Here is a 57,671-nt window from a genome sequence, read left to right as displayed (position 1 = left end):
AGAGCGCGAATGTGGTCTCTCGGCTGACTCCGCGGTGGTTGATGCGTAAGGTGATGCGCGCCGTGCCGCACATGTAGCGTGACGGGGCTGCTAGCATCGCGGGGCGTTGTGCGGGCAAGTTTGCCAAAATTGTTACCAAATGTAAACAAATGTAACGCGCTGCAATCGCATACATTTTGTGGAGAAAACGTTGTAGAGTGAAAGCGACGTCGATCGTTGATCGGCACCTGAGAGGCGGCTCGATCTGAGAGACCACCAAATTCAGGTTTTTTGACACGAAGGAGTGAACGCAAATGGCAACCAGAAAAGGAATTGCCTTGGCAGCTGGCGCTGCTGCGATGGTGCTGATGACGGCATGTAGCAGTGGCGGTGGCGGACAGACATCAGGGGACTCAGGTGCCTCTGGTGGCGGCGCAACCGGTGAATTCGAGGGGCGCGGCCCCATCACCTATGTGCAGGGTAAAGACAACTCCGGTCTGATGGCTCCCATGTTGGAGGATTGGAACAAGGACCACCCGGACGAAAAGGTTGAGATGATCGAGCTGTCGGCCGAAGCCGATCAGCAGCGCAACTCGATGGTTCAGAACGCTCAGACCCAATCAGATGCATACTGCGTTATTTCTCTGGACAACATCCACGTCGCCGAATTTGCTGCTCACCGCTGGGTTGAGCCGCTCAACGAGGCAGACTTCGAAAAGGACAAGATTCTGCCGGCTGTGTGGCAGACAGGCCTGTACCGTGACCAACTTTACGCCGTTCCATACGCTTCTGATGGTGGCATTCTGTACTACCGCAAGGACCTGCTTGAGCAGGCCGGCGTGACCGATCCGCCCAAGACGTGGGATGACATGAAGAAAGGCTGCGAAGCTGTGCGCGGCCTCGACGGTCATTCAGACATCGGGTGCTATGGCGGACAGATGGCCAAGTACGAAGGCCTGACGGTCAATGTTGACGAAGCCATTCACTCCGCCGGCGGACAGATTGTCAGCCCCGAGGGCGAAGTGGTTGTCGACTCGCCTGAAGCCCTCAAGGGCCTGCAGACGCTTGAAAACGCCTTCAAGGATAACTTCATTCCTGAAGAAGCCCTGACTTACAAGGAAGAAGAAGGCCGCGCAGCATTCGAGAGCGACCGCCTGGTCTACTACCGCAACTGGCCATACCAGTACTCCCTGACCAAGGAAAAGCTGGGCGACAAGTTCGGAGTTGCTCCGCTGCCTGGTTTGACCGCAGATCAGCCTGAAGGAGGCATGTCCTCACTGGGCGGCCACAACGTCGCCATCTCCAGCTTCTGCAAGAACAAGGCAACCGCGTACGACTTCATCAAGTGGTTCACCTCAGAAGATATCGAGAAGCGCCTGCTCACCGAGCAGACACTGGCCCCGATCTACTCCGCGCTGTACGACGATCAGGAACTGATTGACCAGTACCCGTATCTGCCGGCGCTGAAGGGCTCCATCGAGAGCGCTGCACCGCGCCCGCAGGTTGTGAACTACGGCGACGTGTCGGCAGCGATCCAGGATGCCGTCTTCCCCGTACTGCAGGGACAGGCCACGTCCGAACAGGCGGTTAAGGACCTGAGCGCTAAACTCACCGAGCTCACATCTGCTCAGCAGTAACATTGTCACCGCTCCTGGTTGGGTGGCTTGTGCCACCCAACCAGGAGCCTTAGCGCGCTTTCCAGGAGGAAGAACTCATGGCGAAAGCACCCGCTCAGAAGACGCAACGTCGCGGAAAATCTGAGTCGCAGAAACAGCAAAGTCGCCTGGCGGCACTGCTTGTTTCGCCCACCATCATCGTTATTTCAATCGTCATTTTGTTCCCCACGATTTCGGCTCTGTATCAGTCGCTGTTCGGCGCCAAGGGAATCGATCCTGAAACAGGATTCGTCAACGATACCGAGCCATTCGTTGGACTGGACAATTACATCAACATTTTCGCCGGAGACACCGGCGCACGATTCTGGACCGCGTTCTGGAACACGACATTCTTCGCGTTTGTCACAGTCAGTATCGAAACCGTCCTCGGCGTGATCATGGCGCTCATCATGCACCAGGCCATCAAGGCGCGCGGATTCGTCCGTGCGGCAATCCTCGTGCCATGGGCCATTCCCACTGCCATCTCGGCCGTGCTGTGGAAGTGGATCTTCGATGCGCACGGAGCTGCGAACGCCCTGCTCAATACGCAGATCCTGTGGGCGACATCTGAATGGCCCGCCAAATTCGCCATCATCATCGCCGACACGTGGAAGACGGCGCCGTTCATCGGACTGCTGACCCTGGCCGGTCTGCAGATCATTCCCGAGGAAGTCTACGAGGCAGCCAAGATTGACGGTGCAAACGCATGGCGTCGTTTCCTGTCCATCACGCTTCCACTGGTCAAACCAGCACTCGTTGTCGCAGTCCTGTTCCGCGCTCTCGATGCTCTGCGCATGTTCGACCTGCCCTACATTCTGATTGGACCGCGTAAAGGATCTGTCGAAACGCTGTCCATGCTGGTTCAGGATGAGGCAACAAACCTGAGATACGGGTCAGGTGCTGCGTACGCAGTGATCCTGTTCCTCTACGTCTTCCTCATATCCTTCGCCTTCATCAAGTTGCTCGGCGCAGAACTGTTTGAAGATGACGGCCAGTCGCAGAAGAGCTCGAAGCTGCGTTTGAGCGCGTTCTTCAAGCGTTCGAAGGAAGCGAAAGAAGTCCAAAGGCCACCCTCGTCCACCACCGGGGGAGCTGACGCGCCTGCCCAGGCCGGATCGACTGCGGAGGTGACACGATGAAAAGCAAAGGTGTCAAGGCGGCTCTGCTCGACACGTCCTCATGGATCGGCATCATCGCGATCGTGGTGTTCTGTCTGGCTCCGTTCTACTGGATGATCGTGTCCTCACTGCGTCCCACGCGCGACATTTTCGACACGACGCTGTGGCCGCGCGAAGTGAGCATGGAAAACTACGTTGAGGTCTTCAAGCCAGACCGCCTGTTCACGCAGTCACTGTTGAACTCGCTGATCGTTGCCGGCGTGACGACGATTCTGGCACTGCTGGTCGCGACGTTCACCGCGTACGCTCTGGCGCGACTGGAGTTCCCGGGCAAGACGTTGGTACTGACCATTGTCATCGCCTCGTCGATGTTCCCGTTGGTCGCCATCGTGGTGCCGTTGCTCAAGCTGTTTACACAGTGGGAATGGATCAACACCTATCAGTCGATGATTGTGCCCGACCTGTCATTCGCACTGCCGCTGGCCGTGTGGAACCTGACCAGCTTCTTCAGGCAGATGCCGCGCGAACTGGAACAGGCCGCAATGGTCGATGGCTGCACGCCAGGTCAGGCCTTCCGCAAAGTCATCATTCCGATCGCCGCTCCTGGCATTTTCACCACTGCCATCATCGTCTTTATCAATGCGTGGAATGAGTTCCTCATTGCCGTGACGATGGTCAACAAGCAGGACATGAAGACTGCTCCGGTCATTGTGTCCCAGTTCGGTGGCGTATCCGGGTTTGAGACGCCGTTCGGCTCCCAGATGGCGGCCGGCGTGGTGGTCACCGTGCCGCTGGTCATCATGGTGCTGATCTTCCAGCGCCGCATCGTTGCCGGCCTGGCAGCAGGTGGCGTCAAACAGTAAAGGAGGCACAGGCGCCGCGGAACGCCAGACGGAACGGGCAACCGAGGCGCCAGGGTACTCCACTACACGCGAATACTCCCCAGATGAAATGCCCAATGTGATGTCATGGGGCAAGCTCTCCGCGCCGGCACTGCACGCGGTAGGCTTGCCCCATGACTAATGACTCCCATAAATCGCGCCTGGCCGAACTGGTACGTGAACTCGCCGTGATCCACGAGCACGTCACGCTGGCATCGGGCAAAGAATCTGATTTCTACGTCGATATGCGCCGAGCCACCCTCCATCACGAGGCAGGCCCCCTGATCGGCCACGTCATGCTGGACATGCTGGAAGAAGCTGGTTTCGGGCCCGAAGACTACGACGCGGTGGGCGGTCTGACGATGGGCGCCGACCCGGTGGCCACCGCCATGATGCACGCAGCGGCCTCTCGCGGCCTGAACCTGGACGCATTCGTGGTGCGCAAAGCAGCCAAGGACCACGGCATGAAGCGCCGCATCGAAGGCCCAGACGTTCAGGGCAGGCGAGTGATCGTCCTGGAAGATACCTCCACCACGGGTGGCTCACCGATCGAAGCTGTCCATGCTCTGCGTGAAGCCGGGGCAGAAGTCCTGGCAGTTGCCGTTGTTGTGGATCGCGCCACGGGTGCCAAAGAGCGTATCGAAGCAGAAGGACTGCCGTATTTCAGTGCCCTCGGACTGGCTGACCTCGACCTCGATTAGCTTTTACCTCGATCTCAGTGAGTGCTGACCGGAAGGTCGATTCACGAGGGTAGCCTGCACGCTGATCCCAGCCTGGCGCGGACTGGCCGGAGCTTAGCCGCGTCCAGCTTCGACCAATTCGACCAGATCGCCAATGCCTTGGTGAACACCAAACGGGCGGTACGGGAAATTCTGAATTTCGTGTTCATCGGTTGAGCCAGTGAGCACGAGGTGTGTGCGCAGTCCGGCCTCCACACCGGCCTGAATATCGGTATCCATACGGTCACCGACCATCGCCGCGGTCTCGGAGTGTGCGCCGATTTTATTGAGCGCGGCCCGGATCATAATGGGGTTCGGTTTACCTACGTAGTAGGGCGAGCGGTTTGTTGCACGCTCGATCATCGCGGCAATGGAGCCGGTTGCCGGAAGGGTGCCCTCGTCGGAAGGCCCGGTCGCATCGGGGTTGGTGGCGATGAACTTCGCGCCTTTTTCGATCAAACGGATCGCGCGAGTCAGGGCGTTGAAGTCGTAGGAGCGTGTTTCGCCCAGAATCACGAATTCAGGATCCGTGTCGGTCATGATATAGCCCGCATTGTGCAGAGCAGTGGTCAGGCCGGCCTCGCCAATAATGTAAGCCGATGATTGCGGGGACTGCTGCGACAGGAACGCAGCGGTCGCGTTGGCAGACGTCCAGATACGGTCTTCCGGCACGTCCAGGCCGGAACGAGCCAGTCGGGCGGACAGGTCGCGGTTCGTGAACGTTGAATTATTCGTCAGTACCAGGAACGGCATGTTGTGCGATTTCAATGCGTCGAGGAACTCCTGCGCACCGGGAAGCGCGCGGTTTTCCTTGACCAGGACGCCATCCATGTCGGACAGCCAGGCAGTGGCCGGTGGCATCTGCGAGAGCGGCACCGTGTCGTAGAGGTTTTCGTTCATGGCTCTAATGTATCGAGGATCTACCGTTAGTGGGCAGATGCGGGGCAAGAAGGTGCAGATGCTGTCGCGACATGTGTCTACGTGTATGGCGGTGCGCGGCATTCAGGTCGAGAAGTGGCAAGACGAGGCGAGGGACAAGCTGGAGTGCAGTGTCAAGGCGACCTGTGAAACCGAGGTGCTCATTATCCGTGTACCCTAGTCGCCGTGGAGGATACGAATCGTTCAACAGCACCCAACGCTCCTGCAGGGGTAGGGCCGTGGCCAGGGGGATCAAATGCATGGCCCGATGACGAGCGACTCGACCCCGACTTGTTGGCGAACGGCGATACACGAAACGTTGAAGACCAGTACCGTTACTGGACCATGGATGCCATCCGTGCCGACATGGCACAGCGCTCCACCGGGCTGCATGTGGCGATTGAAAACGTCGAGCATGATTTCAATATCGGCTCGATTGTGCGCACCGCAAACGCTCTTGGCGCCAGACGTGTATGGATTGTGGGGCGTAAGCGGTGGAATCGTCGAGGCGCGATGGTCACTGATCGCTACCTGGATGTAGCGCATGTTGACGACTGTCAGGCACTCGCTCGCCAGTGCGTCGAGCAGGGAATCACGCTTATCGGTATCGACAATGTGGAGGGCTCGCGTCCGCTCGAAGGGGCCGTGATTCCCGAGCGGGCATGCCTGGTTTTTGGTGCCGAACGCGGCGGGCTGAGCGAAGCTATGCGGCGGGCTTGTTCCCAGATCCTGCACATCACGCAGTATGGGTCGACCCGGTCGATGAATGTGGGTCATGCCGCTGCCATTGCTATGTGGGCATGGGTTGTGCAAACAAAGGCGACGAGCTAGAGGCCATTGTCAACACTCATGCGCTGGGCCTGCTGCCAATAAGTGTGCAATGGTCGGACGGGACTTTCTCCCCTCCACGGCCGAGCAAAACATGAGATAATACTGATTGACCGACTGTCGTTCAAAGAGGAGGCTCCTGTGCCTATCGCAACACCTGAGGTCTACAACGAAATGTTCGATCGCGCCAAGAAGGGCAAGTTTGCTTACCCTGCGATCAACGTGACCTCATCCCAAACTCTGACTGCAGCTCTGCGAGGCTTCGCGGAAGCAGAATCCGATGGCATCATCCAGGTTTCTGTGGGCGGCGCAGAATACTGGTCCGGCTCGACGATCAAGGATCGCGTTGCCGGCTCACTCGCTATGGCTGCATACGCACGCGAGGTTGCCAAGAACTACCCAGTCACCGTCGCGCTGCACACTGACCACTGCGCCAAGCAGAACATTGATTCCTGGATTCGTCCGCTCATGGAACTGGAAGCCGAAGAGGTCAAGGCAGGACGTCTGCCCTTCTACCAGTCCCACATGTGGGACGGCTCATCCGTTCCGTTGGACGAGAACCTGAAGATCGCTCAGGAACTGCTGGAGCTGTCGCAGAAGTCCAACACCATTCTTGAAGTTGAGATCGGTGTTGTCGGCGGAGAAGAAGACGGCATCAAGGGTGAGATCAACGAAAAGCTCTACACCACTCCTGAAGACGGCATCAAGACCGTCGAGGCACTGGGTCTGGGCGAAAAGGGCCGTTACATCACAGCGCTGACCTTCGGTAACGTCCACGGTGCGTACAAGCCTGGTTTCGTCAAGCTGCGCCCGGAGATCCTCGGAGAGATCCAGGAAGCTGTGGGCAAGAAGTTCGATGCTGGCGATCGACCCTTCGACCTGGTGATGCACGGCGGATCCGGTTCGACCGCTGAGGAAATCGCCACCGCTGTCGAAAACGGCGTCATCAAGATGAACGTCGACACCGACACGCAGTACGCATTCACCCGTCCCGTTGCCGCCTGGATGATGCAGAACGTCGAAGGCGTTCTGAAGATCGACGGCGAGGTCGGCGTGAAGAAGCAGTACGATCCTCGTTCATGGGGCAAGGCTGCTGAAGCTGGCATGGCTGCTCGCGTTGTCGAGGCATGTGAGCGTCTGGGCTCCACCGGCACCAAGATGAAGTAAGCATTCGCGAGCCGCTGTCACTGACAGCATCCGCGAACGGTCACCTTGCCGGTGACTGACGTGAAGAAGGCTCGGATGGGCGCGCTGTCGAGCGTGACCATCCGAGCCTTTTCGCTGTGTAAAGGCAGAAAACGGCGCCTGACTGCTCAAAATGGGGCGCAAGACGTCTGCTCGTGATGAGATACTGGTAGTGAAATCAACGTGGGAGGATCCAATGACGCAACAGTGGAATCGGATTGACGGCATGATGATTGCCCAGACACTCAATCCTGAAGAAGTCGCTGAAGACTTGTCCAAGAGAGGAATCGTCGCGCGACTGGAGTGGTTTGACCGCAGCACGCGGCTGCTGGGCTTTGTCATGGCATCCAACGATGATGGCAAGCTCGCCACCATCGGACCTCGCTCCGAGATCCTCAAACCGGGACCAACCGAACAGGAACTCGCTGACGAACTTGCCACCACCTACAAGGCCGAGGTGCGACTTGGCGCCGGCCAGTCAGACCACCTGGATGAAGTTGTTGACGGACCGCACGACGATGCGCGGGCGGACGAGGCAGGCGACGACGATTCCGACAAGGACGCACCAGATACGGCCGACGAAACAGCCTCATTAAGCCAGGACGAACTGCGCGCCCAATTCAATGGCGACATGAACGAACCGCTCGATGCAGTGAAATCGCGCATTATCGAAATCGGACGGACTCCCGCATCGTCCGTCCCACTGTTGGCGGCACTCGAAGGTGTCGATATTGCAGATCTCGAGCTGCCCGGCGATGCACGCGCACTCTTTGCCGAACTGCCCCCGGAACGTTTGGGCTGGAACTTCGGCGATTTGCCGCTGGTCACGCTGTCCATGGCAGATGACGAATTCCAGATATTCCTGGTGACCGACGACCATCTTGAACATGTCATTTCCTTCAACTGGGCAATGCGATACCTGATGGTCCCCGGCAAACGCGGTGTCAGCGGGAAAAGCACCGACGAAATCGACGCGCTCGTCGGCGAAAACACGAATATGAAAGAAATCGCCGCGATGATTCCCGGTGCCGACGCCGACGCACTCATTGACGCCACCACAAAGAGCGGTGACGAGGCAGTGAAAGCCGTCGTAGCGGCAGTTGGCCTGCCGGATAGTGCCGCCGACTTCCTGCTCGGCAGGTGCGAGGCTGAAGCAGTTGAGGGAACGCAGCCTCACATGGCGCGCGGAATTTCCAATGCAATTGGTCGAAGCGTTGACATTCTGCTGCGGGAACCGGAAGCAACCGGCCACAACATCTGGGAAGCTTACCACTCGACCGCGCTTGAAAAGCCCTGGATTGTGCGCGTCGGCGCAGCGGTGGAAGCTGCAACCGGTGCGATGCTGGTGGCAACGGCGATCCGCACCTCGAAACCCCGATCCGGATGGAGCAAGGTCGCCGGTATCCTCGGTTCACTGCTCATCATTGACTCCGTTGCTGAAGTGTCACTGGCGAAACTGCTGGCACTGCGAGCCGACCGGCGCACGGACGCTGCCGCACAGTAGTTTCTTTCTTGGGGAACTGAGCGTTGTGGGCGGAGACGGCATGGGATGTTGAGGCTGTTACCGCAGTCTTTCTGCATCCAGGAGCCATACGGCCATTGCGCCCTGGCCGCGGTTATTCCATGCGTAGTACGGCACCAATGTTGCGCGAGTGCTTGTCAATGACGGCGAGTGATGCGAGTACAGTGCCGCGTTGTCCGAGGAGGTGGCCGCGGCGGCAGAAAGATGAAGCTCGTAGAGACCAAGCTCATTGTTGAAAGAAGTATCGGCGTCAGAGCAATCGGCTATGGCAATGCATGGTATGGGTGCATCGTTGTCAATCTCTTCAGCGCAATACACCAGAGGTCCACGTTCAATTGCCACCTTGCCGGCGCAGCCTCCTACGCGGGGATTTGCCCACACGCGGGTTGTGTCCATCGCAAGACGAAGGTCCACCTGCGTCGAGTCGTGCCACGTTCGTTCGATGCACGCGTACCCGTCGCACATCGCAGGGGTAACAGACTCGCCATTGATGGCCAGTGTGAATGACGAAGCCCATTGCGGAATTCGTAAACGCAGCATGTGCTCTGTCGGGGAACTGGCACTGACAGTGAGATTGACGTGGCCATCCCATGGCATGTTGCTCGTCTGCTGGATTTTCATGCTGCCGTTTGCAACAGGCCACGATGCCTCACTGCTGATATAGAGATTGACGGTCATCACTTCAGCCTTGTGATCGTCAGCAGTGTGACACGTGGTATCTTCAGTCGAAGTGGCAGGAGAGTCGCCCTCGTCGATGGAGTAAATAAAGTGTTCGAGCGAAGTGAGCAGACGTGCGAAATTCGGCGGGCAGCATGCGCACCCAAACCACGGTGAACGCGAACGCGTCCCATCGGACTCAAGAGGATTATCGTAGAAATAGCTCATGCCATCGAGTGAGGCTCCGGAAAGCACCCCGTTGTACAGTGCGCGCTCAAGAACATCAATGTGACGTGCTTGACCGGTCATGTACGCCATGCGTTGTGCCCAGAAAACGAGGCCGATAGCTGCGCATGTTTCGGCGTAGCCGTGTTCGTTCGGCAGATGATAGGCAGGCCCGAAGGATTCGAGTGCTGGTTCGGATCCCACTCCGCCCGTGACATACATTTTGCGTGTCGTCACGTCATTCCACAGGGTCTCGCATGCGTCGCGCAGACGCTGATCGTGAGTGGCGATTGCGAGGTCAGCCATTGCGGTATAGAGGTACATGGCTCGCACTGCGTGCCCAACCGCTTCATCCTGCTCGCGTACGGGTCGATGCGCCTGATGATATTCGTATGTGTCATCTGACTGCATGCCTGTCCGCGCGCGTTCTTCGAGTGCGAAGTATGAGGGTTTCTGGCCGCGCCGATCAATAAAGCGTTGCGCCAATTCAAGATAGCGTGTCTGGTTCGTAAGACGAGCCAACTTTACCAAAGCGAGTTCAATTTCCTCGTGACCTGGGTAGCCGCCACTGCAGGGTCCATCATCTGCAAACACACGGTCAATCAGGTCGACATAGCGGGTGACAACACCCAGCAGTTTTGTCGAGCCGGTTGCATACGTATGCGCGACGGCAGCCTCAATGAGATGGCCGGCGCAATACAGCTCGTGTTGATCTCGCAAGTTTGTCCAGCGCTTGTCAGGCTCGACCAGCGTGAAATGGGTATTGAGATAGCCGTCGTCCTGCTGGGCGCCGGCAAGCAGTTCAATCGTGGAATCAACGGCTTTTTCGAGGGCGGGATCTGGATGGGCGGCCAGAGAATTCGATGCAGCTTCGATCCATTTGGCGATATCTGAATCCCAGAAGATGTGAGGTTCTGGTGTCTGGCCAGGTTTCCACGCCATTTTTAGCGCATCAAAATGATGCCCCGGTTTGCTCATCTGAGCCTGCTGATGGGAAAGTGAGCGCGTGCGGACGATTTCGCGACGTGGAGACCAGAAATCATCAGTAACTGTGACTGACTTGAGAGGCAGTGCGCCTGGTAACGGAGAAAAAAACGATAAATGTGAACGTTCACGAATCACGGCAGTGTGAATCCTTTCGAACCGTTTTCTTTGATGGTAGTAGCCTGATGGCCATTCGTCGAATGTGCGTTGATACGCTGCACACCTGGCGTATCAGAAACTGCCAGAAGGAGACGGCGCGTCGACCGGCATACGGCCGACGCGCCACAACGTCTTCTAGGCGCGCAGAGCCTCAGCCGGGAAGTCCTGAACCCGGTCAGTGAAAATACCCGTGACACCCCATGCGGCCAGTTCGCGTGCGCGATCAACATCGTTGACAGTCCACACGTTCACTTCCAGGCCAGCCTGACGGGCATACTCCACGTCGCGATGTGTGACAGCCTTATTTGCAGGGTGAACCGCTGTGCACCCCAGTTTGGCGGCGGCATCGACGGCACTGGTGATCGACTCGGATTCGGGGTCAACGAGCCAGCCCAGATCGAGGGATCGATGCACCGTACCGAAGGCGCTGGCCTGGCCGCCCTGGTGATGTGCCTGCCATGCGACGGAAAAGTCGCAGAGGAGGGCGTGATCAAAGGAGGACACCAGGATCTGCGACGGATTCTTCATACCGGCAACGAGCACACAAATACGGTCGATCAGCTCGCTGCGCAGCGTCTGCCCACCCTGGCACGGCTTGATCTCCAGGTTGCCGATCATCTGATTGGCGTCCAGGAACGTGAGCACCTCGCTCAGCTCAGGAACTCGCTCAAAGCGATATGTGTCGGAGAACCACGCGCCCGCATCCAGGCGACGCAGGTCCTTGAAACCTTTGTCGTAGTAGCCGCCGGTACCGGACGTGGTGCGGTCGAAAGTCTGGTCGTGCATGACCAGTAATGTTCCATCGCCCATGATGTCGACATCGAACTCGATTCGACGAGCCCCGACTTCCATCGCTTTGACGAACGCTCCCATCGTGTTTTCGGGCGCGAGGGATGAGGCCCCGCGATGGGCGAAAAGGTGAGGAAACTCAGACACGGATTCTCCTTCAGACGTAGTCAGGGGCGGTGCAATGTCGCCCTCGTTAATACATATCCTCATTGTGGAAGGCAGGCAACTCTGCAGTATCGAGCGGGTCAGGATCGAGAAGCACAGCCTCGTCACGCTTTTGAGGCAGAACGGAACGCGTATAGGAATCGATGACGTCAGCGAGCGGGATATCATGTCCGGCTTGCTGAGCGAGGTACCAGCGGTGCTCCAGAACTTCATGGAAAATCTGCGCCGGCTCGAGTTTCCGGGTCATCTCGGGCGGCACGCCGGTGACGATCGGTTCGAACACGTCACGCATCCATTCGTGCGCCACGATTTCAATGGGCATGTTCTGACGACCGGTGATCGCACGATACGTTTGCAGATCATTCAGCATGCGGCGTGCCTGCTGTTCGCCCACATCCATTCCCGTCAAACGCATGATCTGTCGGTGGTAGTGCCCTGCATCCACCACTTTTGGCGTGATCGTCAGGTGCGTGCCGTCAATATCTGACACCATCTGCAGTTCGCCCACATTGAAACCCAGGTCGTTGAGGCGTTCGATGCGCTCAGCGACCTTCCACCGCTGATTCAGCTCGATGGATTCGGATGCGGTCAGTTCGTGCCACAGGTCCTCGTAGCGCGAACGGATGCGGTCGCCCACGATGATCGGGTCTTCGTCCTCCGGAAAGAAACCGCCAGCCTGCAGGTCCATCAGTTCACCGATAATGTTCGTGCGCGCCAGGTCAACGTCGTAGTCACGCTGACCGGGCGTCAGGTTCGGGTGCAGCTCGCCGGTTTCCGCGTCCACCAGGTACGCCGAAAATGCCCCGGCATCGCGGCGGAACAGTGTATTCGACAGGGACACGTCGCCCCAGTAGAAGCCGAGCAGGTGGAGGCGAACGAGCAGCACGGCAAGCGCGTCGATGAGACGAGTCGCCGTGTCGGGAGTCATGAACTGGCTGAACAATGCGCGGTAGGGCAGTGAAAACTGCAGGTGCTCTGTAACCAGTGCGGCGTTGAGCTCTTCGCCCTGCGGGTCGCGTCTGCCAGTAATGACAGCTGTAGGTTGGACGGACGGAGCATCCAGACGCACGAGATCGCGCAGGAGCTGATATTCGTGGTGGGCAACCGACTCGCCAATCTCCTTGACGGCGATCACGCGCCCGGACAGGTTGACGAAACGCACGATGTGTCGCGAAATTCCTCGCGGCAGCGCGGCCAGAATCTCACTGGGCCAGTCTTCCAGCGGAACTTCCCACGGAAGGTCCAGCAACGCAGGATCGACGCGTGCAGCAGTGATCTCCATGGACTGAGGCATAGGTCTATTCTCGCACTTTATTGGCGTGTCATGTGGGACGCATGGATGGACCGGCGGACGCCGGCTTGCAGATGCGCGGGGTGGGGTCGCCCTCGTTGAGAGTGAAAGATCACGAGGAGCGACTGACCAACCCGGTTTCTGCCTTGTGCGCGAGTTTAACGCTGCGCAAGAATCGCGTCGGTGAGCGTGTCGGCTTCCGCTGCCCAGCCACTGGGCGTGGGATGCATGTAGCCCATAAGGTCGGTGGAGGCGAAAGGTGCTGAGATCCAGGAATGATCTTGGGACGCCGCCATGTGCGGATCGAGGCCGTGCCCGTCGAAGGCGTCTCGAATGTCAACAAGGTGGAAGCGGGTCGTCCCATTGGCCTTGTTCAGATCGCTGATGATGCTGGACTGCAGGTCGGTGTAGCGAGCCTGGAGGGTGCGCAGCGTGGTGCCGGCATCGAACCAACCTGCAGGACCTTCGGGAAGCATGTAGGACGGCGTGCTCAGCAGATCCGGGTAGGACAGCAGATAGATGTCAGCGTTGCCGGCGGCACGCTCGTCAATATCTCTCAGAAGGGTGGTGAGGCGCGTGCGGAAGGTGTCGACGGTGACGGTAGCCTCGTTCATGCGCTGCTGGCAGGACGAGGCATCACGCCCGATGAAGCAGGACACGATGATGCCGAAGAAGTTGGCATCGTTGCCGCCAATTGTCAGGAACACGGAGTCATAGTCGGGGGTGACGGCGTCGAGCTGAGGGAGCGCGTACAGGTGGCATTCGGCGGTGGCCGTGTAGAGAGAACCGGCAGGTGCGGGAGCGACCTGGCGAATATCCCACGTGAAGTTCCCCTCGGGAAGTACGCCGCAGATCTGGGATTCTTCGACGCGGCGCTGCCATTCAGCGGGCTGGTCAGGGTAGGTCGACTTGGGTAGAACGTAGGTCTTCGTCACCGACTTCTTCCACCCCAGGGACTGTGAGGAGTAGAAGTCCTTCGACTGTGCACCTGAGCAGGCACGGTTTGTGTACGAGGCGCCAAGGCGTTCAGCGGTGACAGCACCGTAATTATTGGGCGAGCGGTAACAGTTCGTGTCCGTGTAGTTCTGCGCGCCGTTCCCGGCCGAGTAGGAATCGCCCAGCTGCAAAATAGTGTGCGGGGTCGAGGGTGACTCAGATGCGGTGGCGCTCTCAGCGTGCGCTGTAAGCGGTGCGAGGAGACTGAGGCATGCCACTGCAATGCCTGATGCAACTAGACGACGCATTTGACATCCTTCCATGATGGCCTGAGGAGCGGCCGCAGCTGGCCCCTCCTGTCATGACAATACCTTGTGAAGGGGACAGAACGCGTGAACAGGCCGCCAGGAATAGGCTGGTCGGTAAATCGCTGGACGTAGCGACACAGGGGGTCACGATGAGCCTAACGGTTAATCTGTATTACACAGGACACAATGGGAGCGCCCGCGCATTTGCTCAGGAGATGGTAACCAGCGGCATTGTTGATCGAGTTCGCGCCCAGGAAGGTAATGAACGTTACGAGTATTTCTTCCCGATGAATGATCCGGAGACGGTTCTGTTGATCGACCGTTGGCATGACCAAGAAGCCCTTGACCGGCATCACCATTCAGAGATGATGACGCAGATCGCGCAGCTACGTGAGAAGTACGCGCTGCATCTGCGGGTCGAACGCTATCGCGACGATCACTGACCATGGGGGCCTGACGGCGATCCGTGTCGTCCTCGATATCGCCCTACCTTCCAGCGAAAGCTGTACGATCAGGTGATCAGCCCTGATGGTGAAAACCGTGCAGGGGCGTGGTCTTCGCCATCAGGGCAGCTTCTCATCTCTCAGCCCTGCGCCGTAAACGCGCTCCAGCCCTGACAGCGACTCCTGCAGCGCCCAGTGCGCCGAACAACCACAGCGCCGTGGAATCAGCTCCCGTTTTCACCAGACGAGGCGGTGCCGGGGGTGTCGGCGGGGTTGGTGGAGTAGGCGGTGTCGGTGGCTTCTGCCTGTTCGTCAGTGTCACCACCACATCGTGAGAGCCCTCCTGCGTTGCTGTCTGCTGCGCAGCTGAGTCAAATCCTTCGATTGGCGTCTCGGCCACTGCGTACCGAACCGGCTCGCCTGCAACGGTTCGTGGCAAGTTCGTAAAGGTGTAAGTCCAATTGCCGTCAGCATCGGGGGTGATGGTGACGGGGTCGCCCACGTTGGTTGGGTCGCCCTCGCCAATTTGCCGGGTGAGCTGGACCGTGATGCTGTCCGGGATGGCGGGGGAGGTGCCTTCAAGCGTTTCGCCATCAACATCTTGCCAGATCTTATTGACCGTCACAGTCATTGGAGTCTGCGTATTCGTGATGGTGAGTGCGCGCACCTGCGGGGCATCCGAAATCATGGTGATGGGGGAAATGACTGAATCATAGCCGTCGACGTGCAACTCGTGAATTGAATATGTAACCTCTTCAGCCTCGTCGCTGCCAGCGTTGATGAGGGTTGTTGGCAGGCCTTTAAACGTGTGACGCCAGTTGCCGTCCTTATCAGGAGTAATGGTAATGGGATCGCCGAGCTGAGTCGGATCGTGCTGCCCGATTTGGCGCATCAACTGGATCGTGATGCTTGAGGGCAACGAGGGCGACGCACCGGGAATCTCGGTGCCTTCACTGTCATGCCACTGCTTAGCGACTTCCAGATCAACTGTGTCGGGTTTTCCGAAAGTGACGTTGCCGTTTGAACCGATTCCTGCACCTCGTTCGGCACTGTTTTTCGTGATTGTGAGCTTGGCCAGCGCTGATGCATCATTCTTCGTGTGATCTGTAGCCTCTGAGTGGAGACCCTCATTTCGGAGCGGCCGATCCCAGAAATCTTGCGGGTCGCCTGGAGCCTCTGGGGAGAAACGTTGGTCTTTGTTATCGAAGTAGTAGGTGACGTCGCCGCCACCCAGCATACGATTGGCCAAGCGTAAATTGATCGACCCGGCGGAACCGTAATTGTCGTGGGCGATATCGGAACCGAAATGGCTGGCAGAGTTATTGAAAATCCCGGCACCTTCTGTCACGTATAAGTCGATGGAGCCGGTCGGGCAGACCCACACTCCGCCACCGATATACCCCGCGTCATTATGGTTAACTGCAACGTTTTCAAAGTGCGCTGAGTAGGACTTGGTGGCCACGTAGACACCGCCCCCCATTTGCTTCGCCGTGTTCGCTTCGATGTTTCCGCCGCGTAAAGTAACGCGGTTGCTAACAATGTTGATACCGCCGCCGGTGCGAGAGGCACTGTTATGGGAGATGGTCCCGCCGTTCATGATAAAAGCTGCCGGAGAAAGGTCTGCCCAGGCATCAGGGGTGTACCCAGCCTGCTTTCCTGTGCTGGGGATCTCTGCCCATGTCTTTTCAGCGCCTTGTACGTAGTCATCGAATGTTCCTACGCCGCCTCCATTGGGAGCGGTGTTATTGGTGATCGTTCCGCCGTTCATTGTCACAACGGAGTTGCCAAATGAAAAAACTCCGCCGCCGCTGAATCGACTGGTGTTGTTGGTGATCGTTCCGCCGTTGATTTCTACTGTATTGCGTGCTGATTCTTTGGTCTGTTCAGCTTCTTCTTTCGAGAACGGCCACGACATTGCGAGAATGCCTCCGGCGAAGCCGTTGTTGCTGGAGATCTCACCGCCATTCATCACCATGTGGCCACCGTTGTACAGGCCGACCCCTCCTGCTTCACCGTAGTCGTACGGTGAGTGCTCACTGACGCCTGAGCCCCAACCGTCGGTGATGAGTCCTCCATGCATGATGAACGTTGCACCATCGCTGACTGCGATATTGCCTGCACCGTTTTGAGTAGTGGTGGGATCTTGTCGTCTGTGGTTATCGGTGATGGTGCCGCCATTCATGGTGAACGAAGCTTTGGAACCCGTGACGGTCACTGCACCGATGTGAGATCCTGAGTGGTCGCGTACGCCGCTGAGCGTGCCTTGATTGAGGACAAATGCTCCTCGTGAGTGGACAAGGATCTGCCCATTCTTAACGTACTCGCCGCGAGCGCCCATCTCGATCTCGCCGCCTTCGGGCTGAGCAGAAATGGTCAGGGTAGCGCCTTCCTCGACGTTGAACAGAGCAGAACCTCTGAACCCGTCCTCAGCGATGAGCGACGAGGAATTGGCTCCCCACGCATTGGCAGGATAATTGACCAGCTCAATGTCAGCTCCGCGTGGAATCGTGACAGTGTCGGTGAGATAGGGGCCGACCATTCCCAGAACGATGCGAGTTGGTGTGGAGCCAGCCTGTGTGATCAGTGAACGGAATTGGTCCTCGCTGCACGTGAGATCTTGCTGAGGCGTGTAGCAATAGACCTCAGTGCGTTCAGCATCTGGCGCCGATTCGGTTGCGGCTGACCGTTGAGTACGGGTGCGTGCTGAATCGGTGGCCGGCGCTGTCATCAATGGGGCAGCTCCAGACATCGGCGCGTCGGCTGCTGTGGAGTAGTCTTCATCTTCCACAGTACCGACAACAGCGGGATCCCCCGGATTTTCAGGAATATGAAGGCCTCCCTGCTCTGAGGGCGATTCAGTACCGCTTTGCGGTGAATCTGCAATGGTATTGGAGGCTTCGGGAGAGTCGGAGGCGGCGTCATCAGCCCAAGTCGGGGAGACGAAACCAACTACGAGGCTCGAGGTACACGCGAGCGCTGCCGCGCATAATGCTGCCAAATGTGTGAAAGCCGATGTGCGAGTGCGTGTCGGACTGTGCCCTGGACGAGAGGGTGCAAGAAACATGTGATCACCTGTCAATGGGTTTGAGTTATTGCCGTGCAACTGTGAGAGACAATCAACGAAAGCTTACCACTAGGTTGGAGTAAAGAAAAAGGGGGTCGTGACAAGTGCTCGTGGAAGGATGTCCACCACCACATCGCCCGCCTCACCAGCCACGGGTCGTGACAAGTGCTCGTGGGAGGATGAGTCAGGCAAATAGTGCGCTGAAGATTCCCTCAGTGGTCTTGAAACGAAGCGTTGCGGTTTTGTTCTACGTGTTTCGGAGGTTTGGGAATGTGGTTGGGAGGTATCGGCGGGAGTTGAGGTGCTGCGAGGTCAGGATGGTTGCGGATCGTCCTGCCGATGGTGGGCCGATGGCAGCGTGTGTTTTCTCAAACGACAAACGTCGCTGACGTACAGGAATAAACCGGCAACGGGTAATGTATGTGATTCTGACGCGGAAGCCCTCGCCTGAAACCATCAACGGCCTGTTCGAAGCTGAACCGATATGCAAGCAAATTTTTGGGACCGCTCCACCTTGTCGTACTCCCCACGAGAGCTAGAGCCCCTGGTAGAACGCTGCTTGCCTCCACCAAGCCCTCAACTGCACCAGTGAAGAGCAAAGTGTTCGATCCAAATTTGACAGAGTGTAAAATTTGTGTCTAGAAGAGATACGAAAAGGTGGCCCGCCCCGTGTTGGGGCGAGCCACCGGTGATATTTCAGTGGGGGAACAGTATCAGATTTGCATCGTCAGCTGACCCTCGTGAGTCTTAGCTTAGGCAGGCAGACGCTCGCCAGTTGCCGCCGAGAAGTTGTGTTGCTGCGCAGGAATGACGCGAGCGTGGATCACAGATCCCGTCTTCGGGGCGGTACGCGGAGGAACGCGAACGATCAACTGATCGCTCTTGTCTTCCTTATTCTCATCAGGATTCTCGTCGGTACCCGATCCAAGGCCGTGGCCTCCCTCGACACCTGCAAGGTGTCCGTAGATGTAGGCGTCAGAGCCGAGTTCCTCAACGAAGTCGACTTCGATCGGAATGGTGCCTTCGACATCTTCACCAACCAGCTCAAGTCCCTCAGGACGGAAGCCGATGACGACCGTGTTGTTGTCTTCTGGCTTCAGAGCCGCGATGGTGGCATCCGACAGGGCAACGCGAGCAGTTCCGAGGACGCCCCAGTTGCCTTCGACCTTGAAACGACCCAGGTTCATTGCAGGTGAACCGATGAATCCTGCGACGAATTCGTTGGCGGGGCGTTCGTACATTTCCTGAGGTGTGCCAACTTGCTGAAGGATGCCGTTGTTGAGAACCGCGATGCGGTCACCCATTGTCAGAGCTTCGGTCTGGTCGTGGGTCACGTACACGGTTGTGACACCGAGTTCGCGCTGCAGTGATGCAATCTGTGTACGGGTCTGAACACGCAGCTTGGCATCCAGGTTGGATAGCGGCTCGTCCATCAGGAACACCTGCGGTTTACGAACAATTGCACGTCCCATTGCGACTCGCTGACGCTGACCACCGGACAGAGCCTTCGGCTTGCGGTCCAGGTAGGGCTCCAGGTCAAGGATGCGTGCTGCTTCGTTCACGCGCTCACGGATTTCGTTCTTATCCGTGCCAGCGATCTTCAGAGCAAAGCCCATGTTGTCGCGCACAGTCATGTGCGGGTACAGAGCGTAGTTCTGGAAGACCATTGCAATGTCGCGGTTCTTGGGCTGAACATCGGTGACATCGCGGTCACCAATGAAAATGCGTCCAGAGTTGACGTCTTCAAGACCAGCAAGCATACGCAGTGACGTTGACTTTCCGCAGCCGGAAGGACCAACGAGGACGAGGAACTCGCCGTCAGCGATTTCCAGGGACAGTTCTTTCACAGCTGGCTTGTCTGAACCCGGGTAAATGCGGGTTGCCTTATCAAACGTTACTGTTGCCATGTTTTTAACCTCCACCGACAGGTACGTGCCGGACGATCCAAGTAGAGAGCCGGGACAACGGCGTCTTCACCGCTGCCGATGCTGCCGTTCCCCCTGTGAACGAAAGCACTGGATTAAAAATACCATGAGATCGACAGCGGGGGATACCTGAGATAGTGAATCAGTCCTGTTGTGCATGTCACTGACCAGCATCATCAGCTATGACAGTGCAAGAATCAGCCATGAGTGAAAGAGGTCTCGTCATTCTTGGACTCGCGCATGGCCCACAGTCTCACTGGGAGCTTCTTCCCGCGCCCGCTCTTACGTGATTGTCGAAAGTTTTCGAATCTAAGTCCTGCAGAGCGTCAACATTCGATACGCTCAAGGATGTGGATATCGGGCAACGCGTTGGCGGCTACGAACTGGTCAGCCGTCTGGGCACGGGAGGTGCCGGCACTGTCTGGCTGGCTCGTGACGATGGAGGAGCACAAGTCGCCCTGAAAATGCTGCACCCGGCTCAGGCTGCCACGGAGGAAGCCCGACAGCGTCTGAGCAGAGAAGCTGCCACGGTCAATCGAATCCGATCAGACGGCGTCGTGCGCGTCCTCGATGTTGAAACGGAAGCCGCTGAACCCTTCGTTGTCACCGAATACGTGAACGGCCCAACCCTCGCCTCGCGCATCCGCAGCGGGACAATGAAACTGAGCGAAGTGGCGCGCCTGGCCACAGCACTGAACCGTATCCTCAAACGTGTCCACGGGGCAGGGGTGGTTCACCGTGACATCAAACCGTCGAACATCATTCTGTCCGAACGCGGCCCCGTGCTCATCGACTTCGGTATCGCGGTCGGGGATGGGGATGACCGGCTGACGGCGACCGGACTGGTGTCCGGCACTGCGGGCTACACCGCACCGGAAGTAATGACGGGCAGTCCGGTGACTCCTCAGGCTGATTGGTGGTCCCTGAGCGCCACGATCCTGCACGCATTGACCGGCCGACCACCTTTTGGAGGCGGAGCACCCGGCGTCATCATTTCGCGCGTCCTTGCCGGTGATGCGGATATCGCGGGATTGCCTCCTCGCTTGGCATCGTCCATGAAACGATGCCTGGATCCTACTGTCGACAACCGTATGAGCTTCGAAAGCCTGTGCTCCGTTCTGAACGGTGCGGCAGATTCGCACGCTCGCGATGGATACGGCTCCGGCCACGACGACGAAACTGATCAGTACTCAGACACATGGACGGGGAGCTCACTGGTCACTTCCAGCCTGGGTGACCTGGGCTCAACATTCATGCCCTCATCATTTGACGAGAACGACTACACGAGTGACACGCCTGAGACAACACAGTATCCCGATCTGACCACCAATCAGGCGTACACCCAGCCTCTGACTCAGAGCACTGACGTGTATCGCGCACCGCAACCCGGCCAGCCAGAGCTCTCTGCCGGGCAGCCCAATCAGTGGGAGCCGCCTGTCACGATACCGTACCCAGTGTCTCCTCCCGACCAGACGGCTGTCATCCCCACCGACGTGCCTCCGCTTCCGCCCGATGAGGCGCAACCAGGGTGGCAAAGCGCAGGCCCCTTCCTGGTCAACAAGGGCGGCGAGTCGTTCAAGAAACTTCCGACGTGGGATGATGCGCAGTCACCCTCGACAATTACGGTGGACAAGCCTGCGCCCCTCGAACTGGCGGAGCCGGGCGAAGGGGACGTCGAGGAAACCGATGGTGAACCTGAATGGCAACCTCCCCCTCTGAAGAGAACGGGGGTCTTGTCGACCTGCCTGATGGCGGCCCTCTCGCTGCTGCCTGTCGCATACGGCATGTCGGGACTGGTCGCAGTGCTCGCAACCCTCCTGGTATTCAGTGTGATCGGGCAGTTCCGCGAACGCAAGGTCAACCGGCAGAGGGATCGCAACGGGCCGGGGCCGGGAGATACGGCCATGACACTTCTCAAAGTGCCGATCATGGTGGTGGTCGGTGTGCTGAGCATAGCCCTCGCTTCGGTGATCGCATGTATATGGGCGGCGATCGTGTGGGCCATCGCCATTGTGACGGTGCTGAGGGATTATCTTGAGATGTCTCTGGAAACCCTTCAATGGCCCGGTGACCTGGTGCTATGGGGCGGGGTACTCTCCGATCCCAGTGGAATCGCGACTCAGATGATTCCGCTGACGGCGCTGATGGCTGTCTCACTGGTGCTGCTGATGAGCTTCAGGATCCTCGAGCTTACTGAATCGGTGCGTGATGGAATGGCGATCGTGTTCCGCACCGTGTCGCCGCCGTGGTGGGGGCGTGCGCTGTTGAGTGCGGCTTTCCTGGCCATCCCGGTCGCGTTCTGGCTGACGACGGTTTCCTAGATGTGCTGACGGCGGTTTCCGAGGAAGGCGGCTGTGGGTGCTCAGGCCTGTTGGGTTCGCGTCAGGTGGGTCATCGCGTCATAATGATCCTGCGTGAAAATCAGTATCTGCCCGAAGCGAGGAGCACATAACCGATGGCGAAGTCAGAATCATCGCGTGATACGCGCACGAAGGCGCGGGAGATGCGCGAAGCCCAGCTCAAGTCGGAAAAGCGTACCCGCGTCATCGTTATCGGCGTGGTCGTGCTGATTGTCGTCGCCGTGGTTGCAGCTGTTGCGGCAGTGATGCTGACGTATCGCCCGAAAGGTTCGGCTCTGCCTGACGAGGAGGCCGCAGCGCTGCTGGGACCGTACGCAGATTCGTCGCCGGTGGTGTACTCCCACAACGGCATTGAGGATCCTGATCCCAACCTGCCGACGCTGACGATCTATTTTGACTACTCGTGTCACGTATGTGCGCAGGTTGACACCGCGGGCGGTGAAGAAATCGTCCAGGCTGCTACTGACGGGAAGTTCAACATTGCCTACCAGCCAGTCACAACAGTTGGCATGGACTACGCGAAACCCGCGACCACAGCATCGCTGATCGTTGCACAGAAGGATCCCGAACACTGGGTGGCGTTCCATCACGCGCTGATGGGCTTCTTCAATGAGCAGTGGACGTCTGGCGATACACGCGTCGTCAAATCAATGGATCAGTCCATTGACAAGGTGGCGGAACTCGCCCGTTCCGTGGGAGTTCCTGACGAAGTTGTCTCGACCTTCGACGCCAATGCGGTGCAAACCTACTTGGCGAACTCCACTAAAGTATGGGGCGAGAAGAAGTTCGCGGGTCGCGGCGATTCGTACGGCACCCCCGAATACGTGAAGGATGGCACGAAGGTTATTCCGTTCACGCTGGAGAACTTTGCCTCCGACATTATTTCGGGGATGGCTGAGTAAGCGGTTCGCGCTTGCCGTAAGCGGTGAGTAGTCGTCTCGAGGGATTCTTCACACTCAATAGATTCGATTGGTGTTCACTGGCGTGCTCATGGCAAGATATGTGAGCTGGCCACCTTAGCTCAGTTGGTAGAGCACCCGCCTTGTAAGCGGACGGTCGCGAGTTCGAGTCTCGCAGGTGGCTCCATACTTTCGAATTGGATGACGTCAGGCCGGCGATAAATTGGTCTGCGTATTGCCGAGGGCGTCTCCCGTCCCCTGAACATTCCTCGAGTGCAGGGGTGAGCCTGTGGTGGTGCTGGATCAGCGTCAACGTGGTGGACGGTAAGACGAACGCTTTCACAGCGCACACGGAATGGGTGCAGCACGATCGCCCATCGTGACGGTGCTACGAACTCGAAAGGCGTGTCGTAGCGGTGTCGGGGCGATCGACGCGACCCAATCGGTGGCCGATTGCGTTGAATCGATGAGGGCATCCCCGCTGACGCGGGGCGAAAAGAGCCACTCAATTAAAGAACTCACATTACATGGGCTCATCTCTGCGATGCAGAGCAACTAGCTCTCCACATCCTACATGGTGCATCTGGATCCGCAGCTGAGCTCGCGTGAAGCGGCAGTAGAGACGCGGAAAAACGCGTAGAAGTAGCGTCGAACGCAATAAAAGGAACATGTATTGTGAGTTCGTGACAACGGCTGAAAACTGTGTCATCCTGATCTCATCAGTCAAGGCCGACGAGAAAGCGACGACGATTATGCCTTCCAAAAATGAAGGGTATATACCTGCGGGTGCATCTGCGTCCCATGCTGACGCTTTAGCCGATCGACTCGAGACGGCTCTTCATCAGTTTTCACCTCAAGCAGCGGCTTTGTGGGCAAAATCTGGTGATGAATCCGGGTCGCTCAGTCTGCCCAGACACCTTGCCGATGCCGCGTGTGTGGCGGAAGCGTTATGGGAATCCTGGGTTTCGGAGCAGGTAAAACGTTACCTGGAGGATGTCACAGGGCTGGACGAGTCATCGTTGGGGACGTTGGTTGCATGGCTTGCAGGTACACATGATGTCGGCAAGGCGACACGGGCATTCAGTCGTCAGATTGAGGAGACCCCGCAAGGGCAGCACCTCGTCTCAGCGATCGCGGAGTCCGGTCTTTCCCTTGGCGGTCCGGAGGACCGAATCAAGTCAAGGGATCTGCCGCACGGGATCGTCTCGAAAGTACTGCTGTCGGATTGGCTGTTTGATTCTGGTTGTCTGACGCCTTACTCCAACCCGGACGGCGTCAGAATTCGTGCCCGACGTATTGCCAACTCGATCGCGGAGATTTCGGGTGCTCACCATGGAATACTGCGAAATGATCGGGAAGAATTCGCCCGAGACATCAACGCTCTATATCCACCCGACTGGCATGACATCCAGGAAGAGATCGTCAATGCGATGTCCGATGCGATCGGAATCAGGACGGTGTTGCCGAAGCTCAGGAAGCTCAATGCGGACTCGCAGCAGCTTCTCACTGCAATTGTGGTGATGGCTGACTGGATTGCTTCCAACCAGGAACTCTTCCCATACGTCATTACTGGTTCAGAAAGTGATCGTGCAGGCGAAGCTCTTGACAGAGTTGACCTGACGGCGCCGTGGTATGCCGACCTCGACGATCTTGAATCGAATGAACAAATCGAGAATTACTACCGCCAGTGTTTCGGGTGGAACAGCGACTACTCAACTCGCCCCATTCAACGGGAAGTAGTTGAACTCGTGCGCGATGTGGACGGGCCATGTCTCATGATCATCGAAGCTCCAACTGGTGAAGGAAAAACGGAGGCAGGCCTGGCAGCTGCCAAAATCCTCGCAGCGCATAACGGCTCGCAGGGCGTGTTGGTTGCAACGCCCACCATGGCAACCGCAAACGGATTGTTTGAACGCGTCGAAAGGTGGGCTGAAGCCAACACGGAAGACGAAGACGTGACATCCATGTTCCTGGCGCATTCCAAGCGGGATCTTTTCAAGCCGTTCAGGCGCCTGCAGATGCGCGATATCCACGATGAAACAGATGGACCTAGCGGGGTGGAAGTTTCTCGGTGGTTTGTTGGCCGCTATCGCGGAATACTTGCAAACTTCGTCGTGGCCACTGTGGACCAGGTGCTCACGATGGCGCTCCAGCAGCGGTACTCAATGCTTCGCCACTTGGGCTTGGCAGGAAAAGTGCTCATTATTGACGAGTGTCACGCATACGACGCCTACATGAGTTCGTATCTTGAAAAGGCGCTCAAGTGGCTCGCGCGCTATCACGTGCCGGTGATCCTGATGAGTGCAACGTTGCCGTTAAGCATGAAGAACCAGTTGGCAGGTGCGTACTATTCCGAGCTGTCGAACGAACCGCTTGAACTGATCGAAACTGGATACCCGCTGATCACACTGTTGACTCACGATGGTGTAGTCGAGAAAACGGTGTCGCCTCGTCCCACGCAGATTCACGCACAGGTCAGTATTATTGACGATGATCTCCACACTCTGATGGCGCTCATGAAGGAGCAGACTCAAGACGGTGGATGCGTCCTGCTTGTGTGCAACACGATTCGTCGTGCCCAGGAAGTGTACCGGGCACTGACTGCTGAATATCCAGGGGAGACTGAACTCCACCATTCAGCATTCATGGCAGCTCAGCGTTCAGATAAAGAAGATGCGCTTCGAGAATTACTGGGCCCGAATGCTCATCGTGGTGCAGGCCGACCGTGGCGACGATTCATCGTGGCAACACAGGTAGTGGAGCAGAGCCTTGACATTGATGCAGACATGCTGGTCACCGACATTGCTCCGATGGACCTGTTGGTTCAACGCGCGGGCCGTATGCATCGGCATATCCGGCCTGAAAGCGACCGACCAGCCCGAATGCGTGAGCCACACATTTACCTGCGCGGGGTTGTGAAACAGGAACCGGCTCCCGAATTTGAATCAGGCACCGAATTCATCTACGACCCAGCGCTGCTGATGGCGACCCTGCATGTCGTGAATACGCAGATGTGTCCGAAAGGTTTTCGTCGACCTGATGATATTGCGCCGCTTGTTCATGAAGCGTATGACTCGGACATCGACGTGCCGGATGGGTGGCAGGAGAGTTGGGACAAAGGGCGCACAGAAAGTGCAAAACGACTGGATTGCGCACGAAAACGGTCACAAACGTTCCAGATCCCGGGGCCTCAGGAAGCTGCGCAATGGGATGACTTCTTTGCTCGTTACACCGAAGCAGGTGTGAGCAGCAGTGAAGAAGCAGGTCTGGCTCAAGTGCGCGACACCGTTCCAACGATCGAAGTGATCCCCGTTCAGATCAGTCAGTTTGGCTATCAACCACTTGGCGGGCAGGACTACGTCGGTTTTGCCGAGGCGCCGGACTTCGCGCTGGCCCATCGCTTCGCATCGTCCACGCTGAGGCTCCCGGCCCGCTTTTCGCGCGATTCGCGGACTTTTGACGAAGTCGTCACTGAGCTTGAGCAGAACACTCCGAGCGGATGGGCCGAAAACTACATGCTCAGAGGCGCACTTGCCTTGTGTCTGGATCAGGACCGTGAAATCACGCTGGCCGGACGGAAGCTTTGCTACAGCACTGAGGAGGGATTGCTCGATCTTGGATATCGCCAGTAAGTCCCATAAGGACACCACTACCCTAAGGAGAAAGATGTGACATCTTTACACTCATTTTCATTGCTGACTGAGCCGTGGATTCGTTGTCAAAGCACTGATGGGGACATCCACGAAGTCAGTATTCGCGATGTTTTTTCCGATTCTCGCAACCTACGCATTATCAGAGGAGAATCACCTGCGCAGGACTATGCAATTACCCGTCTGCTTCTGGCGATCCTATGGAGGGCGCACGCTCGAAATCGATCCAGGGGCGCCGGCACAGCTTTCGAGTACGTTGGATGGTTTGAAACGCAGTGGAATCTTGCAAAAAGTGGTCACGCAGATGACGTCGTCCTTGACTACCTGGCAGGATTCGACGAACGGTTCGACCTTCTTGACGCCAAAGCGCCATTTATGCAGGTAGCTGACCTGCATACATCGAAGAACGTTCATTTTCCGCTCTTGCGCATGATTCCAGAAGCAGAAAACGACTACTTCACCATGCGCGCCGGAGGAGGACGCGAATCCATTAGCTTGGCTGAAGCGGCCAGATGGCTGATCTACCTTCAGGCCTACGACTACTCGGGAATCAAGTCCGGAGCAGTTGGCGACAGCAGGGTCAAGGACGGTAAGGGCCATCCGATCGGTACGGGGTGGACAGGGAGGACCGGCGGCACGCTGATTATCGGCCCGTCGCTGCGCCACACCTTGTTGCTGAATACCATCGCTGATGCGATCACAGCAGATGGCGATTCAGTCCCATGGGAGCGAACACCGGATGGGCCCGCGGAGCGACCCCATCCGCAGCCTTCTGGGCCTGCTGATCTTGCCACATGGCAGTCGCGCCGCGTGCGCCTGTTCTGCGAAGGGGACCGAGTTACCGAAGTTCTTGTCAGCAACGGCGACCGGATCCCCGACGCCGGTGCAAATGTCTGGGGCGACCCGATGACGCCGTACCGTTACAGCAAAAACAAGTCCAAAACGGACCGCCCGGTCTTTTACCCGAAGCCCTGGGATACCTCGCGGACAATGTGGCGTTCGCTCGAACCCCTCATGATTGTCGAGGGCGACCCGGGCACTGTCGAGGGGCACACCGCCAAGCGTCCCCAAAACATCGACCAAGTTGCAAAGCTATCCAGTGAGCTGAGAGGAGAAAACGTCTTCGACTGGCTCGATATTCAATTGGTTGCGGTTGAATATGGGACAAATTCGTCGGTGCTTGAAACGACTCTTTCAACTCAGCTAGATGTCCCTGTCGACCTCTTGAAAGAAGGCGCGCGTGCAGAACGTCGGGCTTTGCTTGACACCGCGCAAGCCACGAATGATGCTGCGAGCGCACTGGGCAGTTTCTGCGGTCAGCTCTTGGTCGCCGCAGGAGGAGAATGCTCGTTCCAACTAGCGCCAACAGACATGCTTCTTGCACGCCTTGAACCGGAATTCAAGCAGTGGCTAAAAGACTTTGATGCTGAACGATTTTCTGACCTGTGCCGACAGTGGCAGCTCAAAGTTCGCAGGGAAGTTACTCGTGAAGCCCGCATCGCCCTTGAGGGGGCAGGCCCCAGAGCCTTGGTCGGAAGGCCTCTATCACAAGGTGACGATGAGTCGCCATCGAGAATCCAATCAGCTGGAACAGCCTATGCGTGGCTCCAGCACAAGCTGAATGAAGTTTTGCCCAGAACCCACATACCGAAGGAAGGAAACAATGCTTGAACCACAAAGACTTGTAACTGGTGACAAGTTGCCCGATGAATCCCGACCTATGCTTCGCGTAAGCGTGAGAGAAACGACGAAGTATCTGCAGCAATGCGTGCTCAGCCGTGCAGATGACCAGGCCTCTGCGCATGCGCGGCAGACGCTTGCCGAACTGCGCCGACGAGCAGGCCAGATGCCGCTTGATGATCCCCTTGGGCTCCAGCTCGTTCTGCAGGAACTGCAGCCTCCGCTCAGCGAACGGGAACTGGGGCGAGGCGACGCGCCGTCGCCGTCCGAGACGGCTGCTTTCCACGCTCTGACTCTGTTCGCATTACACATGCAGGGAGCTACCAAGCCGATGCATGAGCAAGGCGCTTCTTTCGCTCGTGCCTGCGGAGCTTTCTTCAGACTTAGTGACTCGAAATCCATCAAGCCGCGATTTGACGCACTCCTTCTTGCCCGTTCGGACCGATCTCGAATGATTCAGCTTCGGTCAATGATTTCGTTACTGCGCAGCGCGGACTTGGCGTTCGATTACGGTGCTTTCGCGGATGACTTGCGCAAGTTGTCCCACCCGGAGCACCGCTCAGGCGTGCTCATGCGGTGGGGGCGTGACTTCGCAATGCCACGTACACCTTCCAAAGAATCCTGACACGTTTCAACAGTCACATCTTTTTTGCAGAATTCAACACTGAAGTAAACAGATCACCATCATCGAAAGGAACCATCATGTCACTTACCATCGATATCCACGCACTGCAGTCTCTGCCCCCAAGCTTGATCAACCGAGACGATACCGGCGCACCTAAGTCGGCCATCTTCGGCGGCGTGCCGCGCCAACGCGTGTCATCGCAATCGTGGAAGCGTGCAATTCGCAAGTACTTCGAAACAACCATTCAGGACCAGCCCGTTGGTTTTCGCACCAAGCGCGTGGTCGACCTCGTCGTGAGCAGGATTCTTGAACTTGATGAGTCGGGCGCGTGGGACGAGGAGCGCGCCGCCAAGGAGACAACAGGACTCTTCACGACGGCTGGGATCAAACTGGCTGAGCCCAAGGCGAAAAAGAGCAAAGTTAAGGGCGAAGAGACGGAGGAGACGCAGAGCACCGCAGCTCAAACTAGGTACCTTCTTTTCCTGAGTCCTCGCCAGATACTTCATACAGCTCAGGCAATCATTGAAGCTGACGGGGCAAAAATAGCCAAGAAACAGGCCAAGGAACTGCTGAATTCAGATCACTCAGTTGATATCGCGATGTTCGGCCGAATGGTGGCAGATGCTCCGAACTACAACGTTGACGCATCAGTTCAGGTTGCCCACGCCATCGGCATCCATGAATCCGAACCAGAATTCGATTACTTCACCGCAGTGGACGATCTGCGAGAAGATGAGCTGGAAACCGGTGCCGGCATGATCGGAACTGTTCAGATGATGTCCTCCACTCTGTACCGCTTCGCCACCGTGAACTTCGATCTTCTGACGGAGAACCTCGGTGATGCGGAAGCTGCGAGGAAAGCGACGGTCGCATTTGTCCAGGCATTCATCGAGAGCCTGCCGACAGGCAAACAAAACACATTCGCCAACAACACTTTGCCGGAGCTGGTCTACCTCGTGGTGCGTAAATCGCGCTCGATTTCGCTGGTGAACGCATTTGAAGAGCCTGTTCACGGAACCAACGAGGAGGGCCGTCGCCAGGAAGGTGCTCACCGTCTGGCCGATGAAGCTCGTGAGATCCAAGAACAGTATGGATTCGTACCTGAAGCCGCTTTCGTGATCGGTCTGGGAGCTCTGCGCCGCCCCTTCGAGGGATTGGCAACCGAAACAACGTTGCCTGAACTTGGAGGATTGTTGAGCACCGCCATTACAGAGGGGGAGAAGTAAAGTGTTGCATAGTCTTCTCCTGATGCTGAGGGGGCCGATGCAGTCATGGGGGACAACCAGTCGCTACAAGCAACGTGCAACTGACGCAATGCCAACCAAGTCAGGCGTACTGGGGATGATTGCGTCAGCGCAGGGACGTCGGCGCACGGATCCGCTGGAAGATCTTGCTGATCTTTTTTTCGCGGTTCGCGTGGATCAACCGGGCACTTTGCTGCGTGACTATCAGACCTCTCAGGACTGGCGAGCTGGGAAAGCTACGAACTTAGTAACGAGGTACTACCTCGCGGACGCAGTGTTTGTGGCTGCCATTCAGAGTCCGAATAGGGAATTTCTCGAATCAATCGAGCAGGCGTTGAACAATCCTCGGTACATGCTTTACCTGGGACGGCGCTCGTGTCCGGTTTCTCCTGATCTTGTGATCGGCATCCAGGACACTGATGCGGTGACAGCTCTGCAAAATGAGCCCTGGCATGCATCCTATTCTCACCGACTGGTTCGAACTCGTCGTGTTATCTTGCCAATCTATCGGGATGCGCGGCCGGGCGAATCTGGTCTGGCGGCTCAGGATGTTCCCGTGTCGTTTTCACAGGAACATCGGAGGTATTCATGGCGAGAAATTGTTGGCGATGAAGGCGGAGCTCCATTTGAGAATCCAGATGGCCGAGCGGATGACCCGTATTTTGAGGCGGTGGTGGCAGGATGACCACGTTCACCAAGATCTTGCTTAATCCGTTCAAGCGTGGTGGGAGAAAACTCCTGTCAAATCCGGAAGCGTTGCATGCTGCGGTTCTCGGTGTGTTTCCGCCTGATACTGATCAAAGCAGTGCGGAGGGAAGAATCCTGTGGCGGGTTGATCACCGTGGGCAGGAATACACTCTTTACATTGTCGGGCCGGAAAAGCCTGATGCGCTGAGTATCGTTGAACAGGCGGGGTGGGATACGCGACCTGCTCAGACGGCGGATTATTCGCAGCTTTTGCGTGGCTTGCGGAAAGGCCAGCAGTGGCACTTTGAGCTGGTTGCCAGTCCTGTGAAGTCTGTTGCCCAAGAGCGAGGGAAGCGCGGTAAGGTATTGCCTCACGTTACCGCTGACCAGCAATTGGAGTGGCTTCGGGAAAAGAGTAAGAGCAGCGGTTTTCTCTTGAATTCGCCCGCGTTGTCCAATGATGATTTGTCGGAAGTGGCGGTTCAGGTCATAGAACGCAAGCGGCTTGTTTTCAGAAAAGAGAGGGGAAGCCGCCCGGTGACTATCCATACAGCTCGCTTTCAGGGGAACCTCGTTGTGGCAGATCCTGAGCTGCTCTGCAAGACGTTGGTCAGCGGTCTTGGACGGTCACGGGCTTATGGATGCGGGCTGTTGACTCTGGCTCATTCGAGGCAGTAACCGTGGCTCCGACCGCTAGTCAGATCCCGATTGAGCGGCAGGAAGTCGCACGGGCAGAGCAGCGTATCTCGTTCCTGTATGTCGAACATGCCACCGTTAACCGGGACGGCAATGCGTTGACGATTATGGATCAGAACGGAGTCGTTCATGTGCCGGCAACGACTCTAGCTGCTCTGCTCTTGGGCCCGGGAACGCGTATTACCCATGCAGGAGTAGCGCTTCTTGGGGATTCGGGAGTTTCCATAGTTTGGGTGGGCGAAAAGGGCGTCCGTTTTTATGCATGCGGGCGTCCTCCGGCGAAAAGCTCGCGAATGGCTCAGGCGCAGGCGCGGATTGTGACCAACCAACGGTCACGATTGCAATGTGCTCGCAAAATGTATCAGATGCGTTTTCCTGGAGAAGACGTTTCGCTCCTCACAATGGGACAGCTGAGAGGGCGCGAAGGCGCTCGGATGAAGCGGATCTATGCTGAGGAGTCCGAAAGAACAGGAGTGGAATGGGGAAAGAGATCATACAATCCGGAGGTTTTTGAAGATTCGGATGCGGTAAATCAGGCGCTAACTGCTGCTAATGCTGCGTTGTATGGAATCACGCATGCGGTGATCGTAGCTCTGGGGTTTATTCCGTCTCTTGGGATAGTGCACACGGGGACTGATCGCAGCCTGGTGTACGACATTGCAGATTTGTATAAGGCCGAAATATCAATTCCTGCTGCTTTTGATTGTGTTGCCGCTGAGGAAGATCAGTGGGGCAGTAGAGTCAGACGATATGTCCGCGATCAAGTGGTTTCAACGCGTCTTATGCAACGGATGGTTCGCGACTTGATGGATCTTATGGAAGTTCCAGAGGCTGCGTCATACGACGCTGAACTGATGCTTTGGAGTGAACTTGAGGAGTATGCGGCTGGGATCAATTGGGCATCAAGAGATGAGGTTGGTGTCCTGTGATGGTTTTGGTAGTGAGCGCATGTCCAGCAGGGTTACGGGGAGATCTCACGAAGTGGCTGATGGAACTTTCATCTGGAGTATTTGTTGGAAGACCGTCAGCTCGAATCAGAGACTTGATATGGGAACGAACGATTGAGCTTGTACGGGACGGCCGCGCAATCTTGGTTTATAACTCAAACAATGAACAAGGTCTTGAGTTTCGCACGCATCGAAGTGAGTGGGAACCTGTCGATTTTGATGGCCTAACTCTGATTCAAAGGCCGAAGATTGGAGAAAAGTTTAATCGGCGCACAGGATGGAGCAAAGCGCGGTTTAATCGCAAAGGGCTGCGGTGACTGCGTTTCCCCTGCAAGCTGTTATTCTGGTATCAGGCGAGCGTCAAGTCGCATCTAGATTGCACTTTTCCTGACCAAATATGCTGGTCAGGGACGGTAAGCCCCGCGTCAGCGGGGATGAGCCAGTGGCGGTTCCAGACGGAACGACCAGACCAGACGTAAGCCCCGCGTCAGCGGGGATGAGCCCCCGGAGTTGTCGGCGTGGCGGCAGAAGGTCGCGTAAGCCCCGCGTCAGCGGGGATGAGCCCGCGCAATTTTACCCGGCGATCATGAGCGCGTGGTAAGCCCCGCGTCAGCGGGGATGAGCCCCTATACGACAAGTACATGAACCAGGCGGGCGGGTAAGCCCCGCGTCAGCGGGGATGAGCCGAGTGCTGGTATCGTCGCGCCGGGCGTATTCCAGTAAGCCCCGCGTCAGCGGGGATGAGCCCTCGTGCCGTGCTGCAGCACATGGCGCATGAGGGTAAGCCCCGCGTCAGCGGGGATGAGCCTGTCGCTAATCTGACGGGCAACACTAGCTGGGTGTAAGCCCCGCGTCAGCGGGGATGAGCCTCTCCGGCCCGCACACCTCCATTGCAACAGGCAGTAAGCCCCGCGTCAGCGGGGATGAGCCCGCGCGACGCAACGGCGTGTAGTCAAACGTCAAGTAAGCCCCGCGTCAGCGGGGATGAGCCGACAACCTGGTGGTGGAGAGCGCGGACAGGATAGTAAGCCCCGCGTCAGCGGGGATGAGCCCATAACTTCGGAACTTCCGATACGCGAGTGTCAGTAAGCCCCGCGTCAGCGGGGATGAGCCGGGCAGTAAATACCGTGGGAGAAACGGCGATGCGTAAGCCCCGCGTCAGCGGGGATGAGCCCTAATGCTGAGTATGCGCGCCAGTTTTGGATGAGTAAGCCCCGCGTCAGCGGGGATGAGCCTTTTCGGCGCGCGGCGGTTGCGCCCTCGACTTGGTAAGCCCCGCGTCAGCGGGGATGAGCCGAACAACGCGAAATTGGCGTTAGAGCCGCTAGGGTAAGCCCCGCGTCAGCGGGGATGAGCCCGGTATGGCATGATTCCTCAATTACGCTGGGTAGTAAGCCCCGCGTCAGCGGGGATGAGCCCTAGCTAAAGACGGTGAAGCACCCGCCGATGCAGTAAGCCCCGCGTCAGCGGGGATGAGCCGTCGATGTTTGGAAATGTGAAGTCCATGCTCTCGTAAGCCCCGCGTCAGCGGGGATGAGCCGAACAACGCGAAATTGGCGTTAGAGCCGCTAGGGTAAGCCCCGCGTCAGCGGGGATGAGCCCGGTATGACATGATTCCTCAATTACGCTGGGTAGTAAGCCCCGCGTCAGCGGGGATGAGCCCTAGCTAAAGACGGTGAAGCACCCGCCGATGCAGTAAGCCCCGCGTCAGCGGGGATGAGCCCGAATCTGACACTTCGGTGAGCCGGTTCATATAGTAAGCCCCGCGTCAGCGGGGATGAGCCCCTCACTAGATGGAATGAAGCCGCTCGGAATTAGTAAGCCCCGCGTCAGCGGGGATGAGCCCGCCACTGTTTGCGATCACTGGGCCTGGCTACTGTAAGCCCCGCGTCAGCGGGGATGAGCCGAAACCACAGCAAGGGAAAGGAACTAGAGGAATGTAAGCCCCGCGTCAGCGGGGATGAGCCCGCCTTGTGAGTATCCGGGGCGGCCACGTACTGGTAAGCCCCGCGTCAGCGGGGATGAGCCCGATAGAGATATAGCGCGGGCACACCGTGCCCCGTAAGCCCCGCGTCAGCGGGGATGAGCCCCGTAGTGGTCTGAGCGGGCGCGGTGTATGAGGGTAAGCCCCGCGTCAGCGGGGATGAGCCCGAGCCGTCGGGCTGAGAAAACACCATTGTACATACTCACAAGCGAATCTTCGCTCGTTCGAGTGAGATAGAAGCGGGAGCCCCACACGCACCACATGGGGTCGCGCACGCAGCTCCCGCTTGTAATTTCATTTTAGTCCGTCGGCTAGGAAGACGCAATAGTAAGCCCCGCGTCAGCGGGGATGAGCCCGCGCGTGGGATGCCTTATACTCATCGACCGCGGTAAGCCCCGCGTCAGCGGGGATGAGCCCATGGCGAGATCAGCGTGGAAAAAGGTGGCGAGGTAAGCCCCGCGTCAGCGGGGGTGGGTAGACACGGCGCGCTGGAAACGCAGCGAGGCGCTGCGAGAGTTACCAGAAAAGGGTATCAAACGGAGCGCCTCACTTGTATGCGAGTGTAAAACACTGCCCGCGTCGATGATGTCTGAAGTGGGCAGTAGAAATCCGGGCATTAACCCGGAATCTCCATAGTTTCGGTGAATGCTCGACGCATTCGTTTTCAGAGGAATTGCGTCTATCGCAGTGAACAGCAGATGCGCTTGTTGGTGACGCCTTGACTACACCTTAAGAAACGCGCCAAAGTGCTGTCCTGTGTCGATCACCTGGACGGCTGGAGGTCCCCAGTCAGCTTAACTGTGACACCGAGCTCTTGGCACATTTCGACAATTCCGGTTGTCTGGGAGGCAAATGAGTCAAGCATGCCAGGATTCTGGGTTTCGCCGAACTTTTCAATGTTGTTTCTTGTCCGCACGAGCTTGTCCTGGAGGTGAAGATCTTCCGCTGCTTGTTCCGCATTATTGAGCTTGTCGGTGATCTGCGACAGTGCGTCCTCATTCGGCGCCGAGCGATCCTCGATGGTGGCGAAGATATCAACGGCCTCTTTGTACAGCCCGCACGCTGTCTTGTCGCCTTCGGCGGCATTGCTTCCGCCACACGCAGTGAGTGTCAAAGCTGCTGCAAGTGTCAGAAGTGGTAGTGCGTAACGTTTCACCGCGTGTCCTCGGTTTCTTTATCTGCTAGTACGATGCGTATGGGCGCGTCAACAGCGTCCCGCGGTACATTACCACAGGCCGGACCGGGAACTGGTACGAAGTGGATACAAGGCGGCTACTGCTGGCTGCCAGGGGATGCTGCCGAATCAGGTATGCCGCTACGGGGCTAGCCTCCGCCAATTGGCAAAGGCTCAGTCTGATCCCTCGCTTCCTCGCGAATCTCCACATCGCCAACGCAACATACGACAAGAGCAAAGAGTAAAAGCGACGCGCTCGTATCTCCTGCCGTTTTGAATGAACTGACTCCTCGCACTCACGACTGAACACATAACTGTCCAACTTTCAGGGGTCAGCACGGCCGTGAGAGCAGAGTTCTGCCTAATTGCGACCAACCCGTCCTCGAAAGTCCGCTTTCAGATTGCCGGCCTCTGCGCCGCTATCTGCATCCGCGGCCAGCGGGCCCGCCTGAAAGAGTGACCCCTAAGATTCCTACGGCAACTGCCAGTTGACCGGCTCCGCGCCCTGAGACTGCAGCAGCGCATTGACACGCGAAAACGGCCGCGAACCGAAGAACCCGCGACGAGCAGAAAGCGGCGACGGATGAGCAGACTCCACCACAGGTGTTGCACCCAGTCGCGGCTTCAGTCCCTGAGCATCGCGACCCCATAAAACAGCGACCAGAGGCCTCCCTCGTCCAATAAGAGCATCGATCGCGCAATCCGTCACCTCTTCCCAGCCGCGGCCACGATGCGAAGCCGGCGCGCCAGGGCGCACAGTAAGGACGCGGTTCAGCAGGCACACTCCCTCGCGTGACCAGGGAGTCAAATCACCGCTGGTCGGACGAGGCACACCCAGATCCTCCACCAACTCAGTGAAGATATTCTCCAAGGAGCGAGGCGGGCGAACCCCGGGAGCAACAGAAAACGACAGCCCCATGGCGTGCCCGGGTGTCGGATAGGGATCCTGGCCGACGACGAGCACCTTGACCTCATCAAACGGATATGTGAACGCGCGCAACACGTCCCGTCCGGCAGGAAAGTACCCGTGACCAGATTGAATCTCCGAGCGCAACATCTGTCCAAGCTCATGCACGCGCTCTTCAACCGGAGCCAGCGCCCGCGCCCATCCCGGATCAAGCAGCTCACTCAATGGTCGCGGGCCGGTGCCGCCTTCAATTTCGCTCACGTACCTAGCGTATCCCGTCTTATTGACGAGGGTGTCCTTCGAGCCGCGGTCTGAGCGGTATGTTGAGACAGCCGTAACCGGCGCTGCCGATGCGACACCCGGCCGATTGGCCGCACAAAAGTGACAGTTACAGATAGTCTAAGCGCGTGAGCTCACAGTATCCGAAGGATGAATTTGATCGAGCTGGCGAAGATATGCCGGTCGGTATGCACCGCGCCCAGCCCTCGAAATGGCGCTCAGTCGCGCCGTTCTTGATTCTTCTCATCGTTATCCCGCTGCTCGGATGGGGTCTCGCGCGAGTCCTCACCAATGCAGGAATCACGCCGTCACAGTCCGATTCGACTCAGTCGGTCGCACAGTCGGTCGCGCCCCCCTCGGGCGATGTGCAATCGGGCGAGCAGGCAGATGAGAAGCCAGAAGCTTCGGGAACTGGCTCAACCGACACACAGGTATCGGGCGAAGAAACTCAATCGTCCGGAGATGAGCCAACTGAAGAAATCATCGACAAGCATGTCAAGATCGGCGTCCTCAACGGCACGGGTATCGAGGGGCTTGCGGCCGAAAAATCCGCAGCGCTGAACGAGGCAGGATTCCCCGGAACTATCGCTGAGAACGCAGAAGGTTGGGTCTCCGACGTTTCTGTGGTGTACTACGCCGATCCGCAGATCGAAAAATCCGCCCACGAAATCGCCCGAGTCCTGGGAATTGACGAGGTTCGCGAGAACTTCGATGATGTCGGTGACTACGACGTGGTCGTCCTGCTCAGATAAGAGGAGCCCCTCAAGAAGAGGCGGAAATATGGCTGACGACGCTCAGAAAGCTCACAACGCCGCAACCGAAGGTGAGTACGTACGCGACATCGCCTACATTACTGACAGGATTGTCGTCGATCCCGCCAGGATCCGCTCCGCAACCGCGATCAGGCGATGCACGTGAAGTGGGGAACATGTTGTGGCCGGTCGAATCTGGCCGCTACCGCCTCATGGCCGCCCGAGCTTGCCCGTGGGCACACCGCGCTGTCATCATCCGCTGACTCATGGGTCTGGAGGACGCTCTGACACTGAGTCTGGCAGGCCCCACCCACGATGCCCGGTCATGGAACTACAGTGGGATGTACCCCGACAACCGTGATCCGGTGCTTGGCATCGAGCGCCTCCAGGACGCATACTTTGCGCGCGTGCCCGACTATCCGAAAGGGATCACCGTCCCCGCGATTGTGGATGTCCCCAGTGGTGCCGTGGTGACCAATGACTTTAACCAGATGACCATCGACATGTGCACACAGTGGTCAGGCGTGCAGCGTGACGGCGCTGCGGACCTGTATCCAGAGTCGTTGGTGGACGAAATCGAAGCCGTCAACGACGAGGTCTACCCGAACATCAACAACGGTGTCTATCGGTGCGGTTTCGCCGCTGACCAATCCAGCTACGAGGACGCCTATCGAGATCTGTGGCGCGCAATGGACTGGGTCAGTGATCGGCTCACCTCCCGCCGCTACCTGGTCGGTGACCACATCACGCTGGCTGACGTGCGACTGTTCACCACCCTTGTGCGTTTCGATGCAGTCTATTTCGGGCACTTCAAAGCCAATCGGATGATGATCCGTGACATGCCGGTACCGCGTGCCTACCTGCAGGACCTGTTCCAAACACCGGGTTTCGGTGACACGGTGGACATCCAACAGATCAAAGAGCACTACTACATCGTGCACGAGGAAATCAACCCCACCCGCGTTGTTCCTGTGGGACCGGATCTGTCGTACCTTCTGGAAGAACATGATCGCGAGCAGCTGGGCGGCCAACCGTTCGGACAAGGAACAGCGCCTGGCCCTGTGCGAGAAGACGAGCGCCCTCCCGCATTGACTGAATGTTAAAGAACGCGCAGCTCAGCACTGTCGGTCACAGCTGCCGGGCAAGGTGGCCGCTGGACGGGCTATCCGCCGGTACAACCCGCTTCATGACTGTTCGCTATGAGCGACTATGCCCGCCTTGCACTCTCGGGTCGAGAGTGCCAAAATTGGATTAGCACTCGCCAAGGCAGAGTGATAAAAGACCTTAGGGCTGGTGAGGTTACACCGGCAACGAGACAAGAACGTTGCCAGTGGAATCGTCCGTCGCGGGCACCGTCCCTACGATCCGCAATGCGGAAGGAATATACATAGCATGTCCAAGCTCATTCATTTTGATGAGGAAGCGCGCCGTGGCATGGAGCGCGGTCTGAATCTTCTGGCTGACACCGTCAAGGTCACGCTTGGCCCCAAGGGCCGCAACGTTGTCCTCGACAAGAAGTGGGGAGCTCCCACGATCACCAAAGACGGCGTGTCTGTCGCCAAGGAAATCGACCTCGAAGATCCGTTCGAGCGCATCGGCGCCGAACTGGTGAAGGAAGTTGCCAAGAAGACCGATGACGTCGCCGGTGATGGCACCACGACCGCAACCGTTCTTGCCCAGGCACTCGTACACGAAGGTTTGCGTAACGTCGCAGCCGGCGCCAACCCGATTGGAATCAAGCGCGGCATCGACCAGGCAGTTGAAGCAATCGTTGAGCAGCTGCACAAGGACGCCAAGCCGATCGAAACCACCGACCAGATCGCTGCAACCGCGTCGATCTCGGCAAATGATCCGGCCATCGGCAAGCTCATCGCTGAAGCGTTCGAAAAGGTCGGAGCCGAAGGTGTTGTGACTGTTGAAGAGACCAATTCCTTCGACACCACCTTGGAGACCACCGAAGGCATGCGTTTCGACAAGGGCTACCTGTCCGCGTACTTCGTCACCGACACTGAGCGTCAGGAAGCAGTCCTTGAGGACCCTTACGTTCTGCTCATGGAATCCAAGATCTCCAATGTCAAGGATCTGCTGCCCCTGCTTGAGAAGGTCATGCAGTCCGGCAAGTCCCTGCTGATTGTTGCTGAGGACATCGAAGGTGAAGCGCTGGCTACACTGGTCGTCAACAAGATCCGCGGAACCTTCAAGTCAGTGGCCGTCAAGGCTCCCGGCTTTGGCGATCGCCGCAAGGCAATGCTGCAGGATATGGCCATCCTGACCGGCGGCCAGGTCATCTCCGAGACCGTTGGCCTTTCCCTCGAGAACGCCGATCTGGAACTGCTGGGTCGCGCCCGCAAGGTTGTCGTCACCAAGGACGAGACCACCATTGTGGACGGCGCCGGTGAAAAGGACGCCATCGATGGTCGCATCCGCCAGATCAAGACCGAGATCGAGAACACCGATTCCGATTACGACCGCGAGAAGCTGCAAGAACGCCTCGCCAAGCTTTCCGGTGGTGTCGCCGTTATCAAGTCCGGCGCCGCAACCGAGGTTGAGCTGAAGGAGCGTAAGCACCGCATCGAAGATGCTATCCGTAACGCCCGCGCAGCCTCTGAAGAAGGCATCGTGGCCGGTGGTGGTGTGGCACTGCTCCACGCCGCACACGCAGCGCTGGACGACCTCAAGGTCGAAGGCGACGTGGCAACAGGCGTGGGCATTGTGCGCCTGGCTGTTGCAGCTCCTATCAAGCAGATCGCTGAGAACGCCGGACTCGAAGGCGGCGTCGTGGTGGATCGCGTGTCCTCCATGAAGCCGGGCGAAGGCCTGAACGCTGACAGCGGCGAATACGGTGACCTGATGGCTGAAGGAATCTCCGACCCGGTCAAGGTGACTCGTTCCGCACTGCAGAACGCAGCATCCATCGCCGGAATGTTCCTGACCACTGAGGCCGTTGTGGCCGACAAGCCAGAACCGCCAGCAGCGCCCGCTGCCGGTGGCGATGACATGGGCGGAATGTACTAAGCCGAATCTGACCTACAGACACCAATTGACTGGAAGGCGCTGACCGCATATCCAGTTAAGCGCGAGGAAGTCCCGTTGAGCACACGTGCTCGGCGGGGCTTCCTCGCATGTTCGCGACATCGTCACTTACGCGAACAACGACACGGTCTGCGACTCGGCATCAGCGTAGACGTTGGCAGCAGCGGATAGCTGCGTGCTGATCGAATCCAATGACGATTCAACCTGCGTTTGAGTTGCGCGCCAGGAGGCGGTCAGCTCAGCGAAATTAGCTGACGCAACTCCCGTCCATGTGTCCTGCAGGGCCAGAAGATCAGCCATCATGGATGCCACTTCTGTTCGAATACGTTCGGCTGTGGCGCCGATATTGGCTGCAGATGCAGCAACTAGATCTGAGTCGACGTTATATGTTGCCATCGGGGATCATCCTTTCGGTTGCGCGAACCCGCGGTGGGCTCGTCACACATACCGTAGGAAGGGCAGCCGCCCTCGAAAACATTGCGCCTGGAACCTGTGGATGCGCGCAGAGAATACCTCCTCCTGTGGATGCGCAGGAAGAATGCTTTTTCCTGTGAACGCGCGGGAAGAACGCCTCCTCCTGTGAACGCGCGTCGAGGGGGAGCCTGACGCGCGGCTTCAGGACTGAGAACTGGGGCGGCTGGGCACATCCAGCGTCTCGATAGCTGTTTCCAGTGAGGAAGCATCTTCGTTGTCGGAGTCGTCATCCCCATCGGAACCGGGGCGCGCCGCGTAACCATCCGCTGCCTCGGGAGCCAGCACAGGGATGGTGGATGTCGTCTCGACGTCATCGTCGTCACCCTCATCCTGCATCTGCGAGCAGTTATTCCACTTCAAATGCTTGCGGCGAATGATGATGGCACCCGACGATGTTACTTGCGCATCGTCAAACTGACCGGTTGTGGGTCCATCCACCACTTCGATGCCGGAGGTGTTGTCACTGGCCGATGAGATATCAGAAGGATCCTTCTCAAGAATTGCTTCATCGAGCTTGGCCAGCTCAGCTTCCAGGTTTTCGCGGGCACGCGACTCCCATTCAGCAGCGCCAGGGGAGTGAAAGACCGAATCGCGAGCCAGCAGGCGGCGCACCACGATCCGGCGGGCACGCAAGTAGGCCAAATCATCGACTTGTTCGTATTCTTCACGCAGCGACTGACGGAATTTCTTGTACTCCTGCGGCGCGGCAGCGATCGAAGCGAGGTCAGCGTCCACCAGAACCTGCGCGTCCACGTCATCACGCGGGGCGGTGTGTATGGCGACCATGCGAATCAGGTCGGCAACCCGCATTGCCACGTCGTCGCTGATTCCCAGTCCGGTCAAGTGTTCGTGAGTCAATTCGGCGCACTCGGCGCTGACGGCCTGCGGGCTTGAACCCCACAAAGCCGCCTGCACAGCGCGGTTCAGGATCAAACCGTGGTACCACGCTGCGATACGAAGAACATCGGGATCGTGTGTTGACCCCGACAGCTCATCGAGATGCGCCAGTACATCGATCAGGTGCCGCACATTGTGCAGCGTTCGACCCGGCTCATTCCACCGGCTGAGGAGTTCACGAGCCTCGGCGTCAAGTTGAGCGGGCGTTGCGGTAGCCCCCAACTCCTGCATTGACTGAACAAATGAACTGAACAGCCACTGAGGTGCTTCAGCACCCATGACGATTCACACTCCTTGAAAGGGATGATACCGAGCTATGGTAGCCGCACTTGGTGTCATATTCCTACCCGAGAGTCCCAAAAAAGGCGGATGTGTGGGCGAAATAGCATCGCGCGCCCAGCGCGCAGCGCCTCACATGCCTTGATCTGCCTCGTTTGTGAGGTCCTCCGCAGTCAAATGTGTGGGCAGTTCAATACGCACCGTCAAGCCACCACCAGGGGTCGTTTTCAGCTCAGTGGTGCCGTTGTGCGCCCCAATAATCGAAGCAACGATCGCCAATCCCAGACCAGATCCGCCCGTCGTGCGCGCGCGTGAATCCTCAGTGCGGTAGAAGCGCTCAAAGACGCGTTTTTGTTCGTCTTCAGCAATGCCGGGACCGTGGTCACGGAATTCCACGATCGCCATGCCGTCGTTGAGCCCCAGAGCCAGCTCCACTGGCGTATCGCTGGACGTGTAGCGGTTGATGTTGCCTACCAGATTCGTGAAAACCTGCTGAATGCGGTCACGGTCCACATTGACCGTCAACGTCATTGGAGCTTTACGCCCGGACAGTGACCTGACGGTGATGTCGCGTGCAGGATCGAGCGCCTCAAGGTCGGAGGCAGCATTGTCAGCAATTTTGACGAGGTCCACCGGAGTCAGGGCAAGAGGTCGCCCCTCGTCAATTCGTGCCAGCGTCAGCAGATCCTCCACGAGGTTTCCCATGCGCGTGGCCTCGGAGTGAATACGACTGATGACTTCTGGAACCTGGTTGCCGGGCACGCCTCCCATCTGATAGAGCTCGCCGTACCCGCGGATGGCGGCAAGAGGAGTGCGCAGCTCGTGTGACGCGTCAGAGACGAAACGACGGATCTTACGGTCAGACTCGGCGCGCGTATGGAATGACTGTTCGACCTGACTGAGCATCGTGTTGAGTGACAATGCCAGCGATCCGACTTCAGTGGTTGGCGGTTCGGGTGGGATGCGCTGACTCAGGTCTCCGGCAGCGATGCGACCGGCAACGACCTCAATATTGCGCAGCGGTTTGAGAGACTTGCGCACCAGGTACTGGCCGATCGTCCCTCCTGCGATGACGATAATCATGGAGGTCAGCAGGAAGTAGAAAGCGGTGTCTGACAGTGTGCGCTGGACGTCAGTGAGTGGAAGTGCAATGGTCATGACCCCAACGGGATCCTGACTGCCTCGCACTCCCAGCGGAATCGCCATTGCCCGCCACGTGGAGCCGGGCAGTGACGATGAGACGGTGACGGGCCGCGTCCACCCGGATTCAGTATTGGCAAATTCGCCCGGCTCGAGCAGGTCGGGAATATTCGGCGTGCCCGAGTACTCTAAGGTTTCAGGCGACGTATAGGTCCAGGTCTGCCCGTCGGCGTGCACCGCGCGAATGAAAAATCGGGTTGGAACATAAGCGTTGGTGTTCGTCAATTCGGTGAGGGATTGCCGGGCCAGGGGTGATGCTGACGAGACCAGTTGCGCGTCGATCTGTGAGGTCAGGTGACGCTGAAGCAGGCCGATCATTGCTGCTCCAGCCATTGTCAGGCCGAGGGCCAGCAAGGCCACTGTCAAGATCACCATGCGTGATGACAGGGGCCGGTGTTCCCATATCTGCCGGGCAGATTGGACGGGTTGCACTGTCAGCTGTCTTCCCTCAGCATGTAGCCCACGCCGCGGCGAGTGTGGATGAGCTCGCCCGACGATCCTTCGACTGACAATTTGCGACGCAGGTAGGAAATATACGACTCAACGATGGCTGCTTCACCATCCCAGTCGTATTCCCACACGTGATCAAGGATCTGCATCTTGGAGACGACGCGCCCCTCGTTGATCATCAGGTAGCGTAAGAGTTTGAACTCGGTGGGGGATAGCTCGATATCGACGCCCGCGCGGCGAACCTCGTGAGCATCCTCGTCCAGTTCCAAATCCCCCACACGCAGCATGCCGTCATCTTCGCCGCTGTGGCGAGTGCGGCGCAGGATGGCGCGGATGCGAGCGACGACTTCCTCCAGGCCGAAAGGTTTGGTGACATAGTCGTCTCCGCCCACTGTCAGCCCCTGGATTTTGTCGCGCATATCGTCACGCGCAGTCAGGAACAGGACCGGAACCGTGATACCCGCTTCGCGTAAACGCCGCGTCACCGTGAAGCCATCCATGTCGGGCAGCATCACATCCAGCACGATGAGATCAGGGTGGGATTGAGTGGCCTCGTGAAAAGCGCTGGCACCATCCGCAGCAGCGATCACTTCGAATCCAGCAAAACGCAATGATGATGCGAGAAGGTCGCGGATATTCGGCTCGTCATCGACGACGAGCAGACGTGCTTCAGCGGAGTCGGATGAAGTCGGGATATGAACAGCCATACAGTTAGTGTGGCGGTTCATCCTGAAAGTTGGCTGAACGACGCGTGAGAGTTCAGCATGTTCTTCGCCCCAACGATGTGCCACTATTGACGATGAAAATTGAACGAATGATGAGGGAGACCGTGATGACAGATCCAATGAGTCCGGAAGGCATCACATTTACGCCGGTGTCGCCGGCGCTGGCTCGAGTGCGCACAATTGGAGTTCTGATCTTCGTCATTCCGCTTGCCCTGATCTTCGCAGTGCTGGCTATCGTGTCGTTTCCCTGGTGGTGGATCGGCACCGGAGTCATCATTGCGTACAGCATCTGGCAGATCTGGCTGATCCAGCGGCAGGTGCGCGCGCTGGGATTCGCATTCAGCAACGACGAATTCATGATCCGTTCCGGCATCATGTTCCGCAATCTCAGCATTATCCCCTACGGTCGAATCCAGTATGTCGATGTGTCCGAGGGGCCGATAGCCCGTCACTACGGCATTGCGTCCATCAAGATCAACACAGCGTCCAACGAAACGGCCGGCTCGATTGATGGCCTGCCGACCGACCAGGCAGCCCAGCTGCGCGACATGCTGGCTAAGCGTGGCTCTGAAGAACTGACGGGACTGTGAGCGATATGAGCAACGAGACCGCAGACCCATCGGGCGCACCTGCGCCCACAGAACCAGTAGAGCCGACAATGCGAACGACGCCCGCACAGCCATGCTCGCCTTCGCAGTCACCTTCGTCCGCTGCATCGACTCCGCATACGGGGGCGACTCTGCCCGCTTCACACACGCCGTCACAGTCCGAGCGAAAGAAGCGCACGGCGAGCGCCCTCGACAATGCGCTGCCGGAGGAAGGCTGGCGTAAAGTCCACCGCATTTCACCGGTCCTCAACACGTGGCAGTTCTTTGCTGCCCTGGTGGCATTCCTGGCCTACCAAGGCACCGGTGTGATCTCTGAGCTGCTTGACTCGGACGTCATCTCCCACATGCCGGCCCTCCATATCGCGGGCTACATTCTGGGAGCAATCGCGCTCTTTTCGGTGCTGGTGGGCGTGTACTCCTATTGTGCGTGGAAGCGCACAGCCTACGCTCTCACAGATGAAGCCGTCTGGTACCGGTCGGGCATCATCTTCCGAGTACAACGCCACGCCCGACTGGAAAAAATCCAGGCGGTTGACATCGTCCAGCCTCTGCTTGGCAGGATTTTCGGTCTGGGCAAAGTCACCATCGAAGTGGCAGGCGGGTCACATTCGAACCTGGAGTTCGGTTACCTGAAAACTGAAACACTCCACAATCTGCGCGCCGAAATCCTCGCACTGGCTGCGGGTGTCACATCCGGATCAGCATCCGCTGCACTGGCGCGTCAGGCACGTGAAGCTGCCGCGGAAGCTCCCGACGTTGACTTCGGTGAACAGGTCGCCGTAAGTGACAGTATCGGCACTGGTGCTCCTGCTCCGGAGGCACAGGAAAATGAAGTCTTCCGTGTGCCATCTGGACGTCTCATTGCCTCATTGTTCATGTCGGTTGGCCTGATTATCTCCTTCCTGGTGTTCCTGGCCGCCATGATCGGCATGATCGCCTTGATACTGACGGAGGGGCTGGCAGGCGTGTCAGGTTTCATCCCGATCATCGTCGGTATTCTGCCCATCGGCAGTGTTGTGTGGAGCCGTTTTGCCGGCGCGTTTGACTTCCGCGCAGGCATCTCAGCTTCGGGCATCCGTATTCGCAAGGGCCTGACTTCGACGCGTTCCCAAACCATTCCGCCGCGACGCGTCCACTCCGTGCGCATCACGCAACCCTTCCTGTGGCGCACCAAAGACTGGTACCGCGTCACCGTCTCGATGGCCGGCTACGCAGGCAATTCTTCCAACGGATCGGAAATGGCTGACGCCTCCTACGTGCTGCTCCCGGTCGGCACGCGCGAAGAAGCTGAACTGGCTGTGTGGATGGTGATCCAGGACCTGGGTGTGGATGACCCCCTCGCCCTGATCCACGACGGCCTGCATGGGGATAACCGCAGTTCCAGCCGCTACTTTGTGCCCAACCCGGAGCGCTCAAAAGTCATGGATCCGATTGTCTGGCGCAGGCGCGGCTCGGCTTTGACCGAACGGGTGATGGCGGTGCGCGATGGGCGCGTCACTCACACCTTGACGATCATGCCCTATGAGCGTTTCCAGTCTGTGAGCATCTACCAGGGGCCGTGGTTGCGCAGACGCAAGCTCGCTGTGGTCAATCCGAAACTGGTCAACGGTCAGGCACCGATTGCTGCTCACCATCTTGACCTGGAATTCGCCACCACGATGGTTGCAACCCTGATGGAACGAGGGCGACTTCGCCGTGACCATGAGCCGCCTGAACGCTGGATGCGTCGCGTGGCCCAGTCAGTGTCCGATCCGAAGGTTGCCGAGCAGATTGAACACAGTGCCAATGCTTACGAGGATTCACCTGAGGATGTTTCGCCCGCAGCTGGAGCTGACACTGACGCCCCGCCCGCAGCTAGTGCACCTGCTGCCGGCGCCTTGCCCGCAGCGGGCTCTGACGAGCGGTAGGGTAAACACTTGTGAATCCCTTGCACGACGCGCATGAGCGCCCGAGGCGCAGCGCGCATGAGCATGCGGGCGAACCGTCGCGTCGTCCGCGCCCTGACCAGCTCCATATCGGAATCATTGGGATGGGGCATGTCGGTCCTCCCCTGGGATCCGCGCTGCGTGCAGCCGGTCACGATATCGTCGCGGTGAATGCGTCGTCACCCCAGGCGCGCGAACGTGCAGAGGTCATGCTGCCGGGAGTGCCGATCATGGATATTCCTGACGTCATCTCCGCCGCCGACCTGGTCCTCATCGCCATCCCTGACGATGCGATCGAACCACTGGTGAGCGGACTGGCAGATCTGGGAGCGTTCCGTCCTGGCCAGATCGTCGCGCACACGTGCGGAACGCACGGCGTCGCCATCTTGAACAAAGCCCAACAGGCAGGCGCACTGCCGATCGCACTGCATCCGGCAATGACGTTCACCGGCACGTCCATCGATGTGTCCCGCCTGGTGGGCACACCATTCGCCGTGACCGCGCCTGCTGCGCTGGTGCCGATTGCGCAGGCACTGGTGGTGGAGTTGGGTGGAGAACCCGTGATCGTACAGGAAAACGACCGCACCTTATATCACGCGGCACTTGCGCATGGTGCCAACCACCTCGTCACACTGATCGTGCACGCCCGACGCATGCTGGAAGCTGCCGGAGTCGAACAGTCCGGCACGTACCTGCGACCCCTGGTCGAAGCTGCGCTGGATCGCGCACTGACCGAAGGAGATCAGGGGTTGACCGGCCCGATCGTGCGCGCCGATTCAGGAACTGTCGGCGCACACATCACCGCACTCCACAAAGCTGCGCGCCTGGCCGCCGAGGACAACGAGCAGGCAGGCGCGCGGCTGACCGATTCTGCCGACAACTACGCAGATATGGCGCAGGCAACGATCACGATGCTCACGCGCAGTGGCCGTCTGTCCCAACGCGCAGCCGACGAGCTGCGCACCGCCCTGATGGAGTCATAACCGCTTCGCCCCAGCACCTTCAATGTCGCGTGCGATCAGCGGCGCGTGCGCCAGCCTCGTCAATCGTGACCAGTTGCGCACCAATTGTGGTGGGAAGCAGGCTCAAACGGGGGAACAATAGAAGGGTCTGAAGGAGGCTGAAACGATGACCCCGATCGTTGCACATACTCGCGCCGAACTACATGATGCGCTGGCACAATTGACGGGCACGCGCGCACTGGTCATGACGATGGGCGCCCTGCACGAAGGACACCTGTCGCTCGTTCGGCGCGGCAAGGAACTGGCAGATCACGTGATCGTGTCGATTTTTGTTAATCCGACGCAGTTTGCACCCGGTGAAGACTTTGACGCCTACCCGCGCACATTTGACGCCGACCTCGCCAAGCTCAGTGGCCTTGATGTGGACGTGGTGTACGCCCCGACGCCCGATGACGTGTATCCGCACGAACCCGCCGTGACCATTGATCCGGGGCCAATCGCGCGCGTTCTGGAAGGCAAGACCCGGCCCACGCACCTGGCTGGCGTGGCGCTTGTCGTCACCAAGGTCATCCAGCGCGTCCGCCCCGATGTTGCGCTGTTTGGCCAAAAGGACGCGCAACAGCTCGCGATGGTACGCAACCTGATGGACGAACTCGACGTGCCGGTGCGCATCGAAGGCGTGCCGATTGCGCGCGATACAGACGGCCTGGCACTTTCCAGCCGCAACCAGTACCTCTCGGATGAGGAACGTGAACGCGCGTTGACATTGTCGCGCGCCCTGCGCACCGCTCATCAACGTGCCAACGAGGGTGACTCGCCCAGCGCAGTCGTGGAAGCTGCAGCGCAGGTGCTCGACGAAGCCGAAGGCGTGGAGCGTGACTATGTGGCATTGACAGACGAAGCGACTTTTCAGATCGTGGCGCTCGCAGACTCTGACCAGTCAGGAGTAACGGTGCCCACCACCGATCAGTGGCCCGACCGCGCATATGTGCTGCTGGCAGCGCGCGTGGGGTCGACCCGCCTGATCGACAATACGATCATTGACCGCCCAAAGGGCGCCTCGGGGGATGCCAATGACTGACCAGAGCGCACCAGCGATGGGCCCGCGCGCGGCCAGCTCGCCCGCGGAAGTGTACCGCCCGATGATATGCGGCAAGATTCATCGTGCGCGCGTCACCGATGCCGACCTGCACTATGTCGGGTCGGTGACGATTGATGCGGATCTGCTGGAAGCAGCCGACATCCGTGAAGGCCAGCAGGTGGATATCGTCGATATCAATAACGGTGAGCGGTTGACGACGTACACCATCGCCGGGCCGGCCGGTTCGGGCGTGGTGCAGCTTAACGGTGCCGCAGCCCGAAAAATCGGCGTGGGGGACCTGGTCATTATCATGGCGTACGTGTCCGTTCCAGAATCACGACTGGAATCCTGGCAGCCTCATGTGGTCTTCGTTGACCGCGACAATCACATCGTGGAATGCGGCGCTCATCCTGGTCGCGTGCCCGAAGACTCCGAACGCGCCCGCGAGCTGGACCTGCACAGTTCAGGTATGAACGAAGACAGTGGAGGCCTCCCTCGTTTTTCGAAGAAAGACTGAAACAGATACCATGGCACACGTGAGTGAAGAACTAACGCCCCAGAAACCGGCCGGACACAACGACTCAAACGCTCCTCGAAAGGAAGCGGGACAGGGCCGTGACGACGCGCCTGAACAGATGCGGATCCGTGCAGGTAAACGTCAAACCATGCTGGACGAGGGGAAGCAGCCCTACCCGGTTGAACTGCCGATCACGTCGACCATCGCTCAGGTGCGCGAGGCGTATGGACATCTGGAAGCCGGTGAAGAAACCGACGATGTGGTGGGAATCGCCGGCCGTGTGATGCTGATGCGCAACGGCGGAAAGCTTTGCTTCGCCACCTTGCAGGACGGCGCAGGTGTGCGCATCCAGGTGATGCTGTCCGCCGCCTCCGTCGGACCGGACTCGCTCGCAACCTACAAGTCCGAGGTTGACCTGGGAGACCACCTCTTCGTCCACGGGCGAGTGATTTCATCCAGGCGCGGAGAACTGTCGATTATGGCAGAGCCGGGGGAGGGCGAGGATGCCCCCGCATGGAAGATCGCATCCAAGGCACTGCGTCCACTTCCCAAGACCTACACCGCTGAAGACGGCACGGAAATGGCGCTGTCGGAGGACATGCGCGTGCGCCGCCGCTACCTCGACATGATCGTGCGCCCCGCAGCTCGCGAGATGGTGCGCATGCGAGCCAACGTTGTGCGTTCACTGCGCGACTACTTCCATGACGCAGGGTTCATCGAAATTGAGACGCCGATGCTGCAGGTCCTGCACGGCGGTGCGGCAGCACGCCCGTTCTCAACACACATGAATGCCTACGACACGGAGTTGTACCTGCGTATCGCCCCTGAGCTGTATCTCAAGCGCGCAGTTGTCGGTGGTGTTGACAAGGTCTTCGAGATCAACCGTAACTTCCGCAATGAAGGCGCTGACTCGTCGCACTCACCTGAATTCACAATGCTGGAAGCGTACGAAGCGTACGGAACCTACGACACGATGGCCACGCGTACCCGTGATTTCATTCAGAAAGCCGCGCGCGACGCACTGGGAACCGAAGTCGTCACCCTGCCCGACGGTTCGACCTACGACCTGTCGGGATCGTGGGAGTCGATCAGCCTGTATGACTCGATTTCGGATGCGGTCGGAACCGCGATCAGCCCGCAGACTTCTCGCGAGGATTTGGTGCGCATCGCAACGGATCTGGGCGAAGAGATCCCCGACCACTACGTCAATGGCAAGATTGCGGAAGTCATTTTTGAAAAGACCGTGGGGGACAGTCTGTGGGCACCGACTTTCGTGCGCGACTTCCCGGAAGATTCCTCACCGCTGGTACGAGGACACCGCTCAAAGCCCGGCGTGGTGGAAAAGTGGGATCTGTATGTGCGAGGGTTTGAACTGGCCACAGCCTATTCGGAACTGGTCGACCCCGTGATCCAACGCCAGCGCTTCGAAGCCCAGGCACTCGCCGCTGCTGAAGGCGACCCGGAAGCTATGGTGCTGGACGAGGACTTCCTGATGGCGATGGAATACGGCATGCCTCCGTCGGGCGGCATGGGAATGGGGCTGGATCGCCTGCTCATGGCTCTGACGGGGCAGGGAATCAGAGAAACCATCACGTTCCCGCTGGTCAAGAAGATCTGATCCGCTACGAGCTGCCTGCACCACCACACTGCATCGATGAGAAGGACACGACCATGATGAATCGGAGCCGGGCGAGCCAGAAGCGACTGCTCATTGTTGGATCGATGATGGCAGCGCTGCTCACAGCCTGATGCCGCGGTGCAGACCAATCGACTGCGCAGGCGCAAGCAGTGGAGCTCAAATACGGGTACTGCTTGCTAGTGGCATTTACCTGCTGGACGTACTTGCTTACCGGCGACTTTCGCCCGTCGACCGTGCCCGCTTGGCAGTGACTTTCGCCTGTTGAGCGCATCTGCCTGGCAGGACACATATATGCCGGCCGTATCTGCTCACGAGCCCTACGCTCCGAAACTTCTCAGCCAACATGCAGGTTCTGTGTTTACATTAAACGAAAGGCACCTGCTGGCTCCCATGTGCTTTCATGTGGCAGCGCCCAAAGATGCCCTCGTACATCAATAAAACGACGCAGAACCACTAAGGCAGTAATTCGTGACGAACTTCGTGAAGCAAACGCAAGCGCTCAAAGCGGATCGGGCGATCGGCGCTCTGACTGGACTTGCTCTCGGTGATGCGCTCGGCATGCCCACGCAATCGATGAGCCATGAGGAGATTCATCAGGCGTACATCCGTGTGGACGGCCTCGTCGATGCGAGCCCGACGCAGCCCATCGCGCCCTCCATGAAAGCTGGCCATGTCACCGACGACACCGAACAGGCCCTCCTGGTTGCCTCCCTGTTGATCGACGGTGACGGGCACATTGATTCGCTTGAACTGGCGCACCGCCTGCTCGCGTGGGAAGACACGATGAGAGCGCGAGGATCCCTCGACCTGCTCGGCCCCTCCACCAAGAGTGCACTCGAAGAAATCCGTGCCGGCGCCGAATACGGCACCACTGGAACGGAAGGCACGACCAACGGCGCCGCGATGCGGGTGGCGCCGGTGGGCATAGCCATCGACATGCGCGAGGCCGAAGCGTTCACGCGCGTAGTGCGCGAATCATGCATGGTGACGCACAATACGACGCAGGGTTTTGAAAGTGCTGCGCTCGTCGCCGGAGTCGTCAGCCTGGGGATCAACGGGTTGGATACCCTGTCAGCACTTGAACTTGCGCTGACCGAAATCGACCGACTGGGTTCGCCCGGACACTGGAGTCCGCGAGCCAGCGTCGTTGCACGCACGCAGTACGCCCACAATCATGCCCGCAAGAGGAACGAGGAAGACTTCGCAACCTGGCTGCGCGAAATGGTGGGAACATCCGTCGAATCCAATGAAGCTGTTCCGGCCGCGTTCGCGCTGGCGCGCCGCTACGCGCAGCAGCCCTATAAAGCTCTGATCCAGGCCGCCAATATTGGAGGCGACACGGACACAATCGGCGCGATCACCGGCGCAATGCTGGGTGCGACATGCGGTGTCAGTGTCTTCCCGAACACCGTCATCGAGCAGGTGATGAGCGTGTCAGGCATCGATGTGGCAACCCCCGCGCTCGAATTGCTTGACGTGCGTGAGCGGGCCCGTTAGCGAGACGATCGCTGACCGTGCTCGCGGTTCATCCGGTTGAGCAGTGCGCGTGCCGCTTCAGAGTCGACGACCAGATGCGTCATCACCCCGGCACGCAATGCTCCCAGCAGGGGAATCGCTTTCGAGACGCCGGAGACGACGCACAGCCGCACGGGGATGCGCCGCAATACGTCGGGCATGGGACCGGATGCTCGATGGTTGAGCTCCATATTCGTTGAGCCGTCTTCGCGGATCAGTACTGTACAGACATCGCCCACTACTCCGTCGGCGCGTGCTGCGTGAAGTTCGGTGGCGTCAAGATATCCGCCCGAATACACGTGCGAGGGGAGCGCTGCGTCGAGCGAACCCACACCGAACAGTGCCACGGTTGACGACTCGATCGTCGTCAGGACCTGGCGAATTGAGCGTTCGCGCCACAGTGCCTCTTTAGTGTCGGCATAGTCGAAGAACGCGGGGACGGGGAAGTAGACCGTCTGGCCACCAAGCGCTTCAGCAGCGCGCGACATGATTGAACCCGCGTACGGGACACCTGACTGTGCCGCATTACCGGCCCCGTTGAGCTGGACGACCGTGACGTTGGGCAGGGGAGTCCTGGCCAAGTGGCGCGTGACTTCTGCTGTTGTATTGCCCCAGGCGATTCCAAGCGTGGCGCCAGGTTGCATCAAGTTGGCGAGCTGCGCCGCGGCCACCTGCGCCACCGATTCAAGCGTGGCGACAGGGGTGTCTACTGATGAAACAGGGACGACGACTGCGTTGACGTGGAACGCCTGCGCAATTTCGCGTTCCAGGTCGGTGCGCGCACCGGCCAGGTCCTGCACCTGGATGCGCACCAGTCCCACCTCTTTGGCGTAGGACAGCAGGCGTGAAACCGACGAGCGCGACATGTTCAATTGGGAGGCTATCGCCTCCATCTTTTCTTCGCGGATGTAGTACAGAACGGCCGCTTGCAGTGCCAGCTCATCACGTTTGCTCACGACTCCCAGTCTCTCATGCACAAATGCCCAACACCTTTGGGTAGACGTGCATTTCTGAGATAATGAAGGCAACAACTCGTCAAGCACGATCGAGAAGCGCGTCTAAGAGCGTGATCGATTAGCGCGAGCAGGCAGCGCGACTAAATGTCGCGATAAAGAAGTACGGTCCAACAACACGATCGATGGAGACGCAGATGAGTATCCCAGTTCTATCACCCACAGCCCGACACGATGCCCTGCAGGAGATGGCGTCAGGCCCTGAGCTGGATGTACTCGTCATCGGTGGCGGAGTGACAGGAGCAGGTATCGCCGTTGACGCCGCCACGCGTGGCCTGCGGGTGGGAATCGTGGAAGCGCAGGACTGGGCCTCGGGTACCTCGTCGCGCTCCTCGAAACTGGTGCACGGCGGGTTGCGCTACCTGTACCAACTCGACTTCAAACTCGTGAACGAATCCTTGCGGGAACGCGGTCTGCTGCTGACGCAGAACGCTCCTCACCTGGTGAAGGCGCAGCCGTTCTTGTGGCCGTTGAAGATTCCGGTCATTGAGCGCACGTATTCGGCTATCGGTGTCGGGATGTATGACGTACTGGCCCAGTTTGCGCACCGCGGGTCTGTTCCGATCCAGAAGCATTACTCGAAGAAAGGGTCCCTGAAGCTGGCGCCCGCCATCAAACCCGATGCGTTAACAGGATCGATCGTCTACTACGACGCGCGTGTAGATGATGCGCGCCTGGTGGTGACGCTTGTGCGCACGGCGGTGCGTTACGGTGCGCTGGCTGCCAACCGGGTTCAGGTTCAGGAACTTGATCAGGATTCCTCCGGCCGGGTTCGAGGGGCGCATGTGGTGGACCTCGAAACTGGCGAAGACTTGCATATCAAAGCTCGTAGCGTCATCAATGCGACGGGTGTGTGGACTGAGAAAACGCAGTCGCTGGCGCACACCGGCGGGGGACTGAAAGTTCTGGCATCGAAAGGTATTCACATCGTGGTGCCCAAAGATGCGATCAAGTCGAAAGTCGGTATCTTCCTGCGTACCGAGAAATCCGTGCTTTTCATTATTCCGTGGAAGCGGTACTGGATCATCGGCACGACAGACACCGCCTACCATGAGGATCGCCTCGAACCTGTTGCCGACAGGGAGGATATCGACTACCTGCTTGAACATGCCAACTCGGTGCTGGCGACCCCGCTGACGCGTGACGACATTATCGGCACGTATGCCGGTCTGCGTCCGCTGCTTCAACCCGGAACCCTCGACAATGACGAAACCAAGTCCACGAAAGTGTCGCGTGAACATACGGTGACGGAAGCCGCTCCTGGGCTGACGGTGATCGCGGGAGGCAAGCTGACGTCGTATCGCCAGATGGCGCAGGACGCAGTGGACTTTGCGCTCGGCTCTGGGGCGAAGAACAAGCCGTGCGTCACAGAAAAGACACCGCTCGAGGGAGCGAACGGCTACTTCGCGATGTGGGAATCCCGCAAGAAATTGGCGCAGGAGTCTGGTCTAAGCGTCGACCACGTCGAAGATCTCCTGGATCGGTACGGGGCCGATATCGAGTTGGTGCTGTCAATGATTAAGGAGGATCCTTCTCTCGGAGACGAGTTGCCCGGCGCGCCCGAATATCTCAGGGCGGAAATTGCATTCGGCATTGCGTACGAGGGAGCCCTGCACATCGAGGACCTGCTGACACGTCGTACCCGCATCCACTATGAGCACAAGGATCGCGGAGTGGAATCCCTGGATGCGGTGGCTCAGATCGCGGCTGCAATGCTGGATTGGGATGAAGAAACGACCGCGCGTGAGAAGGCGTCGTATCAGGCGCGATGCGATGCTGAGCGTGAAGCCGAAGGCATCTGGGATGAGAAGCAAGCGCAGGCCGTCCGCGAGCAGGTAGAACCGATCCGGCCCTTCAAGGACGTTGCTCCTGACGTCCAGGGCTGAATCAGCACTCAGCTTTGTCCCCGGTCAACGCCGCGTCGCCCCGCTTGGCTAACGGTGCGTTGCGCGGAGGCTCGGGGATGATGCACCCTCACGCTTTACCCCGGATAGCGTGGCCTCGTAAGACCTTGACCGGTTGTCGCCACGAGTCGGCACTATCTTGACGGGTGCTCGTTGGGCCTGTCGTGGGTGCTCCGTTGATCAGGCCATGTACCGCTCGCTGCACAATGCGCTAGATCTTAACCTCTTTCGTGCACGAACCCCTAGATCCTGAATGCTCTCCTGCACGAACCCCTAAATCTTAGGGGGATTTGTGCACAACCCCCTAGATCAACAGAGGACAGGACATCCCTCGAAAATTGGAATGTCTTGTGACCTGCGTTTTGAGGAACGCGGCACAATGACGGGGCGTTAGATCTAGGGGATCGTGCAAAAAACAGGGAGAATCTAGGGGTATGTGCATGTGTGAGGGGTAGATCTAGGGGATCGTGCATGTGCGAAAGACAGATCTAGGGCATGGTGCACGAGGCTCGCGGTGAGCGGACAGTGGGCACTGCGAGCTATCTGACCTGGGACTCCTCACGCGGGTTTGGTCACTGAGAAAGCCGAGCCTGTAGCACAACCACGCCAGCATGCCATCGCGGCACGAGTGCATCGGAAAGGTGCTGCTTCCGAAAAGCGTTGAGGGAGGGGCTTACAGGAATGCGAAGGGGTCGAAAGCCTCCAGATCGATGATCTGAAGCCGAGGAAGCACCACCTGGAAAGCGTCGAGGTCATGCTCGAGGTCGAGCACCTCAAGTCCCTCGTCAACAAGCTCCTGGAGCTGGGCGGAAAGGAACTCCTTGAAGCACACGATCGCGACCTTGCGCCCCATTGACAGGAGCTCGCGGACCTGCGGGACAAAGTCTCCGTCATGGCTCGCCAGGATCACTGAGGCGCCATCGAGTTCTGCGATGGCTGACAGGGTTTTTTGAATGCCGACGTCGACAACCTTGACGGTGGGGGACTCGCACGCCAGAGGGATTGGTGTGTAATTCATGGCGGTCAGAGCCTGTATGAAACCCATCGGGAGGTGCCCATTGGAACCGTTGAGGAAGAACAATCCTTTCGTTGGCTGGCTCCATGTGTGGGTCGCTGCATCGAGAACGCGGTCCCAGCGGGGACGTTCCTCCGGATTAGGGCGGCGTTCCAGAACTGACATACCTAATGTTGCATCTATGTTTTCGCCATCGACGACTAAATATGTTATTTCATCCATGGATTACAGATTAGTCCCAGGCGTTTCAGAAAGGAAACGTGTTTTCATACTCAGTCTTTTAAAAGTTCAACATATAAAACGTCCCATCACAATAGAGGTGATGGGACGTTTGAAGAATCTCGGCGTGCACGCGGCGAACTACTCGTGCTTCTTCAATGCAGCCAGACGCTGCTCGATCTCAATCTGCGACGAATCGGTTTCCAGCTCTGCGAACTGGTCCTCAATGCTGGAGGATGCGACTTCCATCTTGCCCTGAGCGAGCGCCTCGGCGCGGCGGACGCGATCCTCGTAGCGTGACAATTCAGACGTCGGATCCAGCAGGTTGATCGTGCCAAGCGCATCGTTGACCTTCGTCTGTGCTTCGGCGGTGCGCTGACGAGCAACCAGAGAATCGCGCTTCGACTTCAGCTCAGACAGCTTGTCCTTCATGACAGCCAGGCCGTCCTTGAGCTTGTTGACAACCTCGGTCTGCGAGGCGATCATCGGCTCAGCCTGCTTGGCTTCGTTCTCGAACTGGATCTGCTTGCCGATTGCGACTCGCGCGAGCTTATCCCAGCGGTCGGCTTCCTCCTGGTTG

General features: G+C 58.3%; 48 protein-coding genes, 1 tRNA gene and 1 CRISPR repeat array (2 of these 50 running past the window's edge). Of the genes, 33 read left to right on the top strand and 16 right to left on the bottom strand.

Annotated features, from left to right (window positions below; genetic code table 11):
- From BN3002_RS07185 to pyrE, 5 genes are all read left to right on the top strand, one after another.
- On the top strand, positions 1-77 hold the final stretch of the coding sequence (locus BN3002_RS07185; protein WP_058237286.1) for an SDR family NAD(P)-dependent oxidoreductase. 703 nt of this gene lie to the left of the window's left edge; only the last 77 of its 780 coding nucleotides appear in the window; its start codon lies off the left edge, out of view; it ends in the stop codon at positions 75-77.
- Positions 78-293: 216 nt separating this feature from the next.
- A complete protein-coding gene (locus BN3002_RS07180) occupies positions 294-1,616 on the top strand; it encodes an ABC transporter substrate-binding protein (protein ID WP_058237285.1) in 1,323 nt (440 codons plus the stop codon).
- Positions 1,617-1,693: 77 nt separating this feature from the next.
- The gene (locus BN3002_RS07175) at positions 1,694-2,773 is read left to right on the top strand and encodes a carbohydrate ABC transporter permease (RefSeq protein ID WP_058237284.1); all 1,080 of its coding nucleotides are present in this window, start codon (positions 1,694-1,696) and stop codon (positions 2,771-2,773) included.
- Entirely contained in the window at positions 2,770-3,615 is an 846-nt protein-coding gene (locus BN3002_RS07170; RefSeq protein ID WP_058237283.1) for a carbohydrate ABC transporter permease, read from the top strand. Before BN3002_RS07175 ends, BN3002_RS07170 begins: the two co-directional genes overlap by 4 nt.
- Before the next feature lie 152 nt (positions 3,616-3,767).
- Complete coding sequence (gene pyrE / locus BN3002_RS07165; RefSeq protein ID WP_058237282.1) at positions 3,768-4,334, top strand: orotate phosphoribosyltransferase; 567 nt, start codon at positions 3,768-3,770, stop codon at positions 4,332-4,334.
- Between the two features lie 93 nt (positions 4,335-4,427).
- On the opposite strand, the gene BN3002_RS07160 is transcribed toward pyrE, so the two are convergent.
- Positions 4,428-5,252 (bottom strand): HAD-IIA family hydrolase, encoded by an 825-nt coding sequence (locus BN3002_RS07160; protein ID WP_058237281.1) that lies wholly within the window; start codon positions 5,250-5,252, stop codon positions 4,428-4,430.
- Between BN3002_RS07160 and BN3002_RS11155 the strand changes: the two genes are divergently transcribed.
- From BN3002_RS11155 to BN3002_RS07145, 4 genes are all read left to right on the top strand, one after another.
- Positions 5,251-5,451 carry a hypothetical protein gene (locus BN3002_RS11155; protein WP_154955713.1) on the top strand — a complete coding sequence of 67 codons (201 nt, stop codon included), beginning with the start codon at positions 5,251-5,253 and terminating at the stop codon, positions 5,449-5,451. The genes BN3002_RS07160 and BN3002_RS11155 overlap by 2 nt on opposite strands.
- 5 nt (positions 5,452-5,456) lie before the next feature.
- Positions 5,457-6,101, top strand: coding sequence for a TrmH family RNA methyltransferase (locus tag BN3002_RS07155; RefSeq protein WP_058237280.1), 645 nt, complete (start codon positions 5,457-5,459; stop codon positions 6,099-6,101).
- A gap of 138 nt (positions 6,102-6,239) precedes the next feature.
- A complete protein-coding gene (gene fbaA, locus BN3002_RS07150; RefSeq protein WP_058237279.1) occupies positions 6,240-7,265 on the top strand; it encodes a class II fructose-bisphosphate aldolase in 1,026 nt (341 codons plus the stop codon).
- A gap of 214 nt (positions 7,266-7,479) precedes the next feature.
- A complete protein-coding gene (locus BN3002_RS07145; protein ID WP_058237890.1) occupies positions 7,480-8,787 on the top strand; it encodes a hypothetical protein in 1,308 nt (435 codons plus the stop codon).
- 57 nt (positions 8,788-8,844) lie between these two features.
- Here BN3002_RS07145 and BN3002_RS07140 read toward each other — a convergent pair whose 3' ends face one another.
- The 4 genes from BN3002_RS07140 to BN3002_RS07125 all read right to left on the bottom strand — a co-directional run bounded on the left by BN3002_RS07140 (position 8,845) and on the right by BN3002_RS07125 (position 14,319).
- A complete protein-coding gene (locus BN3002_RS07140) occupies positions 8,845-10,809 on the bottom strand; it encodes a glycoside hydrolase family 127 protein (protein ID WP_058237278.1) in 1,965 nt (654 codons plus the stop codon).
- A gap of 156 nt (positions 10,810-10,965) precedes the next feature.
- Positions 10,966-11,766, bottom strand: coding sequence for a glycerophosphodiester phosphodiesterase family protein (locus BN3002_RS07135; protein ID WP_058237277.1), 801 nt, complete (start codon positions 11,764-11,766; stop codon positions 10,966-10,968).
- Between the two features lie 46 nt (positions 11,767-11,812).
- A complete protein-coding gene (locus BN3002_RS07130) occupies positions 11,813-13,078 on the bottom strand; it encodes a DUF4032 domain-containing protein (protein WP_257525571.1) in 1,266 nt (421 codons plus the stop codon).
- Positions 13,079-13,233: 155 nt separating this feature from the next.
- Entirely contained in the window at positions 13,234-14,319 is a 1,086-nt protein-coding gene (locus BN3002_RS07125) for an SGNH/GDSL hydrolase family protein (RefSeq protein ID WP_058237276.1), read from the bottom strand.
- A gap of 149 nt (positions 14,320-14,468) precedes the next feature.
- On the opposite strand from BN3002_RS07125, the gene BN3002_RS07120 reads away from it, so the two are divergent.
- Positions 14,469-14,762: a putative quinol monooxygenase gene (locus BN3002_RS07120; protein WP_058237888.1), complete on the top strand. Its 294-nt coding sequence runs from the start codon at positions 14,469-14,471 to the stop codon at positions 14,760-14,762.
- Positions 14,763-14,895: 133 nt separating this feature from the next.
- Here the strand turns inward: BN3002_RS07120 and BN3002_RS07115 are convergent, their stop codons facing one another.
- Together BN3002_RS07115 and BN3002_RS07110 are read right to left on the bottom strand one after the other, a co-directional pair.
- A complete protein-coding gene (locus tag BN3002_RS07115; protein ID WP_058237275.1) occupies positions 14,896-17,826 on the bottom strand; it encodes a Cna B-type domain-containing protein in 2,931 nt (976 codons plus the stop codon).
- Positions 17,827-18,578: 752 nt separating this feature from the next.
- Positions 18,579-19,733: an ABC transporter ATP-binding protein gene (locus tag BN3002_RS07110; protein ID WP_058237274.1), complete on the bottom strand. Its 1,155-nt coding sequence runs from the start codon at positions 19,731-19,733 to the stop codon at positions 18,579-18,581.
- A gap of 368 nt (positions 19,734-20,101) precedes the next feature.
- On the opposite strand from BN3002_RS07110, the gene BN3002_RS07105 reads away from it, so the two are divergent.
- From BN3002_RS07105 to cas2e, 11 genes are all read left to right on the top strand, one after another.
- Positions 20,102-22,072, top strand: a complete 1,971-nt coding sequence (locus BN3002_RS07105; protein ID WP_058237273.1) for a serine/threonine-protein kinase — start codon at positions 20,102-20,104, stop codon at positions 22,070-22,072.
- Between the two features lie 134 nt (positions 22,073-22,206).
- Complete coding sequence (locus BN3002_RS07100; RefSeq protein WP_058237272.1) at positions 22,207-23,013, top strand: DsbA family protein; 807 nt, start codon at positions 22,207-22,209, stop codon at positions 23,011-23,013.
- 108 nt (positions 23,014-23,121) lie between these two features.
- Positions 23,122-23,197 (top strand) — tRNA-Thr (locus tag BN3002_RS07095).
- A 496-nt stretch (positions 23,198-23,693) separates the two neighbouring features.
- Positions 23,694-26,642, top strand: a complete 2,949-nt coding sequence (gene cas3 / locus BN3002_RS07090; RefSeq protein WP_257525570.1) for a CRISPR-associated helicase Cas3' — start codon at positions 23,694-23,696, stop codon at positions 26,640-26,642.
- A 36-nt stretch (positions 26,643-26,678) separates the two neighbouring features.
- On the top strand, positions 26,679-28,331 hold the full coding sequence (casA, locus tag BN3002_RS07085) for a type I-E CRISPR-associated protein Cse1/CasA (RefSeq protein WP_058237270.1): 1,653 nt from the start codon (positions 26,679-26,681) through the stop codon (positions 28,329-28,331).
- 64 nt (positions 28,332-28,395) lie between these two features.
- On the top strand, positions 28,396-28,965 hold the full coding sequence (gene casB / locus BN3002_RS07080) for a type I-E CRISPR-associated protein Cse2/CasB (RefSeq protein WP_257525569.1): 570 nt from the start codon (positions 28,396-28,398) through the stop codon (positions 28,963-28,965).
- A gap of 77 nt (positions 28,966-29,042) precedes the next feature.
- Entirely contained in the window at positions 29,043-30,191 is a 1,149-nt protein-coding gene (cas7e, locus tag BN3002_RS07075) for a type I-E CRISPR-associated protein Cas7/Cse4/CasC (RefSeq protein ID WP_058237268.1), read from the top strand.
- Positions 30,192-30,213: 22 nt separating this feature from the next.
- Complete coding sequence (gene cas5e, locus BN3002_RS07070; RefSeq protein WP_058237267.1) at positions 30,214-30,894, top strand: type I-E CRISPR-associated protein Cas5/CasD; 681 nt, start codon at positions 30,214-30,216, stop codon at positions 30,892-30,894.
- Positions 30,891-31,574, top strand: coding sequence for a type I-E CRISPR-associated protein Cas6/Cse3/CasE (gene cas6e / locus BN3002_RS07065; protein ID WP_058237266.1), 684 nt, complete (start codon positions 30,891-30,893; stop codon positions 31,572-31,574). The genes cas5e and cas6e overlap by 4 nt, the downstream gene beginning before the upstream one ends.
- Positions 31,575-31,576: 2 nt before the next feature.
- Positions 31,577-32,521, top strand: a complete 945-nt coding sequence (gene cas1e, locus BN3002_RS07060; protein ID WP_257525568.1) for a type I-E CRISPR-associated endonuclease Cas1e — start codon at positions 31,577-31,579, stop codon at positions 32,519-32,521.
- On the top strand, positions 32,521-32,856 hold the full coding sequence (gene cas2e, locus BN3002_RS10770) for a type I-E CRISPR-associated endoribonuclease Cas2e (RefSeq protein WP_257525683.1): 336 nt from the start codon (positions 32,521-32,523) through the stop codon (positions 32,854-32,856). Before cas1e ends, cas2e begins: the two co-directional genes overlap by 1 nt.
- Before the next feature lie 96 nt (positions 32,857-32,952).
- Positions 32,953-34,689: direct repeats of the CRISPR family, unit length 28 nt; unit sequence GTAAGCCCCGCGTCAGCGGGGATGAGCC.
- A gap of 597 nt (positions 34,690-35,286) precedes the next feature.
- On the opposite strand, the gene BN3002_RS07055 is transcribed toward cas2e, so the two are convergent.
- Positions 35,287-35,679, bottom strand: coding sequence for a hypothetical protein (locus BN3002_RS07055; protein ID WP_058237264.1), 393 nt, complete (start codon positions 35,677-35,679; stop codon positions 35,287-35,289).
- Positions 35,680-36,169: 490 nt separating this feature from the next.
- Entirely contained in the window at positions 36,170-36,865 is a 696-nt protein-coding gene (locus BN3002_RS07050) for a uracil-DNA glycosylase (protein ID WP_082628587.1), read from the bottom strand.
- Between the two features lie 146 nt (positions 36,866-37,011).
- On the opposite strand from BN3002_RS07050, the gene BN3002_RS07045 reads away from it, so the two are divergent.
- The 4 genes from BN3002_RS07045 to groL all read left to right on the top strand — a co-directional run bounded on the left by BN3002_RS07045 (position 37,012) and on the right by groL (position 40,650).
- A complete protein-coding gene (locus tag BN3002_RS07045; RefSeq protein WP_082628586.1) occupies positions 37,012-37,635 on the top strand; it encodes a LytR C-terminal domain-containing protein in 624 nt (207 codons plus the stop codon).
- 28 nt (positions 37,636-37,663) lie between these two features.
- Entirely contained in the window at positions 37,664-37,801 is a 138-nt protein-coding gene (locus BN3002_RS11150; protein WP_157843523.1) for a hypothetical protein, read from the top strand.
- A gap of 100 nt (positions 37,802-37,901) precedes the next feature.
- Positions 37,902-38,738, top strand: coding sequence for a glutathione S-transferase C-terminal domain-containing protein (locus BN3002_RS07040; RefSeq protein WP_257525567.1), 837 nt, complete (start codon positions 37,902-37,904; stop codon positions 38,736-38,738).
- Positions 38,739-39,027: 289 nt separating this feature from the next.
- Positions 39,028-40,650, top strand: a complete 1,623-nt coding sequence (gene groL / locus BN3002_RS07035) for a chaperonin GroEL (RefSeq protein WP_058237261.1) — start codon at positions 39,028-39,030, stop codon at positions 40,648-40,650.
- Between the two features lie 126 nt (positions 40,651-40,776).
- Here groL and BN3002_RS07030 read toward each other — a convergent pair whose 3' ends face one another.
- From BN3002_RS07030 to BN3002_RS07015, 4 genes are all read right to left on the bottom strand, one after another.
- A complete protein-coding gene (locus BN3002_RS07030) occupies positions 40,777-41,064 on the bottom strand; it encodes a WXG100 family type VII secretion target (RefSeq protein ID WP_058237260.1) in 288 nt (95 codons plus the stop codon).
- A gap of 219 nt (positions 41,065-41,283) precedes the next feature.
- Positions 41,284-42,318: an HD domain-containing protein gene (locus tag BN3002_RS07025; protein ID WP_058237259.1), complete on the bottom strand. Its 1,035-nt coding sequence runs from the start codon at positions 42,316-42,318 to the stop codon at positions 41,284-41,286.
- 132 nt (positions 42,319-42,450) lie between these two features.
- Positions 42,451-43,893: a sensor histidine kinase gene (locus BN3002_RS07020; protein WP_082628585.1), complete on the bottom strand. Its 1,443-nt coding sequence runs from the start codon at positions 43,891-43,893 to the stop codon at positions 42,451-42,453.
- 59 nt (positions 43,894-43,952) lie between these two features.
- On the bottom strand, positions 43,953-44,675 hold the full coding sequence (locus BN3002_RS07015; RefSeq protein ID WP_058237257.1) for a response regulator transcription factor: 723 nt from the start codon (positions 44,673-44,675) through the stop codon (positions 43,953-43,955).
- A 125-nt stretch (positions 44,676-44,800) separates the two neighbouring features.
- Between BN3002_RS07015 and BN3002_RS07010 the strand changes: the two genes are divergently transcribed.
- The 7 genes from BN3002_RS07010 (at position 44,801) to BN3002_RS06980 (ending at position 52,922) form a co-directional block, all read left to right on the top strand.
- Positions 44,801-45,283: a PH domain-containing protein gene (locus tag BN3002_RS07010; RefSeq protein WP_058237886.1), complete on the top strand. Its 483-nt coding sequence runs from the start codon at positions 44,801-44,803 to the stop codon at positions 45,281-45,283.
- Positions 45,284-45,351: 68 nt separating this feature from the next.
- Positions 45,352-47,208: a PH domain-containing protein gene (locus BN3002_RS07005; protein WP_058237256.1), complete on the top strand. Its 1,857-nt coding sequence runs from the start codon at positions 45,352-45,354 to the stop codon at positions 47,206-47,208.
- A gap of 11 nt (positions 47,209-47,219) precedes the next feature.
- Positions 47,220-48,209, top strand: coding sequence for a Rossmann-like and DUF2520 domain-containing protein (locus BN3002_RS07000; protein ID WP_257525566.1), 990 nt, complete (start codon positions 47,220-47,222; stop codon positions 48,207-48,209).
- A 145-nt stretch (positions 48,210-48,354) separates the two neighbouring features.
- Positions 48,355-49,269, top strand: coding sequence for a pantoate--beta-alanine ligase (gene panC, locus BN3002_RS06995; protein ID WP_058237255.1), 915 nt, complete (start codon positions 48,355-48,357; stop codon positions 49,267-49,269).
- Positions 49,262-49,786 (top strand): aspartate 1-decarboxylase, encoded by a 525-nt coding sequence (panD, locus tag BN3002_RS06990; protein WP_371935775.1) that lies wholly within the window; start codon positions 49,262-49,264, stop codon positions 49,784-49,786. The genes panC and panD overlap by 8 nt, the downstream gene beginning before the upstream one ends.
- A 10-nt stretch (positions 49,787-49,796) precedes the next feature.
- On the top strand, positions 49,797-51,404 hold the full coding sequence (lysS, locus tag BN3002_RS06985) for a lysine--tRNA ligase (protein WP_082628583.1): 1,608 nt from the start codon (positions 49,797-49,799) through the stop codon (positions 51,402-51,404).
- Between the two features lie 501 nt (positions 51,405-51,905).
- Positions 51,906-52,922 carry an ADP-ribosylglycohydrolase family protein gene (locus BN3002_RS06980; protein WP_058237882.1) on the top strand — a complete coding sequence of 339 codons (1,017 nt, stop codon included), beginning with the start codon at positions 51,906-51,908 and terminating at the stop codon, positions 52,920-52,922.
- On the opposite strand, the gene BN3002_RS06975 is transcribed toward BN3002_RS06980, so the two are convergent.
- Positions 52,919-53,857 (bottom strand): sugar-binding transcriptional regulator, encoded by a 939-nt coding sequence (locus BN3002_RS06975; RefSeq protein ID WP_058237881.1) that lies wholly within the window; start codon positions 53,855-53,857, stop codon positions 52,919-52,921. The genes BN3002_RS06980 and BN3002_RS06975 overlap by 4 nt on opposite strands.
- A gap of 233 nt (positions 53,858-54,090) precedes the next feature.
- On the opposite strand from BN3002_RS06975, the gene BN3002_RS06970 reads away from it, so the two are divergent.
- On the top strand, positions 54,091-55,839 hold the full coding sequence (locus BN3002_RS06970; protein WP_058237254.1) for a glycerol-3-phosphate dehydrogenase/oxidase: 1,749 nt from the start codon (positions 54,091-54,093) through the stop codon (positions 55,837-55,839).
- A 691-nt stretch (positions 55,840-56,530) separates the two neighbouring features.
- Here BN3002_RS06970 and BN3002_RS06965 read toward each other — a convergent pair.
- Both BN3002_RS06965 and BN3002_RS06960 read right to left on the bottom strand, forming a co-directional pair.
- Complete coding sequence (locus BN3002_RS06965; RefSeq protein ID WP_058237253.1) at positions 56,531-57,094, bottom strand: NYN domain-containing protein; 564 nt, start codon at positions 57,092-57,094, stop codon at positions 56,531-56,533.
- 138 nt (positions 57,095-57,232) lie between these two features.
- Positions 57,233-57,671: the 3' portion of a PspA/IM30 family protein gene (locus BN3002_RS06960; RefSeq protein WP_058237252.1), read on the bottom strand. It continues 278 nt past the right edge of the window; only the last 439 of its 717 coding nucleotides appear in the window; its start codon lies beyond the right edge, outside the window; the stop codon is at positions 57,233-57,235.

Origin of the sequence: Actinomyces ihuae, from assembly GCF_001457875.1 — a bacterium.
In the GTDB taxonomy this organism is placed as follows: domain Bacteria; phylum Actinomycetota; class Actinomycetes; order Actinomycetales; family Actinomycetaceae; genus Pauljensenia; species Pauljensenia radingae_A.
The sequence above is the reverse complement of the archived record's forward strand: the minus strand, read 5'-3'. Positions and strand labels throughout refer to the sequence as shown.

Bases quoted from the DNA above. Each gene is read 5' to 3' on its own strand.
- BN3002_RS07180 (WP_058237285.1), top strand. From the start codon at position 294: ATGGCAACCAGAAAAGGAATTGCCTTGGCAGCTGGCGCTGCTGCGATG.
- BN3002_RS07175 (WP_058237284.1), top strand. From the start codon at position 1,694: ATGGCGAAAGCACCCGCTCAGAAGACGCAACGTCGCGGAAAATCTGAG.
- BN3002_RS07170 (WP_058237283.1), top strand. From the start codon at position 2,770: ATGAAAAGCAAAGGTGTCAAGGCGGCTCTGCTCGACACGTCCTCATGG.
- pyrE (WP_058237282.1), top strand. From the start codon at position 3,768: ATGACTAATGACTCCCATAAATCGCGCCTGGCCGAACTGGTACGTGAA.
- BN3002_RS11155 (WP_154955713.1), top strand. From the start codon at position 5,251: ATGGCTCTAATGTATCGAGGATCTACCGTTAGTGGGCAGATGCGGGGC.
- BN3002_RS07160 (WP_058237281.1), bottom strand. From the start codon at position 5,252: ATGAACGAAAACCTCTACGACACGGTGCCGCTCTCGCAGATGCCACCG.
- BN3002_RS07145 (WP_058237890.1), top strand. From the start codon at position 7,480: ATGACGCAACAGTGGAATCGGATTGACGGCATGATGATTGCCCAGACA.
- BN3002_RS07130 (WP_257525571.1), bottom strand. From the start codon at position 13,078: ATGCCTCAGTCCATGGAGATCACTGCTGCACGCGTCGATCCTGCGTTG.
- BN3002_RS07125 (WP_058237276.1), bottom strand. From the start codon at position 14,319: ATGCGTCGTCTAGTTGCATCAGGCATTGCAGTGGCATGCCTCAGTCTC.
- BN3002_RS07120 (WP_058237888.1), top strand. From the start codon at position 14,469: ATGAGCCTAACGGTTAATCTGTATTACACAGGACACAATGGGAGCGCC.
- BN3002_RS07115 (WP_058237275.1), bottom strand. From the start codon at position 17,826: ATGTTTCTTGCACCCTCTCGTCCAGGGCACAGTCCGACACGCACTCGC.
- BN3002_RS07110 (WP_058237274.1), bottom strand. From the start codon at position 19,733: ATGGCAACAGTAACGTTTGATAAGGCAACCCGCATTTACCCGGGTTCA.
- BN3002_RS07100 (WP_058237272.1), top strand. From the start codon at position 22,207: ATGGCGAAGTCAGAATCATCGCGTGATACGCGCACGAAGGCGCGGGAG.
- cas7e (WP_058237268.1), top strand. From the start codon at position 29,043: ATGTCACTTACCATCGATATCCACGCACTGCAGTCTCTGCCCCCAAGC.
- cas5e (WP_058237267.1), top strand. From the start codon at position 30,214: ATGCTGAGGGGGCCGATGCAGTCATGGGGGACAACCAGTCGCTACAAG.
- cas6e (WP_058237266.1), top strand. From the start codon at position 30,891: ATGACCACGTTCACCAAGATCTTGCTTAATCCGTTCAAGCGTGGTGGG.
- cas2e (WP_257525683.1), top strand. From the start codon at position 32,521: ATGGTTTTGGTAGTGAGCGCATGTCCAGCAGGGTTACGGGGAGATCTC.
- BN3002_RS11150 (WP_157843523.1), top strand. From the start codon at position 37,664: ATGGCTGACGACGCTCAGAAAGCTCACAACGCCGCAACCGAAGGTGAG.
- BN3002_RS07040 (WP_257525567.1), top strand. From the start codon at position 37,902: ATGGGTCTGGAGGACGCTCTGACACTGAGTCTGGCAGGCCCCACCCAC.
- groL (WP_058237261.1), top strand. From the start codon at position 39,028: ATGTCCAAGCTCATTCATTTTGATGAGGAAGCGCGCCGTGGCATGGAG.
- BN3002_RS07030 (WP_058237260.1), bottom strand. From the start codon at position 41,064: ATGGCAACATATAACGTCGACTCAGATCTAGTTGCTGCATCTGCAGCC.
- BN3002_RS07025 (WP_058237259.1), bottom strand. From the start codon at position 42,318: ATGGGTGCTGAAGCACCTCAGTGGCTGTTCAGTTCATTTGTTCAGTCA.
- BN3002_RS07020 (WP_082628585.1), bottom strand. From the start codon at position 43,893: ATGGTGATCTTGACAGTGGCCTTGCTGGCCCTCGGCCTGACAATGGCT.
- BN3002_RS07015 (WP_058237257.1), bottom strand. From the start codon at position 44,675: ATGGCTGTTCATATCCCGACTTCATCCGACTCCGCTGAAGCACGTCTG.
- BN3002_RS07010 (WP_058237886.1), top strand. From the start codon at position 44,801: ATGACAGATCCAATGAGTCCGGAAGGCATCACATTTACGCCGGTGTCG.
- BN3002_RS07005 (WP_058237256.1), top strand. From the start codon at position 45,352: ATGCGAACGACGCCCGCACAGCCATGCTCGCCTTCGCAGTCACCTTCG.
- panC (WP_058237255.1), top strand. From the start codon at position 48,355: ATGACCCCGATCGTTGCACATACTCGCGCCGAACTACATGATGCGCTG.
- panD (WP_371935775.1), top strand. From the start codon at position 49,262: ATGACTGACCAGAGCGCACCAGCGATGGGCCCGCGCGCGGCCAGCTCG.
- lysS (WP_082628583.1), top strand. From the start codon at position 49,797: ATGGCACACGTGAGTGAAGAACTAACGCCCCAGAAACCGGCCGGACAC.
- BN3002_RS06970 (WP_058237254.1), top strand. From the start codon at position 54,091: ATGAGTATCCCAGTTCTATCACCCACAGCCCGACACGATGCCCTGCAG.
- BN3002_RS06965 (WP_058237253.1), bottom strand. From the start codon at position 57,094: ATGGATGAAATAACATATTTAGTCGTCGATGGCGAAAACATAGATGCA.